Origin of the sequence: Psychrobacter proteolyticus (genome assembly GCF_038155145.1) — a bacterium.
GTDB lineage: Bacteria > Pseudomonadota > Gammaproteobacteria > Pseudomonadales > Moraxellaceae > Psychrobacter > Psychrobacter proteolyticus_B.
The window spans coordinates 115,344-173,014 of the sequence record NZ_JBAKAY010000001.1 but is presented as its reverse complement, the minus strand read 5'-3'; the positions used below and the strand labels follow the sequence as shown (position 1 = coordinate 173,014).

Genomic DNA, 57,671 nt, shown 5'->3' with positions numbered 1-57,671 from the left:
AAGCGCTTTTTTTCGATTATCAGAAACCCATTCGGTTTAAAACACGCCTTTATAGAACTGCAAATGAATAGTCTAACGCCAAAAGTTGCGCTACACTCATTATCAATTGCTACTTTCATTATTGATACTCTCATAACTACCGTTTATTGGACTGACTTATGACTTTCGCTGGCTTTGGCAAACAGACAGTAGTGCATACTAATAAAAAAACCCTGCCCATTACGTCACTTATGCTTTTGGCGGCAGCAGTATTGCTACCAGCGTGTAGTACGGTGACGGTAGATAGACAAGCCTCGGCCAAGACCATCTCAGCGCAGCGTGGTAATATCGTCACTGACAATGCGCTAAGCAGCGATACAGCATCTGCTTTATTATCAGCAGGACTGAATGAGCAAGCCTGTATGCAGCAATTTGACTTATGCCTGACTCAGCTCTCTGACAGTATGCTTAACAGGCACTATCGGCCTGCCTTAGCTATTTTTGCAGAACTGCACTATGCAAAAGCGCGTCAACTATCTGATTCAAAAAACTGTCGTAATGCGCTGGCACGCCCGCCACTTGATCCGTATTACGCCAATGCGCCTTTAAGTAATGAGGATTCAAAAACACAGCAAGAAGAGACTGACCTGTGTTTAACCGATTATCAAGCAAGGTTATTTGATGCCGTCAAATACAGCTACACCTATCTGTTTTATGACAGTTTAACCCATGACTTTGAAGGTGCAGAGCAAAATAGCAATAGCCATCGTGCGCAAAACCGTATTCCGAATGACAATGATATCCAAACCCAAGATATTTATAACGCTGCTAGCAATGACGTTATTACTCAAATCTACCAATCGACTGAAAATGCCAATAAATTGATGGGTGATACGACAGTAGAGTATTTGCCAATAACCTCTACCAAGCGTGACAACACCGATGAAGCAGCAATTGCCAATCGACCTCCACTAAAGGGCAAAGCAACAGACCAAGTCAAAGTCATGAAAGTTACCGTAGATGACTACAATCTTGATATTTATTTGCCCAACGAAAACAACTATCTGCAAAACGCCCATAAACAAACTTCCGCTTTGGCAGACTTATCATCCACTTATGAGCTGCGACTCTCCGGTCTCAATTCTGTGAGCAAACGCCCCGGCTTAGGCATCAGTTTGGTTGCTTCGTTGGATGATCGCTATACCACCACGATCCGTCAATTGCTAGTCGCCTCCTTATCTGGTCGTCTAACAAATGAAGATAAAAACACCGACGACAGCGAGCCAAGCTCTCGTATTTATCCCACGGGACATCTTTTACTAACTGGATTGATTAAGCCAGATGGCGATAGCGTATTAGATGCGCTGAGCAGTCGTAAGCTTGATATTCATTTATATAACCCGTACCAAACCGAATCCGTTAATATTCTCAATGATGACTACCCACTGGCAGCTAACTTTTCGGCGGGATATGGCTTATGGCTATCAGAGAACCAGTTAGATGGCGTAGGTTATTTAAACTTGATTACGCGCCAACCAGATGCTCAGCTGCCTAAACTCTTTATGCTCGAGCCTTATGATCCTGATAAACGCGTGTTGATTATGTTGCACGGTTTGGCCTCTAGTCCGGCCACTTGGGTCAATCTGACCAATGATATTCTTAATGATGACAAGCTGCGTGATAATTACCAAGTTTGGCAAATATTCTATCCAACCAATCTGCCTATTTTAGAAAATCGTTATCAGATTCAGCAGCTAATCAACAGCACGTATCAGCAGACTGATCCCAATGGACAAAATCGTGCCAGTCGAAATAGTGTGATTATCAGTCATAGTATGGGTGCCATTATCGCTCGTATGATGCTATCTGATGAAAATTTAGTCGATGATTTGGATAAGCTCAATGACAAAGATATCCTCTCTAGCAATGAGAAACAGCAAATCCGTAACGCGCTCAAAACGTCTTTTGGCGAAGATGAGTTAAAGGAACGATTTGAGCTACAAGCATTGCCACAAGTAGACACCGCTGTTTTCCTATCTGCACCTTTCCGTGGTACCGATTATGCAGATCGTTGGTTTACCCGTGCGCTACGCCGCATCGTTTACTTACCCGTAGGTCTGGTCAAAACATTCACTGATAACTTAGCGACCATTGCCACACAAGGCGACTTGGCACAAAACCCACTGGGCGCGTTATATTTGCAGAACGGTGCCAGCCAGTTAAGTGATAAGTCTTCTTTTATAGAGTTAACCAAAGACATCACTATGAATGAGCGTATCACTTACCATTCAATCATTGCCAATAACGATGCCGATATCACTAAAGGATTGGCGCAAACGCAACCAAATGGTGCCAAGATTGATTTGTCTCAAGCGGTAGAAGACAACTCCGGAAATAAAACAGCGAGTGTTGATGTGAGTGACAATACTGAGACATCACAGTTACCACCCGAGCCGCTTGTTGCCGCTGTAACGGTCAATGATGATATCAGTCAGGCACTGACCGAGCGTTTGTCAGATGGTATCGTGCCTTATAATAGCGCCCATCTCGATGGTGCCGCATCTGAAACGATTATCAACGGTGGTCATAGTATTCAGACCAATCCGCAGACCATTTTGACGTTGCGAAGGATTTTGCATAAGCAGCTACAAGAATGATGTAGATTTTTGTTATTTCACGAGGTTTTTGATGTGCAAATCGTAACCTTTAAACATCAGTTATAGATTTCGGATAAGCAGTATGTTCACACATACTGCTTTGTTTTTAATAATATTAATTTTATTTTTCAATGTTTGAATTATGTTATTTTGATGACTCTTAGGTCTGCAACAGACAGACTGGGTTGCTTGCGTGTATATCTAGGTGAGCGCATAATATATCTATAGCACATGACAGTAATATGTAAATTTATAAGGACATAAATTATTCAATTCAGCTAAACAGTGAGTCGCAAACTTAGCCACAGTTTATGTCTAATGGAGCTAAGTCCACGTCACTGAGCTATTGCCCGTAATGCTTGCCACTTTGAGCAATGGATAGTTACGGACAGTTACTTGAGCGTTGTATGGAAGTCAGCGCTATTCAGCTAACAGATGAGAGTAACCGTTTATGTTCGCTACATTTATGATTGACCAGCTCGATGCGCTGATGCTTGCGCGTATCCAATTCGCTTTTGTTATCTCGTTCCATATCGTCTTTCCTGCCTTTTCTATCGGTCTTGCCAGCTGGCTTGCGGTGCTTGAGTTCCGCTGGTTAAGAACTGGTGAACCTATCTATGCTGAAGTCTACAAGCATTGGGTCAAAATATTTGCTGTCGTCTTTGGTTTAGGTGTGGTATCAGGCGTGGTGATGTCCTACCAGTTCGGTACTAACTGGGCTGTATTCTCTGATAAAGCCGGTAACGTTTTAGGCCCATTACTTGCCTATGAAGTATTGACAGCGTTCTTCTTAGAAGCGTCCTTCTTAGGGATTATGCTATTTGGGTGGGGCCGCGTGAGCAAACGCATGCATTTTGCTTCAACCGCCATCGTTGCTATTGGTACCTTGATTTCAGGTTTTTGGATATTGGCTGCCAACAGCTTTATGCAGACGCCTCAAGGTTTTATGATGGGCGCAGATGGCCTGCTCTATCCTACTGACTGGCTTGAAATTATCTTCAACCCTTCATTCCCTTACCGCTACGCTCATATGATGACCGCAGCCTTTCTAACGACTGCTTTTGTCATCGGTGGTATCGGCGCATATTATATTCAATCCAAAAAGCATGTCGAGCACCGCGCGCATGGTCGTGTGATGCTAGGTATGGCGATGATTATGGCCATCTTTGTTGCGCCTGCGCAGGTATTGATTGGTGATGAGCATGGTCTAAATACCCTTGAGCATCAACCTGCTAAAGTGGCTGCGATGGAAGGACTCTGGGAGGATGAGCGCGGTGCCGCACTACGTCTATTTGCGATTCCTGACCAAGAAAATCAGACTAATAAGTACGAAGTAAAAATTCCTTATGTGACTGGTTTAATCCTAACCCACTCGTTAGATGGTGAAGTTAAAGGGCTCAAAAACTGGGCTCCCGAAGATCAGCCACCCGTCATTATTGTGTTTTGGGCGTTTCGTATCATGGTTGCTATTGGCATGCTTATGGTACTGGTCGGCCTATTCAGTCTATACAAATACTTCAAAAAACAGCAGTTCAATACTGACAGTGTGTGGTTCCACCGTGCTTGGATGATGATGACTCCGCTTGGTTTTATCGCCTTATTATCAGGTTGGTTCGTAACCGAGACAGGACGTCAGCCTTGGACGGTTTATGGCGTGATTCGTACTGCTGAAAGTATGTCTCCTCTTGCAGCACAGCAAGTAGCGACCACATTGATTGGCTTTATCGTACTGTACATATTTGTCTTTGGTGCAGGCAGTTTTTATATCTTGCGCTTGATTGCTCAAGGGCCGAAACCTTATACAGATCCTGCAGAAGATAACTTCTACGAGCACTCAGTAACTGAGAGTCAAGGCCGCGCGTTAAGTGGTGATAGTAATCCTGCCAAAGGTACTGAAGAAGGCTTAGATGAGCCTGCAAACGATGTCGATGATGGAGGATTACGCTAATGTTTAACTTCGGTGATGTATTAGATTTACCTCTCATTTGGGGCGGTTTGATTGCTTTGTCTGTCTTTGTCTATGTACTGCTTGATGGCTTTGATTTGGGCTGCGGTATCTTGTTCCCATTTGCAGGATCAGATAAAAACCGTAGCCGCATGATGAACTCTATCGCCCCATTTTGGGATGGTAACGAGACGTGGCTAGTGCTAGGTGGTGGTGGTTTATTCGCAGCATTTCCTGTTGCTTATGGCATCATCATGACAGGTCTATATTTGCCAGTAACTGCCATGTTGTTCGGTCTTATCATGCGCGGTGTGGCGTTTGAGTTTCGCTTCAAATCCTCTTCGCGCCGACATGTATGGGATACCTTTTTCTTTGTCGGCTCAGTTGTTGCCACTTTCTCTCAAGGCATAATGCTTGGGGCGTTAGTGCAGGGGTTAGAAGCCAGTAATCGTCTATATACTGGTGGCCCATTTGATTGGCTCACACCCTTCTCGATTGTGTGCGGATTTGCCATGATTATCGGCTATGCCTTACTTGGTTCAACGTGGCTTATCATAAAAACAGAGCATACATTACAAGTATGGGCGCGCCAAGTTTCTAAATGGATGCTTACTGCGTTACTAGTAGCGATGGTTGTGGTCACAGCATTTATGTACTTCTCAGACATCGATGCGTTAGAGGGATGGTTTAGTTTCCCAGATTTGTTATACCTTGCTCCTATGCCTATCATTGTCATGCTCTTATTCTTTATCATGCGTAAAGACTTAAAAACTGAGCGTGAGTATCGTCCATTTTTACTAACGGTTGCCTTATTTTTAATGGGTTATATCGGGGTTTGTTTCGCCCTATTCCCTTATATCGTACCGTATCAAATGACGATTTATGAGGCTGCTGCTGCCGATACTTCATTATCATTCATGCTGATTGGCGCATGTATCATGTTGCCGATTATCTTGAGCTATACAGCATTTGCTTACTATACCTTCAAAGGTAAATCTGATCACAATCCGATGTACTAGTCGCTAATCGCGGCAAGTAACGGATCAGCTAAAAAGGATGGCTATCATCGTTTATAGATGGTAGTCACACTTCAAACGCTAATCAGGAGATCTCTATGAAAAAGTTCAGTAAAAAACAATCACAATGGGCATGGTTCGTGGGTCTATATTTAGCAGGGTTTTTAGTCGTATTTACCATTGCTCAGCTAATTAAACTGGCCATGGGTGTTTAGCATCATTACCTACTCATACGATTGAGTGCTAGTTAGTTAATGAATCGCTTGATAGATGCTACATTTGCATTTTTGTCTTGCCTATATACCCTGTAGATGTATCGCAAAAATAACTCTATATGCATAAAAAAAGCAGCGTTGAATAATCAACGCTGCTTTTTATTTATCTTAAATGTATCAGCTTGGATTACCTGCATGCTCGATATCATTCTGTTCGATAAACTCATTAACCTGTGTTAGACGCTCAGGTGTCCCCACATCTATCCAATTATCTGTCGTCACTTCAGCGGTAATCTGAAACTTTATCATTGCTTGCTTTAGTAGTGGTGCTAATGCAGCAGGCTGTCCTGATACCAACCCTTCTACCAATTTGGGTGACATTACGCTAATACCCGCGAAGGTATACTTATCTGCATCGCCCACCGGCTGTTCACTAGCAAGACCGTTATTAATCGCGAAGTCACCGCCATTATTGTGTTCTGGATTATCAATCAATAATAAATGCGCGCGCTGATCCACTCCCAATATATAGTCTGTTAATTGAGAGAAGTCATAGGTAGTCCAGACATCAGAATTGACCAGAATAAATGGCTCATCCTTTAGCTTACCTGATTGTAATGCCTGAAAAATGCCGCCTGCGGTCTCAAGCGGTTCATCGTCTTCTACTGACCAATGCAGCTTTACGCCATACTGTGAACCGTCGCCTAAGCTGTCCATTAGCTTATCTGCCAACCATGATGCATTGACCGTGATATCAGTAATGCCTGCTGCTTGTAGTGCTTTAATATGCCATACAATAAGCGGTTGACCTGCGACTTCAACCAAAGGCTTAGGTGTCTCAAGCGTTAATGGACGTAGGCGTGTGCCCTTGCCAGCTGCCAAAATCATGGCTTGTGTAATCGTAGAGGTAGACATCTGCGCTCCTATCTTTATTATTTAAATTAATTTAGCTGAGCGTCATCTACGCTGAAGCAAACTTCTCTTTATAAGCAGGTAGCACTGCCTCTTGTAGCCATTGATTAAACGGTATAACTGATTGCTTTAGTTCATCGTTGCCATGTTCGGCAAGCCAGTTTAATTCAATAATCAAATCGCGCATGACTTTAGGAATATCCGCCAAATAACGGTCTTTGCCATCGCGTTCAGACAAACGAATAAAAATCCCTAATACCTTTAAGTGACGTTGTACGCCTATGACATTCACATCGTTTTCAAACTGCACCGCGCTGTCAGCAGTGGTTAGTGACTTTTGTTTTTGTAGCTGCCAAAAGTCATTAATCCATGCAGATATTTGGCTCTCTGACCACTCAACATAAGCATCGCGGACTAACGACACTAAGTCATAAGCATATGAGCCAATGACGGCATCTTGAAAATCAATCACGCCCAACTTTGATTGGTCTGCTTGATCTTGCATGAGGTTGCGGCTGTGATAATCACGATGGACCACCACTTGTGGCTGTCGCAAAATCTCATTCATTAGTGCTGTTTTTAGATTTCCCCAAATCTGCTCATTTAGCGCGACACCAATATAAGGCATAAACCATTCGCTAAATAAATCCATCTCACGGTCTAATAGTGCTGTGTCATAATCTGGCAATTGGTGTTGCGACTTTGCCGTTTCTACTGGTACCGTTTGTAGCACGACCAATGTCTGCATTGCTAGCTGATAGTAGTCATTGATTTGGTCTGCGGTGGCATCGACCAGCAAATGGGCAAATTCTACTGTGCCAAAATCTTGTAATACCAAAAATCCTTTTTCTACATTTTGTGCAGTCAGAGTCGGCACGTTGACAGCAGGTGCCATCAGCTTAGCGACATTGATAAACTGCAGCATCGCATCTTGCTCGTCAGCGGAGTCCATGACGATATAATGCTTATTGACGCTATTGTCTGTCTCTGATAGTTCGATACGATGATATCGGCGGGCACTAGCGTCGCCAGGTAAGCTGTCTAGACTAAAGGTTTGATCTAAAAATACTTGCTGTAACCATTGTTCTAATTGCTGTTGACGGTTGTTGTTTTCATCGATCATATCAGTCTCTAAAGTCGTTTTGTCAGTCATATTGGGCATCGCTGGTTAAATATAAGTCATAAATAATTAAAGTAGTGATAAGTCTGACAAATACTTGCTAAAATAGCGATATGTGTCGGTGCTATACAAGCTGCCGCAGACGTATTGCTATATCATTCGATACTTAATGTCGGATAGAATCGCTATCGCTACTTAAAAATCAGCATGGCTATATTATAAATTTTGGTAAATAGTGTAGCTGATTTGGTTTTTTTTGACTATGATTAGTCGTCATTATATGTAAAACATCCGAATTTTTGAGAATACATTAGTCATATTTTAGTCGCTCGTTCACTGCTTTATGTCGTTCGGTGATACCGCTACTAAACTCAGTCATGCAATCCAATAAGCTCTGCAATCATAGGTGTGCCCTTGTTATATTCTCCGCTTTACCAAAGCATCCGCTTGATCTTATTTGGTGCCTTAGGCTTATCTAGCCTAACTGTCAGTGCTGCCATTGGTGATGCCAATACGCAAAAAACTGAACCACTAACTACGGATAGTACAGGCAGCTATGCGTCTAATAGTGTGGCGACTGACGCCAATAGTATTAGTCGTACTCAAAGTAATGATGGCTATCAAGAAGCAGATATTCTAAATGATAGCTATCCAGACGATGCTAATTCTGCTAATACGAATAACGCTACTTTATCGAATGATACTGCGTTAAATAGCAGATTCTCTGAAAACAATGACCTAGATATCACAGATATTAATGAGGCTGCTGACTCTGAAGCTTTTAACAATGAAGTGTCTAATGATACTAATCTAAATACAGCAACCAGTAACCAAGCAAGCATTGATACACCAGATAGCAGTGCCTTTGTCCCTAAAGCGGTAACAACGGACAATGGCAAACTAGATCTTAATGATGAGAGTATTCAAGCCAGCTTAATGCGCTTAGCAGAGTTTTATGAGCTAACGCCAGATACCGATGCTTCAACATTAAACAATGGGGCTATCAGCACTGAAGCGAACAATGCTCATAATAACGCCATGCCTGCCGCACAGACAATTCCAAAGGTCGGTAGAGATTTACGTCTGTTGCCAAATGCCGTGGACAGTGCCCAGCGCTGTGAAGGTCAATGGGTATATCCGCAGAGTAACCCCAATTATCAACGCGCTGTAAACGAAGCTGGTACGGCAAACGGACAACCAGCACCAAATGTGGCTAGTGTTCCGAACAATCAAGCCCCTTTATTTACCGAGTCTGATTACGGTTATTACAACAATATTAATTATGCCGAGCTATCTGGCAATGTAAAAATTGACCAAGGCACTCAGCATATCGAAGCAGAAAAAGTCATGATTGACTTGAGCAATGGCGTTGCGGCGGCTCAAGGTAGAGTCATGTTTACAGATAATGCGACTGGACAGCGTACAAGCAACGTCTCTACAAACAATGCCGCTACAAATAATCGCCAAGCCAGCTTTAATGATAGAGCGGCTCAAGGCGGCCTAATTGGCGTTGCAGACAGCTTGAATTACAATACTGAGACTGGTCAATCAACGGCCAATGATGTGGCGTTTGCTAGTGTTGGACTACAAGCGCACGGCTATGCCAAACGCTTAAACAAACCGAATGAGAGTGAATACGAGCTGGATCAGGTTATGTTTAGTACCTGTCCACCTACCAACCGCAAATGGCAGTTTGAAGCGAAAAGTATCGATCTAAATACCGATACAGGACGCGGCGAAGCGTATAACACCACTTTCCGTGTGGCTGATATACCCGTATTTTATCTCCCCTACTTTAACTTCCCGATAGACAGTCGCCGTAGTAATGGGTTTTTATTACCAAGTGCCAGTGTCAGTAGCGAAAGCGGTCTTGAAGTTGATATTCCTTATTATTTCAACTTGGCACCTAACTATGATGCCACTCTTAACACGCATATTTATACTGATCGTAACCCCATGCTATCAGGTGAGTTCCGTTATCTGACTGAAAATTATGGGGAAGGTATTTTAAACGGTTCATACTTACCTAATGATAAAGAGTATGACGACGAAGATCGTACCAGCTTGTTTTATGACCATACTTGGGCGTCGAAAAGCATTCCACGATTAAGTGCTGATGCCGAATACAACTATGTGTCGGATGCCGATTACCTTAATGATTTTGATACGTTGGGCTTGTCAGACAGCACCATAAACTTGCCACGTCGTGCCCGCGTCAATTATTACAATGATTATGTCGATGGGGAGCTGAAAGTAGAAACCTTTCAGACTTTGGATGCATTCACTGATAGCGGTGAGGCGTTAGAAGACAAAGACAAACCGTACTCACGTTTGCCACAGCTCAAATTAAATTATCGTCTGCCTTGGGCCGAGCGCTTCGATATCACTGGTATTCATGATTCTGCATACTTCAAAAAGTCTATCGATGATGGCTCTGAAAATGAAAAAAGTGGCGCACGTATTTACAATAAACTGAGCGCCGCCTACCCAATGGAAACTTCTTGGGGTTATATCAAACCTAAGCTGAGCTTGCAGCATCTATATACGTCATATGATGAAGATAGCTTGGAAGATAATCAGCTTAGTGAAGAAGATGGCAGTCAATCTGTGTTTGTTCCGCAAGCCAGTATCGATGCAGGTCTACACTTCTATCAAGCGGGCTCACCATTTGGTGCGTTTGACGATACGATGGGCGGCTATCGTTTACTTAGCCCACGCGTAAAATATACGTATTCACCGTATAAGAACCAAAACGACATTCCTAACTTTAATACGCGTATTGCCTCTATTAACTATGAGCAGCTGTTTTCGGACAGTTGGTTCTTAGGTCATGATCGCTTGCAGGATTTGCACTCTATTACGCCTGGCGTCAATTATCGTTACATCGATGCAACGGGTGTGACACGTTTTGATGGTAGCATTGCAGAACAGTTCTATCTAGATGATGGACGCGTAACACTTGATGATGATCAGCCAGTTTTTACCTCGTCTTCTTCAGGTATGGTATGGGATACCAGCACTCAGCCTTACAATAATTTTTGGGTTGATGTTAGCGGTGCCTTAACCAGTAATTATGATTTGAACTACATTACGACTGAACTGCGCTATCAGCCGTCAGACAATAGCTTATTTAATGTGGGTTATGTTAAGCGTCAGCGTGATGACAATACTGATCAGTTGCCCTTGTCTGCGTTTACCGCTTCTGCTGTTTTTCCTATCAATAACAGCTGGCGTATATTGGCTCAGGGTCAGTACGATTATAATCGTAACAAGATGCTTGATTCACTCATCGGTGTTGATTACGAAGATTGCTGTTTCGGCTTTGCTGTTTATGGTCGCCGCTATTACAATGACCTAAACGTAAAAGACGAGCCAACACAAGCTATTATGGCAGAAGTTAGATTAAATGGTCTTGGCAGCGGTAGTAGCCGTTTGACACGATTGCTTGCTGATAAGATTTTGGGCTTTGAACCTGTACAAACGGCATGGAAAGACTAACCAGTTTTTTGCTAGATTAGAGTTATTTACGTAAATATTTATAAGACACTATTTGAACCCCTATTATGGGAAACGCTGTCGAATATTTTATTATTAAGAGTATTGGATAGAGTTGACCGACTACCATCCGATGCAATGACATTGATGAGGAGCATCATGAGATTTTTTTCTTTACGTCAGACTAGCAGAGCAGTATTGCTATCTATGGCAGGCCTTACGCTTACGTTAAGTGCCAACGCTGCTACTGTCAAACCTGCAGCAGCTCAAGCTTCTACTTCTGCTGCGCAAAGCTCAGTTGATCGCTTGACGCCAGCCAATAGCACAGACGGTATTATTGCTTTAGTCAATGAAAATGCTATCTTAAAAAGCGAACTGGTTGATGCTATCGAGCAGACTCAAGCACGTGCAAAAGCTGCTGGAGAGCCTATCGCAAATTCAGCACAACTACAGTCTGAAGTGTTAAACGCGCTTATTTTGCGTGAACTACAGTTATCTATGGTCAAACGCGCGGGACTGTCTGCCGATGAAGCAGAAATCAATCAACGTCTTGGTCAAATCGCTCAAGCTGAAGGTCTTAATAGCATCGCAGCATTGCAGCAACGTCTAGATGCCGCACAACCTGGTAGTTATGCCAATCTACGCGCCAAACTGATCGAAGAGGCTTCTATCCAAGCGCTACAGCAGCGTCAAATTACTCGCCGAGTACGTATCAGTGAGCAAGACATTGATGCATTTTTGGCCTCGCCTGAAGCCAAACGTCTGAATCAAAGCGAATATCAAACCATTCACGTACGTGTGCCTTATATAGATGACTATAGTCGCCTATCAGCCGCTCAACGTGAAGAAGCATTAAAAGTCGCGCAAGCATTACGTACGCGTTTGCTTGAGCCAAATGTCAACGTCGCTGAAGCCGTTGCTGCTAGCCAAGGAAGCTATCCGATTCCATTGCAAGGTGGAGATATGGGCTTTCATAAGGCTGCTTCTTTACCGACAGAGCTGTCTAGCAAAATTACTAAGTTAGACGTCGGTACCGTAAGCGAGCCATTATTGACTCCTGAAGGGATTGATATCATCAAGCTTGCTGATAAAAAAGCCAGTAATACGATGCTGATACCACAGTGGCACACTCGCCATATCCTAGTCAAAGTTGATGATCTACAAACTGACGCGCTTGCTGAACAAAAAATTAATGATCTATACGAGCAGCTTCGTGGCGGCGCTGACTTTGCTAGCTTAGCCTCTACGTATTCAGACGATCCAGGTTCTGCGGGACGTGGCGGTGATCTTGATTGGGTTAGCGAAGAAGATATGGTAGGTCCATTTGAAGCCACAATGAAAAATACGGCTGTCGGCGACTACTCTGCACCATTTAAGACGCAATTTGGTTGGCATATCCTAAAAGTTGATGGTAAGCGCGATCAAGATATTAGCGAGCAATATCGTCGCAATATGGCACGTCAAGCATTGTATCAACGCCTAGCACCACAAGCTCAAGAAGACTGGTTACAAGAGCTACGTGCTGGCGCTTATATTCAGATACTTGGCTGATATGTTGCAATAAGCTAATAGTATTAAGTTAGCTAGAATATTGAATCGATTTAAACAAAGAAGGGTATATGCAATGGCATATACCCTTCTTTGTATGCTCAGTTAAGTATTTAACAGAAAGCTTTGATGAGAAAATCTCAAAGTTAAATAGTTTACATCTTGATAAACCAAAATCTATACGCAAAGAAAAACCCCGAACCTAGGGCGATTGGTTCAGGGTTTCAATACTTCGTGTTATTATTATTATCTCTCTTCCGTGCTGACTCATCCTAAGTCATTTAACAGTATTATATAAGACAGCGGGCTGACCTGTGCTTTTATTGGTACTGTCTCAACACTACATCCATGCGTATCCTTGTGTTGATGGATGTATTATAGGCCAATGGACTTGGTGCCGATAGAAGCTAAAGACTCTATTTTGCGTAAGCATATGCTTACATCACTTTTATGCATTACCGTTAATAAACAGCCTCTTTTATCAACCAAAACTGCGCTACTCTTGTCTGTGCTCTTCTGACACTTTTTCGCCTTCTTTCTTGCCTTCTTCGATTTTGTTGTCAGTTTCTTGGATATCTTCTGCTTGTGCAGTAGGCGCATTGCCTTCTTGCTTGCTTGCTTCTTCTGGCTCATATTGCAAGGTAGTCATCACAGGGAAATGATCAGATCCTACGGACGGCATACGCTGAATATCAACTACCGTAAAGCAGGCACTATGAAAGATATGGTCTAGAGCCCAACGCAGAAACGGGTATTTAACATGAAAGGTATTAATAAAATGTCGACCAATGCGAGGATCTAGCAGGCCAGAGATACGTTGGAAACGTCGAGTGGTTTTTGACCATGCGACATCATTGAGATCACCTGCCAGTATCGCCGTTTGGTCGTTTTCTTTTATATGTTTACCAACCATGAGCAGCTCAGCATCACGTGTGGTGGACTTATCAGCTTCAGTTGGGCTAGGCGGCATGGGATGCAAGCAATATAACCAAACGACGCGGCCTCCTTGCAAGCGCAATTGAGTATGAATAGAGGGTATATCATCTATCATTAAATACTTAACTTCAGGATCAATCAGCTCAAGCTTAGAATACAAGTGCATACCATATAGATTATCTAGTGGCACTTTCACGGTATAGGGATAGTCAGACTCAACTTGCTGTAAGGCTTGCTCCCATTTCTTATCACTTTCTAATGTAATTAAGATATCAGGCTGCTTTCGCTTAACCAAATCAACCAACTTTTGCGTTTCGTCATTGGGCGTCAATACGTTTGATACCATGATTTTTATTTGATGCGCTTGCCCTTCTGGCTTATCTTTTGCCTTTTGAACTTCTTTTTTCCATAGCTTAGTATATGGCAGTACCATTCTCAGCTGAAATGCTAACGTACCGCTCAGTACAACAAACAATATCCACTGCCCTAATTCCCACTCTGAGAAAAACACTATCATGCCGACCCAAGCAATAATACCAAGCACCATTATTTGAATACGTGGAAACTCAACACCGCGCACCCACCAGTTATCTAGCGGCAACCAGCCCCAGATTGTGACAAAGGCGATGAATCCTGCTAGACCTTGTAAGGCGTAATATAATAGTGAGAGATCCATAAGTAGGTACTAACCGTTGATTAAAGTGTCGATAGAGCTGATGATGTATATTGGTTAAGCTTTTGTTTGATAAGAAATATCGTGTTTGTAACCCGCCTGACATCAAATAACTAACGTCGAGTAATTGCGTTTGAGACTTACTTTAGCATTTCAGAAGATTCTCGCCTACTGGTGAGTCTCAATTATGCGACAACTATCATAAAACGTTACAATATTGGCTCACTCAATGTAATGCGTGCTTTATTAAACATTATATTTTTGAGGTCGTCAGATAGCCAAGTATCTATTCAATAGTAATAACTTAAAGTTATAGTCGACATAGTTAATAGTGTATGGAAAACGACCAAATAATAGCCAAAACGCCTTGCTTTTTCGTGCCATTCACGGCATTGTTATCGGTTGACGATGCAACAAATAATTGTAAATAGGATTGAACTTCATGAGTGATTTAACAGTAGGTTTGGTAGGCTGGCGCGGTATGGTAGGGTCAGTATTGATACAACGTATGCAGGAAGAAAATGACTTCAACGGTATTACACCGGTGTTTTTTTCTACCAGTAATGCTGGTGGTGATGCACCAAAATTCGATGGTATTGAAACCGGCCAACTAAAAGACGCTCATGATATTGAAGCACTTGCTGCCTGTGATGTCGTTATTACTTGCCAAGGTGGTGACTATACCTCAAAAGTCCATCAACCATTGCGTGATAACGGTTGGAACGGCTATTGGGTTGATGCGGCAAGTACGCTGCGAATGAAAGATGACAGCATCATCGTTCTTGATCCAGTCAACCGTAATGTTATTGATAGTGCCCTAGCCAACGGCAAAAAAGACTTTATCGGTGGTAACTGTACCGTATCATTGATGCTGATGGCTATCGGTGAGCTGTTTAATAAAGGTTGGGTCGAATGGGTCAGCGCGATGACATATCAGGCTGCTAGTGGCTCTGGCGCAAACAACATGCGTGAGCTCATCAATGGCATGGGTGTGTTACGTGATGCCGTCCAAGACGAATTGGCTGACCCTGCTAGTGCTATTCTTGAGATTGATAAAAAAATCGCTCAGACTCAGCGCTCAGCAGACTTTCCTACACAATACTTCGGTGTACCACTGGCAGGTAGCTTGATTCCTTATATCGATGCTCAGCTAGAAAACAAACAGTCAAAAGAGGAATGGAAAGGCGGCGTCGAGACCAATAAGATCTTGGGTAACGATGAAGCCAGTACGATTCCTATCGATGGGATGTGTGTACGCGTCGGCGCTATGCGTTGTCATGCGCAAGGCCTAACGATCAAGCTGAAAAAAGACATTCCGCTAGAAGAAATCGAAGCTGCACTCAAAAATAGTGGTAATGAATGGTTAGACTTGGTCGAAGATGACAAAGAAGCTACTATGAATCGCCTAACGCCAGTAGCCGTGACTGGAACCTTAACCGTTGCGCTAGGTCGCTTGCGTAAGTTGAATATGGGCCCTGAATATCTAGGTGCTTTTACCGTTGGTGATCAGTTGTTATGGGGAGCAGCAGAACCATTACGTCGTATGCTTAATATCATCCGTGAGCAAAACGTCTAACTCAGATACCTTAAATGAAGCACAAAAAAGACAGCAACTGCTGTCTTTTTTTATGGGCTGTTTACTATTCAGGTTGATAAGCAATCATCACCTCATTACGACGTAAAAATGGTAGCGTCCAAGGTGGGTTATAACGGGCCAATTCAGGCTCACCTATAGGTCTCAGGTTTTGGTCTTGCATCCATGTTTGCAGCGCTTCGGTTTTTTCCGCTACTTTATCTTCTCCTGCGAGCCAAGAGAACTTAATCACACCGTACGTCTGTGCAGGCACCTCGATAATCTCAACGTTTGGATTATTTGGTTTAGGCAACGTTTGCATCGTATATTTACTAGGCATCGTAAATTGTACGCGCCACTTACCATCGTCTTGTTGCATACTGACTGGTGCTGTCATGGCAATTTTTTGTGACTCATTATCACTTTCTTTGTTATCAGCTTGCATCGTGACAGGTGCCGTCATACTAATTTTACTACTGTCTCCACTTGGTGCTGTGTTATTACCAAAAATATAGTCCGCTAAAACCTTAAATCCTTCACGACTTGCTGAGTCTTGGTCACCACTCACCCACGTTTGCGCCACTAGCTGCTCATCATAGCGGCGCAACTCAAAGTCTTCTACTTGGGTCAACACCGTATATTTCGGCTCTTCGGTAGCCATAGCCCCTCCTGATATTAATAATGAACCACTCAATAATAAGTAAGCTGTCTTTTTCATATTATGTCTCCAGCATCTAAAAGCATGATGTGGCAATGATTATTACCTCACCTGTATAACTTCTACTGTATCAACAGACCTTTAGCACTGTCTGTGTCTTTTGGGGTGCTATCTGTATTTTTTGGTTATGGTAAAGCGGTATTGACCAAAGTGTATATTGCGCGTATATCGATAACACCTAATATCTATAGTTAAAAAACGCTAAAACGGGTATAAGGTAGCCAACTGAAAATTGTACAAGTAGTACATTTAGGGAGAGTAACGCCGTAGCAATTCAGTGATTCTCTGACTATATATCCAAAAAAACCGCTAACAATGCTATAATTAGCGTCATTTTCATAGCTTAAATAGCGGTTATCATATGCAATTTGTCTTACATAAAACGGCCAGCGGTGCAACGCGTGCACGCCGTGGTACGGTTCATCTCAATCATGGCGACGTGCAAACGCCTGCTTTTATGCCTGTTGGTACTTATGGTACGGTCAAAGGCATGCTGCCACGTGATATCGAAGCCATCGGTGCTGATATTATTCTAGGCAATACCTTCCATTTATGGTTACGTCCGGGTACCGAAGTCATTGATAAATTTGGTGGCTTGCATAAGTTTATGCATTGGGACAAGCCTATCTTGACCGATTCGGGCGGTTTCCAAGTATTTAGCCTTGGCGCAATGCGTAAAATTACCGAAGAAGGCGTCAATTTTAAATCTCCTATCGACGGCGCAAAGGTATTTCTTTCACCAGAAAAATCCATGCAAATTCAGTACAGCTTGAACTCAGACATCGTCATGCAGTTCGATGAGTGTACGCCTTATCCAGCCACTCATGACGAAGCGAAAAAGTCGTTAGAGCTATCATTACGTTGGGGACAACGCTGTATCGATGAGCACAACAGACTGGGTAGCACTAACGCATTATTTGGTATCGTACAAGGCAGTATGTATCCTGATTTGCGTCAGCAGTCACTTGAAGGCCTGTTAGAGATTGGCTTCGATGGTTATGCTATTGGCGGTCTATCAGTTGGCGAACCTAAAGAAGAGATGATAGATGTCCTAGACTACCTGCCTGATGATATGCCAGCAGATAAGCCGCGCTATCTTATGGGTGTTGGTAAGCCTGAGGATTTAGTTGAAGGCGTACGCCGCGGTGTAGATATGTTCGACTGTGTGATGCCAACGCGTAACGCGCGTAACGGCCATTACTTTGTGACGGGCGATGCAGACAATGCTGGTGTGGTACGTATTCGTAATAGCCAATATCGCAATGATGAAGGTCCATTAGATCCTGAGTGTGACTGCTATACTTGCCAAAACTTTAGCCGTGCTTATCTGTACCATCTTAACAAGTGTAAAGAGATGCTAGGTGCTCAGTTAGCGACTATTCATAATTTACGCTATTACCAACGTTTGATGCAGGGTATTAGAGATGCTATCGAGCAAGATAAATTTGATGAGTTTGTCAGCGAGTTTTATGCCAAACGCGGTCAAACGGTTCCTGAGTTAAACTTGCGTTAATCCTATTTAACATTCACGACCGTATAACGATATCTGTTGAAATAAAAAAGGGCTTAAGAATAATCTTAAGCCCTTTTTTCTGTGCTGCTTTTATCACTCAATGATTATCACTTAATGATTCAAATAGAATCTATTTTGACTACTATCCCATCAATGACGTCACAAATACTACAATAACAGCGATTGGTGCGATGAATTTCGCAACGATTTGCCACAGCTGCCATGTACCATTAGATAAACCAAGCTCTTGCTGAATGTTACGTTGATCCATTTTCCAACCAACAAATACAATTGCAGCCAGACCTGTTAGAGGCAATAGGAACTTACTAGTAAGCTTATCTAATGCATCAAAAATACCATTACCCATGATAGTAAAGTCAGACCATAGATTGAACGATAGCAATGCTGCAATACCTAACAACCAGATTACTGTACTTGCCACGATAGTCGATACAGTACGACTCATCGACGTACGCTCTTCTAACAGCTCAACGGTTGGCTCAAGTAACGAGATAGATGAAGTAATAGCGGCAAAGGTAATAAGCAAGAAGAACAATGCACCAATGATAGTACCCGCACCCATGCTACCGAAAGCAATTGGCAAGCTTACAAAGATAAGACCAGGACCTGATGCAGGATCTAGACCATTGCTAAAGATGATTGGGAAGATGGCAAGACCAGCAGCCAACGCAATAACCGTATCCAAAATAACAACGGTACGTGCTGTTTTTAGCAAGTTTACTTCACGGCCCAAGTAAGAGCCATAAGCGACCATGATACCCATACCAATTGATAGGGTGAAGAATGCATGGCCTAATGCTGCAAGCATAACATCAGCCGTTAGTTTGCTAAGATCTGGCGTAAATAGGTAAGCAACTGCTTCACCGAATCCACCGTTCATTACGTTGTAACCAACGATAACGAACAGAATCACACCCAATAATGGCATTAAAATCTTAGCTGTTTTTTCGATACCACTTGTCACACCAATACCAACGATAACAGCGGTTAAAATCATAAATACCGTATGCCAGATCGTCAATGTACCAGCTGATGCAAGCATAGCATCAAAGGTTGCAGCAACAGAATCACTGTCTTGACCAGCAAAGCTACCTGTTGCAACTTTAGTGATATAGTTAAGCGCCCAACCACCGATCACACTATAGAACGATAGAATTAAGAAGCCACCCAAAACACCAGTAGCACCAATAATACCCCAACTACGTGATTTACCTTCATTCGCTGCTACGTCTGAAAAAGTATTGACTGGGTTTTTTTGACCACGTCGACCAATTAACCATTCAGCAACTAATATCGGAAAACCGACCAGCGCGATACAGAACAAATAAGCAATAACGAAAGCCGAACCACCGCTTTCGCCAACCATGTATGGAAATTTCCATATGTTTCCTAAACCAACTGCTGAGCCTACTGCTGCCAATACGAAGCCAAAGCTTGAGCTCCATTGGGCATGTTCTTGTTTATTGATAGCCATTTTTTCCGTCCTCGTGCTTCAATTAACGTTACTGATAATCTTCCTTGATCAACATAAATAGTCAGCTTTACCATTGAGCTATTTAGTAAACGCTTCGATGTGAAGCGCCCAGCAACATTAAGAAAGAATTGATTACAATATCGTAAACGCTCAGTTTCTGCTAAGCGACCAAAAAAGTCAAGTGCTCATAAATATAAAAAGCCATAACAAATAGTTATGGCTTCTACGTAATTCGCCTTCATTCCATAAGAATTTAGCTTATTAAAAGTATCAAACTCATCATTAATCGATTTTTATTTTTTTAGCGCACAACACCGCGGCTGCTATTTTGTAAGGAATCAATAAGTAGCTGAATTTTTGGCTCTTTAGCCAATAGCTCACTATGTAGGACTTCCAACGCTTGTGCAGTAGTCAAACCTGATCTAAAAATCGTACGATACGCTTGACGTAATACATTAATCGTTTCTTTCGACCAGCCTTTACGGCGCATACCTTCGATATTGAGCCCATGAGCCTTTGCCGGATTGCCAGATACCATCGTAAATGCAGCCACATCTTTTAGAATGAGGCTTGCTCCGCCAATCAAGCTATAGTCATCTACTGTACAAAACTGATGTATGCCTGAGTTGCCACCGATGATGGTATGGTCGCCGATAGTCACATGCCCCGCCACACCGACATTGTTGGCCAGTACGTTATGATCGCCAATGACACAATCATGTGCGACATGGGTGTTTACCATCAATAGATTATGACTGCCGATTTTAGTCAGCTCACCATCTTGCGCTGTACCACGGTGTAAGCTACAGGCTTCACGAATCGTATTATGATCACCGATTTCAAGCCAAGTGCGCTCGCCTGCATACTTCAAATCTTGAGGATCTTCACCAATACTTGCAAACTGATAAAACTCATTATGTTGACCAATGCGAGTCAGCTTAGTCACAACGACATGTCTATGCAAAACCGTATGCGCACCAATTGATACTTCATCACCAACGATACAGTAGGGCCCGATGATAGCAGTCTCGTCAATCTGCGCGGACGGTGAGATGAGTGCTGTAGGATGAATCTGACTCATAAGATGGGCCCTTGTATCATTTGATGCGAGTAAATAATAAAAAAGTATCGCTATTTCAGTCTTACTAACGAAGCTAATACCAGTTGTGTTGTTGAGTTTACATATAGCTATTTATTGCAGTTATAGTGAGCGGTTTCAATATCGCTCTTCGTACAGTATGGCTTACTGAAAACTTAAGCACCCTTCACATTAGCAGGTTTTTGCTGCTCCTGACGTGCAATCATGATTTGCGCACTAGCCGCCAGTTCATCTTCGACATGGACAGTACAATCAAATTTGTATATACCATGTCTTTGCATCACGGTTTTTGCACGAATGATAAGCTGATCACCAGGAATCACACGGCGTTTAAAACGGACTTTATCCACACCTGCAAATAGATAGAGATAACCGTCTTCTGCCGTTAGCCCTGCACTGATAAAACCAAGCACTCCTGACACCTGCGCCATTGACTCCACCATCAATACCCCTGGCATAATCGGCTCATCAGGAAAGTGACCGTTAAAAAACTCTTCATTAATAGTCACGTTTTTGATGCCAGTAATACACTCGCCTGGCGTACAAGCTACAATACGATCTACCAGCATAAAAGGATAACGATGCGGTAAGTAATGCTTAATCGTATGATACGTCAATGGTAGCGTAAGACCTTGCTCAGCCAAGCTTTTAACGTCTTCATCAGTTGGGATATCTATATTGTTATTGCTCATAATGACGCTTCCTTGCTGTGTTTTGAATATCTATTATTTGTTTGTGTTTGCATTAGTTATTGCCTAACTGACGAAAACGTACAGCAGCACGTCGCCAATTAGCAGTTGGCATTGCAGCAGTACCAGATGAATATGAGCCAGCGGTTTTAATGGATTTGGTTACCATGGTCATGCCAGACAAAACGACATCGTCTGTAATCTCGATATGCCCTGTGATACCGACAGCGCCGCCTATTATACAGCGCTTCCCTATCGTAGTACTACCCGCAATGCCCGTTTGAGCAGCGATAGCAGTGCCGTCACCGATACAGACGTTATGGGCAACTTGTACCAAATTATCAATAATCACGTGATTACCAATAACGGTATCATCGATAGCGCCACGATCGATACATGTCTGGCTACCAACTCGCACATGATCACCAATAATGACACGGCCTAACTGGGCAATGCGTTCCCAACCTGTGTTACTAGGATCTTTAGTAGGCGCAAACCCAAACCCTTCAGATCCGATGCTTACCCCTGCATGCAATCTAACGTAATTACCAATGACACACTCAGGTCCGACAACGACTTGCGACTTAATCACACAGTCGGTACCGATACTAGTATTGGCCTCAACCACGACATGAGCATCGAGTGAGCTGCGTGCCCCTATCTGCACGTTGTCACCAATCACGCAAAAAGGGCCAATATTGACTTGCTCACCAATCACAGCACTGTCTGCAATCACAGCGCTAGGATGAATCCCGTTAGATAAAGAATGACGTGCAAACAGCTGACTGGCACTGGCATAAGCCAAATATGGATTTGAGACGACTAGCGCTATCGCTGAGGTAGGCACCTGGTCACGATATGCTTCCGTCACCAACACCGCGCCTGCCTCACTGCTAGCCAAGCTAGAGATGTAGTGAGGATCTGCCAAAAAACTTAACTGCTGCTGACTGGCTGTCGTCAAACTACCGACGCTACTGAATGGTTGACACAATTGCTCAGTATCAATCTCAGCCTTATTAATAATAGGCTGACGCTGCTCAATTCGAGTAATGATTTGCTCAATCGTTATCATAATGACTATTAATAAAATGTGTTTATAAATGAAACGGTCGCCAAAATAACAATGCGTTTTGACGACCTACTAAGCTCTAATGATATTCCCGTCTATTTGAAACAATCTCTAAAACTACTCAAATAGATATGAAAAATGTCATTAATTTAGAATGTATTACCAATCTGGAACTGGACTTTTTCAGTCTCATCGCCTTCTTTGTCACCAAATGGTACCGCGTAGCTAAGTGAGATCGGACCAATTGGCGTATACCAAGTGATACCAGCACCAGCACTGTAGCGGAAGTCATTATCTTGGGTCAGTAATGGAATGTCTGTATCTTCTCCATTGCTAGGATTGATAAAAGTGCGATCTTCTTTATCAGAAGTGTCAAAGACCTGACCACCTTCAGCAAACAATACTGGGCGTACTTGATCTGCCCAATCACCTTTAAACGGCATTGGCAAAATTAGTTCAGCACCAAACGTTGCTAGCGCATTACCACCCACTTCTTCTGCAGTGAAGGTTTGATTATTTGAGTCATTGACTGCATCAAGATAAACTTGTGATTTAGGTCCTAGAGTAGATGATTCATAACCACGTACTGAGCCATAACCACCAGCATAGAAGTTCTCATAGAACGGTAAATCATTACCATAACCAAGCTTAGTATAACCACGCGCGATCACGTCTTTATAAATAGGGTAATATATATTGCCGCTATAAGTTAGCTTTTGGTAGTTGGCATCGCCAAGACCGATGGTTGCATCAACCGCATGGCTCATCCCTTTGGTAGGGAATACTGGACGATCTAGGGTGCTATAGTCCCAACCAAACAATAGGTTGTAAGTCTGATAGTCATTCTTGAAACTAGCAACACCATCAGTCTCGACTTCCGGCGTTTTCGTACCGCCCTCGTCTAGAATTTCTTGGACATTAGATATACCTAAATAACGACCACCACGAACCTTTGTGTTGTCTACATTTAGACCAGCACTCAGGCGTTTGGTTTCATCAATAGGATAACTATAATTCAGCGTCGCACCATATGAATCAGTCACATAGTTACTAACGTTGTCGTCATCATATTTGGTTTTGCGATAATAACCGCTGATGCCTTGAGAGACACCGTTTTCTGTAAAGTACGGATCGGTGTAACCTAGGCTATAAGAGTCGCGTGTTTCCGAACGAGAAAGCGCAGCCTTTACACGGTTACCTGTACCCATAAAGTTGTTCTGGGTCAAATCCAATTGGAAAGTCACACCGCCACTTTGTGAGTAACCGGCTGCAATCGTTGAGCTACCAGAAGGCTGCTCTTCAACCACATAGTTTACATCAACTTGGTCTGGCTGGTTAGGCACTGGCTTAACATCAACAGTGACATTTTTAAAGAAGCCAGTACGCATCAAACGCGTGCGTGACAGCTGAATTTTGTCATTAGAAGACAGCGTACCTTCTAACTGGCGCATTTCACGACGTAATACTTCGTCTTGCGTTTTAATATTACCCGTAAAGTTAATACGGCGAACGTAGATAGGACGTGCAGGGTCGATATAGTAATCGACATCGACCATTTTCGTATCGTCATTGATACGTGGTACTGGTCTGATTTGAGCTAGATAATAGCCTTCGTTACCATAGCGTCTTTTAAGAGAAGCAGTGGTTTCGTCTAGTTTTGCTTGCGAATATTTTTCATTAGATGCAAAGCTAACCAGCTCTTTTAGCTCACTATTCTCAAAGGTAGGTTTACCTAAAAAGTTCACTTCGCCAAACTGGTATTGCTCGCCTTCGCTTAGGCTAACTTCGATAAACACGCTACTCTTATCTTCGCTGATGTTCAATACGGCATTATCAACTGAAAAACGCACATAACCATCGTTTTGATATAGCGCCTTTAAACTCTCTAAACTGGCGGCCAGTTTTTCTTGAGCGTATCGATCAGATTTAGATAATAGACGCGTCCATGAAGATTCTTTTACCGCGAAAACGTCTTTGATCTCTTCATCACTAAAATGATTATTACCAATAATATTGATATCAACAACTTTAGCAGGCTTGCCTTCTACAAAGCGCACGTCAAGTTTCACGCGGTTACCATCAAGTACCGTTTGATCTACTTCGATATTACTATTGTAGTAACCTTGGCTAACGTATTGCTGTTGTAGCTCATTGGCCACGCCTTGCAAAGTAGACTGCTTGAGCACGTCACCAGCAGACAGTCCAGCATTCTTCAGTCCCTGCTCAAGTCCTTCTTTTGGAATGAGCTTGTTACCTTCAAAGGTTACTTCAGCGATCGTTGGGCGCTCAATGACGTCAAACCTTAGCTTGCCACCTTCGACACGGCTTTGAATATCAGCAAAGTTCTCAGTTGCATATAGTGCCTTAATACTGGCAGCTAAGCTACTATCATTCACCGTATCGCCTACCGTAACAGGTAAGACCGGATAGAGGCTATCAGGGGTTAGGCGTTGTAAGCCATTAAAACCGATGTCAGTTACTACAAATTCTGCAGCCTGTACTGGCATACTCATCATCGCTACAACTAACGGCAACCCAGCCGCGCTCATAATTAAAGGCGTACGCATAAACACTATCCGTCAATAAAAAAATTGCTTAAGTTAAGTTAAAAGGCACGTATTGTCTAACCCGTACGCATAAGGTTATAAACCCATGCAAGGGTAACTCAGAACACTTTATATAAATTGCATCACAAAATAAACTAAAAATTACGATTAGTACAGAGGCTGCGACACAGAGTAGCATGCCTATCATAACAATAATCAGCCTATAATAGGCGTAAAACCATTAGTATATCGTGCTTTATCAGCCATATTGCTCATCAGCTGACTAAAATAGCCGGCTGATGTCATTACCAATTGCTAACACCATGAAACCTGCCAGTAAGAGTAAACCGATATTTAGACCCACCATTTGCACACCTTCAGACAGTGGCTTACCGCGAATCAGCTCAATAAAATGATAGACAATATGACCACCATCTAATACTGGAATCGGCAAAAGGTTTAAGACGGCAAGACTTAAGCTAATAAGCGCCGCTGTCGATAATACCATCTGCCAACTGATATCAAAGCTTTGCTTAGCGACTTTGGCAATGGTAATTGGCCCTGATAGATTGTCTAAACCAATCATACCTGACAGCATTTTTCCCATCGAGCTTACGGTCATTACTGCGAGCTGCTCAGTCTTTTCAAATGACTTAACTAACGACTCACTAGGACCGTAGACCACGGTGGTCTTGTAATCGTCAGGAATCACAATCTCAGTCTGATCCACCATTGCACCAATTTGTCCGTAATCATTACCCAAGTTGTCTTTTTTGCCTTGAGGCATAATCTGCAACTGTACAGACTTGTCATCACGCAATACCGTAAAGTTCAATAGCGTTTCGGGGTTGTCACGGATGATACGTGTGGCAGTAATCCAATCTTCGATTGACTCATTATTAATAGCAGTAATGCGGTCGCCAACCTTTAGACCTTGGCGGCTAGCGGCACCATCGGGAGCCAAACCGCCTACAATCGGAGCAATCTGCGGCTGCCATGGCAACATACCAAAGCTGGTCAATGCGTCTTTGCCTTGAGCCTCACCTTGCATAAACTGCGTGACTGGTGCTTGATAGGTTTTAGTCGACTGATTGGTTTGGGCATCTGATTGCAAGGTAATGCTAACATTATCCGTCTCACCCATACGTCCTGCAAGCCGATAGTTAATACCTTCCCATGTCTGCACGTCGTGTCCATCAATCGCCACAATCTTATCACCGACTGGTAACTGTGCCATTGCAGCAGGCGTATCTGGTAGTACCTGTCCAATCTTAGTCGCCAACTGCTCAGATGGGGTCATAAATAGTACCCAAAATAGCGCGATAGCGATGACAAAATTCATGATAGGGCCAGCTGCAACGATAGCAATTTTCTTGAGCGGATGCTGCCGATTAAATGCAAGATGCTGCTCATCTTTTGCGACATTACCTTCACGCTCATCCAGCATCTTTACATAGCCGCCAAGTGGCAATGCTGAGATACGATAGTCGATACCGCTCTTTTTGCTGGTCCAACCAAAAACTTTAGGACCAAAACCGATAGAGTACGTTAGCACTTTGACACCGCAAAGCCGTGCCACAATATAATGTCCCCACTCGTGTAAGGCAATAAGAGGGCCTAAAACAAATATGGCAGCAAGAAGTGTTAGTAAAAACGTCATGATTTTTTCTCAGTCTTGTCTCTCAGCATTTTTATTAACATCTTCACTAATATCGTTTATCAATGTCATGTATCAGCTAAGAGACGCTTGCTACGATTATGTCAGCTTTGCTACTAACTTATCAGTCAGGTGGCGTGCAATCTTATCGATTGCCAATATATCTTCTATGTCAGCAGTTTCGTTCAATGGTGGCAGCTGTATGTCATTTAAGGCTTGTTCGTTAATATTAGCAATGTCCGTCAAACGAATTTTACCATCGAGGAACGCCGCCACTGCAATTTCATTTGCCGCATTGAGCACAATCGTGGCTTGCGTCCCTGCTTGCATAGCCTGACGAGCCAAACGCAGGCAGGCAAATTTTTGCAAGTCAGGCTCAATAAACTCCAAACCACTAAGTGCAAATAAGTCTAACGGCTGCGAGCCACTATCAATTCGATCAGGATAGCTCAGGGCGTGCGCAATGGGGGTTTTCATGTCTGGACTGCCCAGCTGCGCCAAAAAGCTGCCATCGCTATATTCTACCATTGAGTGAATGATACTTTGTGGATGAATGACCACATTTATCTTATCTTCAGGCAAATCAAATAAGTGACAGGCTTCTATCAGCTCAAGCCCCTTATTCATCATCGTCGCCGAATCGACAGATATCTTTTGACCCATTGACCAATTCGGGTGTTTGACCGCTTCTGCGACGCTTGCCTGCTGCATCTGCTCAAACGACTGCTGCAAAAATGGCCCGCCAGAAGCTGTCAACCATAGTTTACGGACACCATGATTTGGCTGATGAATTTGCGTATTGTCTTGCTGAATAGCAAGTGGTAAGCATTGAAAAATGGCATTGTGTTCAGAATCGAGCGGCAGCAAAGTGGCTTTGTGCGTCTTGACCGCATCAATCATGACCTTACCTGCCATGACTAAGGCTTCTTTGTTGGCCAATAAGATACGTTTGCCTGCACGTGCTGCTGCCAATGTAGACGGCAACCCTGCCGCCCCTACAATCGCCGCTACAACTGTATCAGTCTGCGAGTCAGTAGCGATATCGACTAATCCTGCCTCGCCCCCTACGACATCACTAGCAATCCCTGCGGCTTTAAGTCTGTGAGCAAAGTCATCTACGGCTGACGTCGGAACACTGACGCGCTTCGGCAGAAATTGCTGACAGAGCGCAAATAGCTTATCTAAGCGATGATAGCCTGATAAAGCATAGACTTCATAAGTGTGCGGTTGCGCCGCTAATATTGCTAAAGTGCTATCGCCAATCGAGCCTGTCGCGCCTAGTACGGCGATGCGTTGCGTCATAACCATCAATGCCCGTGATACTTAAAAATAATAAAAATAGAATATCGTCTGTTAACTATAAAATTGCCATGCTAGTAGCCACGCTTGCCATACCAATGCATTGCTTACACTTGGCTTACTTATACTAACATTATGGTGAACTGACTACAGAATAGGTTTAAATAGAACAGTGCTGCTATATAACCTTACACCACTATCAAACCAAGCTGCTGTATCGCCCAAAAACCCAGTGCAAATATCGGTGTAGCAGACAATAGTGAATCGATACGATCAAGGATACCACCGTGACCTGGCAAGATAGTGCCTGAATCTTTGACATCAGCACGACGTTTGAGCATCGACTCAAACAAGTCTCCAAGTACAGAGGCAAGAATAGTGATGGCCGATAACGCTACAAATGCGATTAATGGCACACCGGTCAGCTGTAATTTAAAGACGCTAATGGCTATCACAACTAGCAGCCCTGTGACGAGGCCACCAGCCAACCCTTCCATGCTCTTATTGGGTGAGACATTTGGTGCCATTTTTCGGCGACCAAGCTTGCGTCCAACGAAATACGCACCACTATCTGCACACCATACTAATAAGAACACATACAGCAGCCACCATGCCGACAGTTGCCAGAGATAGAACATCGCCGTGATAGATGCCGTCAAAATAACCGCGCCCATCATTGCCAGCTGGTTGCCGTACCACCTCGTTTGTGTCGGGAAGACTCGAACCCAAGACAGCGCCATCAGCCATATAATGAGTGACGCCACCCACCAAAACAACCAAGTTACCTTAAACATCAGTGAGAATATAGTAAGCGCTAAAATCAATAGAACGAATACCACAGGCTGGCGCCACTTAGGCATTAATTTGGCCCACTCATGAGCGGCGATAACGACCCCAATGGCCAACAGTGGTGCAAATAAAATAGGCGTTTGGCTCGCAAACATTGCAATACCAACGATAATAACGAGAACAATTGCCGTCTTAATTCGTTGCCACATACTTATCGAGCCTTATAATAATGAAGAACAGATGGTCAAAAAATGCATTATAGCAGCTAACTAACGATGGCCTAGTGATAGCATTCAATACTAATTCAAGCCGTTTATCATTGCATAAACCAACCCTATTGACCAGTTATACAATACTAACTGAACTGAACCGACTAAACTTATCTATCAGCTCACTGCTCAGTGCCCTTGCTGCTCTATCACTACCTGCTCGCTAGTTTTGCCAAAGCGACGTTGGCGTTTTGCAAACTCTGCGATCATCGAAGCTAGCTCTTCTGCTGCAAAATTTGGCCATAATGTGGGAGTGAAGAATAGCTCAGCATAAGCAGATTGCCACAATAAGAAATTAGAAATACGATACTCGCCGCCCGTACGTACCAGCATATCTACTGCTGGGGTGTCAGCTAATTGCACGTAGTTACCTAACAGCTCTTCATTGAAATCTTCAGCTTTTAATTCGCCAGCTTGCACTTGCTGAGCCAGCTGTTTTGCTGCATTTGTGATATCCCACTGTCCACCGTAGCTAATCGCAATCACCAGCGTCATCGCATCAAACTTCGCCGTCTTTTCTTCCGCATCAGCCATTAGCATTTGTAGTGACTCACTAAGCTGGCTGCGATCACCAATGAAACGCAAGCGAATACGATACTCATTCATGCGCGGCATTTGCTCATGAATCGTCGATGTGAGTAGCTGCATCAACAATGCTACCTCACTAGGCGGTCTCTGCCAATTTTCACTAGAAAACGCAAATACGGTCAGTACTTCAATGCCTGTATTGACACAATACTCAACGATAGGATCGAGCGCGTCTTTGCCAGCCACATGCCCTTGACCGTGGCGCAAATCATTGGCCTTACCATAGCGATTATTACCATCCATAATGATGGCGATATGACGAGGAAGAATAGCGGGCGCCAAAACGGCTGAAGTGGACATAGGCGAACTTGCTTATTGTTGAGGTAAAATAATAATAACGTGTGCAACAGCGATTAAAAAGCGCCATTTATATAATTCACTAACTTATCATAATTGAGTCGTTAGTTTTTAGCGCTCAGAATGCGATGGATCCAGTTCAATCAACCACACCTTTGGCTTGGTTTAGATATGGCCTCATATGGTTGATTCAGTTTACAAGAGAAACAGAGCAACCGAGTGCAGATGTAACTGTGATATTTCAAGCGAGGTTAACGCTGTAGCTCTTTTAAACTGAATTGACTATATCAGTCTACACAATAATAAACAGCCAATAGCTATAAAGTATTGGCTGCTCAATTACAGATAATCTACCGAACTGATTCTTGCTATCAATACCAAATATATCAGTATTAAACTTCCATCAAATCGCTTTCTTTTTTGCTCAAGCGAGCATCGATCGTTTCGATATATTTGTCAGTAATTTTTTGAATGTCATCACTAGCGCGGCGCTCATCATCTTCTGAGATTTCTTTTTCTTTTGCCAAGTCTTTGATGTCATTCATCATGTCACGGCGAATATTACGGATAGAAACACGGCTGCTCTCAGCTTCACCACGTGCAAGCTTTTGCATATCGCGACGGGTATCTTCTGTCAATGCTGGCATTGGCACACGAATCACATCAGCAGACATTGGGTTTAGACCCAAATCTGCTTCACGAATGGCCTTATCTACTGCTTGTACCATCGTACGGTCAAACGGTTGAACCAATAAGGTACGTGAGTCTTCAACGTTCACGCTTGCCACTTGGTTCAATGGTGTATCAGAACCGTAGTAGCTAACCATCACACCTGACAACATACCTGGATGCGCACGGCCAGTACGAACTTTACTGAAAGTGCTTTCAAGCGCTTCCAACGTTTTTTGCATGCGTGCTTCGCCGTCTTGCTTAATCTCTTTAATCATTGTGTATCCTTATTTATCGTTACCGACAAATTTTTTATTTGCTATTGGGATATTAATTATGTGTTGCTAATCGTTAGCTATTTACTGACGTTAGTTGCCAGTATTGCATCAATTAATGAAAAACTCGTGTGCCTTCATTTTCACCCATGATGACATTCAATAATGCATTAGGCTTAGTCATGTCAAACACTTGTAGCGGTACGTTATGCTCACGGCATAATGCGATAGCCGTTAAATCCATGACGCCTAGCTTTTGCTCTAGTACTTCATCAAAAGTCAGACCGTCATATTTGACTGCATCATCATGTAGGCTCGGATCTTTGTCATAAACGCCATCGACCTTAGTCGCTTTTAAAATCAAACCAGCTTCGATTTCGATACCGCGCAAACATGCAGCGGTGTCAGTGGTAAAGAATGGGTTACCCGTGCCTGCGACAAAGATACAAACTTCGCCGTTTTTGAGATAACGAATGGCATTACGACTGCTATAGCTTTCAGTGACTTCACCAATCGGTAACGCTGACATCAAGCGCGTTTTGATGTTGCGACGCTCAAGCGCATCACGCATTGCCAGTCCGTTCATAACGGTCGCTAGCATGCCCATCTGATCACCAGTAACACGACCAACCAGGCCTTCTTTTTGTAACTGTGCACCGCGATATAAGTTACCACCGCCGACCACGATACCAACTTGGACACCAAGTCCACGTAAGTGAGCGATAGACAAGCTCATTTTATCAAGCACTTCGGTATCAATACCCATGTCTTTACTACCAGCTAAGGCTTCACCGGAGAGTTTCAGCAAGATACGAGCGTAACGCGGGTTTTTATCAGACATGAGGTCACCTTGTTATCATGAAATTATAAAGAAAATTATCGGTAAAATACAAATCGAGTTTGCCCACAACGCCACACTTACAGCTAAGCGTATTAAAAAGGCTAAATTGCGCTAATTGTAGCAAAAACTGCCCGCCATTGGGCAATTTTCACTCGCATATCTTATTGGATATCTAGCCTTGATAACTGGCGAATAGATCGTATTCGCTAGCATCATCGATAGTCACTGTTAAGAACTGCCCTACTTTAACTTGAGCGTTGATGTCATCAACATAGACATGACCATCAATTTCAGGTGCATCAGCATAGCTACGGCAGATAGCAATATTTTCATCGCTATCAATTTCATCGACCAATACCGTTAAGGTTTTGCCGACTTTTTCTTGTAGCTTTTGTGCTGAAATATCTTGCTGTAGCGCCATTAGTCGCTCATAGCGAGACTGCTTAACGTCTTCAGGGACATGATCAGGCAAGTCATTGGCAACCGCGCCTTCTACTTCTGAATAAGTAAATGCGCCCACGCGATCGAGGCGTGCTTCAACTAACCAATCAAGCAAGCACTGAAAATCTTCTTCTGTCTCACCAGGGAAGCCAACCACAAAGGTCGAACGAATCACGATATCAGGACAGATCTCACGCCACGCTTTGATACGGGCCAAGGTGTTTTCGCTATGCGCAGGACGTTTCATCGCTTTTAGGATGCGATGACTGGCATGCTGGAATGGAATGTCCAGATAAGGAAGCAGTTTCTTCTCACCCATCAACTCAACGACTTTGTCTACGTGTGGATACGGATAGACATAATGCAGGCGTACCCAAATGCCCAAATCGTTCAATGCTTGGCATAAGTCATAAAACTTAGACTTAAGAGGCATACCATTCCAAAAGCTAGTCTTGTACTTTAGGTCAAGGCCATATGCCGAGGTATCTTGCGAGATGATAAGTAATTCTTTCACGCCAGCTTTTTTGAGCGCTAGCGCTTCATTCATCACATTATCAATCGGGCGCGATACCAAATCACCGCGCAAGCTTGGGATAATGCAGAACGTACAACGGTGATTACAGCCTTCTGATATTTTTAGATAAGCATAATGGCTTGGGGTCAGCTTGATACCCGCTTCATTAATCAAATCTATTTTTGGATCATAGTTGGCGTCCTGACTGCGATTTGGCTTAGGCACATGCTGCGCTACTGCCGTAATCACTTCGTCATAGGCATGCGCGCCCGTCACTGCTAGTACAGCTGGATGCATCTCGCGGATTTTATCCGCTTCTTTACCTAAGCAACCAGTAACAATCACTTTACCGTTTTTGCTAATGGCCTCGCCGATCGCATCGAGCGACTCTTGTACCGCTGACTCAATAAAGCCGCAGGTGTTTACCACGACCAAGTCAGCACCGTCGTAATCACTGGCCACTTGATAGCCATCACGGCTTAGCTCAGTAATAATACGCTCACTATCCACCAATGCTTTTGGACAACCTAGTGACACAAAACCAATCTTTGGCGCCGCACTAACTGGCATCGTAGCAGTGGCATTGGCAGTCGTTACATCGCTGCTTTGAGCTACACTACGGTTCTGATTGTGGTTGGCTTTATGATGATAAGGTTGTTTAGTATCTGTTTGACTGGCATCTGCCTGACTCTGCGCTTGTACTATGGTAGGCGCGGCAGGATTGAAGATAGTGGCAGTGTCTTTTACGGCAGATAGAGGAGCTGTTGCTGTCGTATTCACTGACTCGGTAGAAGTTTTGGACATGGCTGACCTTGCTAGAGATAAATTGGCTGAGCGCATTGTACGTTTTTTTTGCAAAAATCACCAGTTTTGCCGCTCTATAGTCTTGATTTGTGGTTAAATATTATCTCAAGCATCTGACTTTTTTGGGCCCTACTGATGAACGCTGATTTTATAACCGCCAAAACAACCCCTGACCTCGCATTTATATCTCAGCATTTATTCACCGCTATTTTATGGGTCAACGATGAACTATCAATTACACGGTTGAATGCTCAAGCCGAGCAGCTACTCGCTATTAGTAGCGGCAGACTAATCAATCAATCCATCTTAACCCTACTAGCACCTGATGAGTTAAAGACTAAAGATACTTTATCTATAGATAATGATAGTAATGATATAAATGAAAATGAGCCTTCGAGCGAGCCAGCATACTCGTTGACCGAGCGCTTCGTGCAAGCGCAAAACTACCAACAGCCTTTTATCGATCATGACCACATCATAAAAACACCGCTAAACGGTAATTTATCATTGTCAGTCGACTATAGCGTCACGCCAGTTATCTATGAACAGCAGCCTTATTTTATTATTGAGATGTGGGGTAAAGATCGGCAAAGTCGTATCTCTGAGGAGCAGCGCCAGCAACAGCAGTATACAGTTGCCCGTCATATGCTACGCTCAGTGGCACACGAAATAAAAAACCCTCTTGCTGGTATTCGCGGGGCAGCGCAGCTGTTGCAACGGCAGTTTATCAAATTCAGTGACGCATCTACTACTAGCGCCTCTAGTGTTGATAATGCTTTGACAACTACCAACGCTGACACGCAGCATGATTTGCAAAAAATGAATCAAAAACTGCGCAACTATACGGACATTATTATTTCAGAAACTGATCGATTGACTCATCTTATTGGGCAGCTTCTGGGTTCCAATCAACTACCAAACTGGCAAACGCTTAATATCCATGAGCCTCTAGAGCATGTCTTAACCTTAGTGACCAACCAGTATCCACAGGTAGTGTTACAGCGTGATTATGATTTATCATTGCCAGAGTTGTGCGCTGATAAGGATCAACTGATTCAAGTGTTTTTAAACCTTATCAATAATGCTTGTGAGTCGATGACTGAGTTCGAACAAACGCTACAACAGAATAAAATCTCAGAGTCTCAAGAATCCCCACAATCTGCCATACAAACTGAGGGCAATTCTGACTATCAACCGACATTGCATATCCAAACGCGGGTTGCCTTTCAGCATACGATCGTAGGGCAGCAGCACAAGCAAGTGATGCAAATTACTATTACTGATAATGGCTCAGGTATTGATCCAGCATTGATTGGTCAGATATTTTTCCCGATGGTCACTAGCCGGGCAGCCGGTACAGGTCTTGGATTATCCATCGTCCAAGATATTATCAGTCATCATCATGGTATGATTGATGTGAGCTCGACAAAAGAGCAAGAGGATAAGCAAACCCGATTTACGCTATATCTACCATTTACTCAACCCATAACTGAGACATAAAGCAAATTATGAATTAAAGACTGCTAAGTTTCCTAACGCTCAACTCCCAATCCCCAACTTACCATCAATAATTGCTGATTAGGCCCAATACATGACTGAATATAGCGACGACCTCCAACCTAAAAGCGATGATCAATCACCACAATCACAAATAGTAACTGTGAATAATGCACCCAGCGACCACCCTGCAACATTGTGGTTAATCGATGACGATGCAGCCCTACGTATGGTGTTGGCCGACACGTTTGAAGATGCTGGATTGACCGTTATCAGTTTTACTCAAGCACAAGCAGCATGGACTCGCCTTAATGATGTTTTAAAACAGCAAGAGTCAGCTGAGCAATTACCAGACGTCATATTGACCGATATTCGCATGCCAATGATGGATGGGTTGTCTTTTAGCGACTGGGTCCATCAGCATTTCCCTAAAATGCCAATCGTAATTATGACGGCACACTCAGACCTGACCTCTGCTATCAATAGCTATCAGACTGGTGCTTTTGAATACCTGCCCAAGCCTTTTGATTTAGATGACGCGGTTGCAACGATTTATAAAGCCATCAATTATCAGCCTAATTTAGAAACAACGACTGCTTCCCTTTCAGATGAGCCCAATACCAATACAACTTCTGACACGTCTACTGAAAACTTGCTAAAACCTAAAGCAGCATCTGTTAGTAAGACAACCAAAGACAATAAGAGCAAAGGTGTCGTCGAAAACAAAAGTAATGGGAACCCTAGCGGCATCATTGGACAGTCACCAGCCATGCAAACGGTGTTTCGTGCTATTGGCAGACTGGCTCAATCCCCCATTTCTGTCTTAATTACTGGTGAGTCTGGAACAGGTAAAGAGTTGGTGGCCAGTGCATTGCACCAACACTCCCCGCGTAAACAGCAACCGTTTATTGCGCTTAATATGGCAGCCATACCACATGACTTGATCGAGTCTGAGCTATTCGGTCATGAAAAAGGTGCGTTCACTGGTGCAACGACAATGCGTCAAGGCCGTTTTGAGCAGGCAGACGGCGGTACTCTATTTTTAGATGAAATCGGCGACATGCCTTTTAGCACTCAAACACGGCTGTTACGCGTCCTGGCCAATGGTGAATTTTATCGTGTTGGCGGTCAGCAGCCGATAAAGGTCGATGTACGTATCATCGCAGCCACCCACCAAAACTTAGAAGAGCTGGTAAAACAAAGCCGATTCCGCGAAGACTTATTTTATCGCCTCAATGTCATTCGATTACCCCTACCACCATTACGTACACGCCCTGAAGACATTCCTGCATTAGCCCTCTACTTTATGCAGTCTGCCGCAGAGCAAATGAATACTTCTCCGAAGCATCTACATCCTGCCGCATTGCAAATTATGCAGACGTTTGACTGGCGCGGTAATGTGCGTCAATTAGAAAACGTCTGCTTGTGGCTCACGGTGATGGCCACTGGTGATACGGTGATGGCGACAGACTTGCCACCAGAGCTACTTGAAAACATCTCACCTAATACGGTGCTTTATGAAGAGCACGTCGCAGCAGAAGAAGAGGCTCAAAAGCATTTGGTACAAAATGGCGATGTATTAAATGGCAGTTCGTTAAACAGTCATCAAAATGAGCGAAGTAGCCCGTTGCCTAAAAACCAAAGTTGGCAGCAAGCATTGGCTGATTGGGCTGAGCAGTCGTTAAGCACGGGTGAAACTGATATTTTGCAAACAGCAACCCCTGAGTTTGAGCGTGTTTTATTAACAGCAGCACTCAATCATAGCGGCGGTAAAAAGATAGAGGCAGCGAGCTTACTTGGTTGGGGACGCAATACTCTGACGCGCAAATTGCAGCAGTTGGATATTTCTGCCCCTAGAGTACCAACTAAAGAATAAAGAAACGCATAAAACACGATAATAAATTATTATTAACATCAATTACTTAAAATTAATATCGAAAATAAATGATAAATAATTAAAAATAATTGCAAATAGGGGTTGCCAAACAATTAAAACTCTATATAATAGCCAACCACTGAGACGCACTACCGAATCAGTTAACTGTCTAGATAGCGTTTGAGTTTAATCGCTTTTGATGATAGAGTAACGAAAATGGGGCTGTGGCGGAATTGGTAGACGCACCAGATTTAGGTTCTGGCGCCGCAAGGTGTGAGAGTTCGAGTCTCTCCAGCCCCACCATTTTCGGATAGTACATCTTAGACCAAACATCAAAACCTGCTTATAGCAGGTTTTTTTACGTCTGGAATTTGATATTAAAACTATAAAATAACTCGCCAGATGTATTAATCTACTTTTATAACCTTTCTAAATCCTTCAATACTTCATCCATACTCTGATAGCGCCTCTCTACCCGCTGCATCAATGCTTTCATACACTTGCTATAGGCATAACTAATGAACAGAAGGATTTTTCTCACTATCATTGAATAATGCACTACGTTGATTTTTACGGAGAGTTTCACGTTGAATTATATTTTTTGCATCGACTTTTTCTAAAGGTAATCTTGTTTCGCGAGAAAGATCCCCATCAGCTATTAAAGATAAATAACGAGAACAACAGACTCTTAAAAAAGAGGTGAAATTACCAATGTCATGATCAGCATCGAGAGATTCAAGGTATAGCTTAGTGATCAGCTGATTAACCGTCATTTGATCCCGAAATGACAACTCTTCTAATATATCCCAAAAAAACACTTCTAAACGAATTGAGGTGACAACTCCCTGAATTCGAAGTGATTTGGTTTTAGAGCTCCACAAGCTGTCGTCAGCCCTGATAAAAAGTTGGCACATATAATATCCTCTCTCAACACTGGGGTCTATTGAACATTCAACAGACCCGAATTAATGCTTATAGCAAGGCAATAAATTGCTTCAGCATAGCTGGATGTGCAGGCCATGCAGGAGCCGTTACTAGTTGGCCATCTGTAATAGCGCCATCCATAGGTAACTCGACATACTCAGCGCCAGCCATTTCTATTTCTGGCTGACACGCAGGATAAGCAGATACTTTTTTACCTTTCAATACGCCAGCAGCCGTCAGCATTTGTGGCCCATGGCAAACTGAGGCAATCGGTTTATCAGTATTTGCGAAATGCTGAATCATTGCAATGACCTTAGCATTCAAGCGCAAGTATTCTGGCGCACGTCCACCTGGTAAATACAAGGCATCGTAATCTTCTACATTGATATCAGCAAAAGACGCATTAAGAACAAAGTTATGACCGCGTTTTTCGGTATAAGTTTGATCACCTTCGAAGTCGTGTATTGAGGTAGCAATGCTATCACCTGCCACTCTATCTGGGCAGACCGCATCAACGTCATGCCCCATCGCTAGTAGCGCTTGGAACGGAACCATGTTTTCATAGTCTTCAACAAAATCACCAGTTATGATAAGTACTTTAGCCATGATATTCTCACTGTATTGTAATAAAACACTGTAATGAAATACGGGAACCCAAATTAGTTTATAGCGACTTCGCTTAAAATGAGCCTGAATATCCATTCAAACATAAAAAACAACGACTGGGTAATATGTGAATACTACAAACAATCACTTTTTGAAAATAAAATCATAAACTTAGTGATTGTCTAATAACCTTAAATCTATCAATACCTTATCCAAATCTTGATACCGTCTCTCTACCCGCTTTGCCAAGACCTTATCGACAATAGGTTGATAGCGACTATATTCTGATGACAACTTTGGAATCGGCTGTTGGCAGTGCTTGATTGCCCATGCTTTTAATTTATCATTGCTGTTGACGCTTACCTGAAACGGTCGCCTTCCCGCCAATATCTCAACCATCATTATCCCAAGCGCATAGATATCACTGTGCACCGTTGCACCCTGACCTTGCCAACGCTCAGGTGCAAGATATGCCGGTGTACCAGCAGGACTTCCCTCTTTTATCTCATTAAAACGCTCTGCCAACGCAAAATCAGTCAATAATGGATGAGGCATTATGCTGCTATTATCCGCACTATTTGACAAGGAGCTATCGCAAGGAGTATCCAGCAGAAGAATATTGCTAGGCTTAATATCATTGTGTAGCCAGCCAGCCTGATGCAAATTGCCTATCAAGTATGCAGACTTCATGATGAAATGATGCTTTTGTAACGCTATCAATGACAGATGTTTTGAAGCGGTCAGCTGACTCGCCAAGCTACCATTAGGGTAATAAGGCATGACCACTATAACTAGGTGTTGCAACTGCTCTAGTATTTGGACATCCACGCAATGATGAGCCAATAGTGGCGGTGCGATAGCGTTATTTTTGATTTTCGATGAAGCGTTTACAGCAGCTAAAATCTCCGCTTCATGAGTTAAATCAGAAGCGATAGGATAAGCGCAATCACTCAACTGCCATTTAATCATCACGCTACCAAATTGTGGATGCTGGGCACGCGTTAGACCTTGGAAGTAAGTCTTGTCGATATGTTGCGTTTTGGCATCTTGCGTTTGTTCTGTGCTTTGCTGAGCAATACGTTGATGCACTATCTCACTAAAATGCTGTGCGACCAGTTCTTGGGTAATAATGGGCAATAGCTGCATCGCCTGCGCTTGCAAAGCTTGCGTAATAGACGGATTACTGGCACTATTTTCCATGGTATTGTTTTTCATAATATAGTGAGATTATTGCCTTCCCATTCGTATCATTTCCAAAGATAATAATAGCGCGAATAATGATTACAAGTACTACGATTAATAGGTACTAAGATTGTAGGTACTAGAATTTCAGCAGCGTTAATTGTATTTTTGGGTATGGTATTAAAGACAACCTTAACCGCTAGAGCCACTATGTCACAACCAACTATCCCGACCACGCCATCCGAGCAACCTAATTACTCCCTACCCGCACCTTTGTTAGACTTACTCAGTCAGTACTTACAAGAGCGGGTCACACCAACTATTGAAATCGACCCGAGCCAGCTTGCTTATCGCTGGGTTGGTGGACGCACTGGTCACCTGCAGCCTTTGTCGGTCAATCTGTTTTTGAGCTTAGATGACTTGCATGGTATCGATACGCAAAAGTCGAAGTTGGTACAAAACACCCGTCAGTTTATTAAAGGTTACCCTGCCAATCACGTATTAATGTCAGGCACCCGCGGTGCCGGTAAGTCATCATTGATTCGCGCTTTGCTACAAACCCATCATAGTGAAGGCTTGCGTATTATTGAGGTTGCGCGCGATGATCTGCAAGTATTGGATAAGATTCGTGCTGCTATTAATGCCCTGCCAGCAGATTGTCATTGCCGCTATATCGTATACTGTGATGACCTCGCTTTTAATGGTCAAGACGAAAGCTATCGTGCGCTAAAGAGCGTGCTCGATGGCTCGCTAGACTCTGAGCAAGACAAACTACTGGTCTACGCCACCAGTAATCGCCGTCGCTTGCTACCGCAGATGATGAAAGACAATGTCGATATCTATAATGGGCAGACGGATGAAGTCAATCCCTATGAGGCCATTGATGAAACCGTATCATTATCAGATCGATTCGGTTTGTCCCTCACCTTCCATCCTATGGATCAGCAGACTTATCTGCATATTGTTCAGCACTATCTAAATTTAGAGCAGCAAAAAATCTCAGCTGATGTGGATAGTGAAGCTAAGGAAATTTTAGCAAGACAATCTATGCCTGATAAGGTTAGAAAGGATTCGCTACGTTGGGCCTCAGAACGTGGTGGTCGCTCAGGACGAGTTGCTTATCAATTTAGCCGTTTTTGGAGTGGTGAAACACAATTGGCTATCGAAGACAGTAAGCGCTAAGTCATATTTAACGCTCAATTATATCTAAGCTTAACAATGTCTAATCACTGCGTGCAGAGCCTATATACTGCACGCGACTCTCTTCTTGACTGCCCTTTTGACTGCTTGCCGACCCAATTGCACCATCGACCATATATTGGTCAAAATCTGCTGCTAACCAAAGACTATCTTTATAAACGCTCTCAGCATCTAAACGAATATTTGCCATGTTTGGTGTCTTGCTATTAGGGTTATCAAAACCCTGATAGCGAGCGCTAAAGTGCGTCAAAATTATATTTTTGAGTCCAGCCGCTTGCGCAAATTCGCCGAGCAATTGGGCGCTACTATGCATTGGATCATAGTTTGGGTTTTTGGCTTGAATCTTAGTCAGTACTTCATGGGTATAAGTAGCTTCATGCACCAATAAATCCGCATCGATAACGGCTTTACGCAAACAGTTTGGCGTATCATTGTCTCCTGCCACCACCACTCGCGTCCGCTGTACCTCATCGTCGACATAATCTGCTGAGTGCAATTGTCTATTGTCCTCAGTCGTGACATCTTCGCCTTGCTGCAATTTACCCCACAGTGCACTTGCTGGAATACCATCTGCCACAAGCTTATCTGTATTAAGGATGCGGCGGCTAATAGTCTGAGTAATACCAAAGGCATGAGAAGCAACCCGATGTGATAGCGGCGTGATATCAATATCAAGCTGATGTTGGTCGCTTAAGCTAATGTTAACCTTATTCGTATCACCCTGCTCAGCTAACACCTCTTCAATCGCTACAAAATTGAGAGCAAAGGGTAGATACAGCTCTGTAGTGACGGTAATGGCATCAAGCAAAGTAGCAATCGCTTTTGGGGCAATCAAAGTTAATGGTTCACGGCGTCCTGACATAGCAGCGCTTGCTAATAGCCCTGGCAGACCGTAGCAATGGTCACCATGCACATGAGTGATGCAAATAGCAGCCAATTGATGCAATGAGAGTTTGGTATGTAGCAACTGCTGCTGTGTGCCTTCTCCGCAATCAATCAGCACCCATGGACGAGATTTCTTACTCTGATTATTCTGTTGACGACTTCCTTGCTGTACGCCAGAGGTATGCGGATTCAGACACTCTATTGCCAGTGCAGTCACATTACGCTGTTTGGTCGGTACACCTGCAGAGGTACCCAAAAAGGTTAGCTTTAGCATAATGATGCCTTTTATTTATCAGGAGTACTGGCTGAGAAGCACAAGTACGTCTCTTCATTCTAAAACGATAACAGAAATGAAATAAACAAAGAATATGCCCTAGCTACGACAGTTGGCATATCATGGTTTTTTGACCTTCAACCATTTGTCCACCATTGCCAGTACACTCATTTACCATATTTGATTCGTAAGATTTCCAGCCACCATAAAAGCTCGCTGCACACAGAATGACCACTAGAATTTTCTGTGACCACGATTTGATAGAGACTTGTTGGCTATTAATCTGTTGTCTATTATTTTCTTGCATACTGGTATCTTGCTTATTGAGTGATGTTTGAGTTGCTGCCTGATTGTCATCTTTGTCTAGGCTATCTTGCTTTAAATTGTCTTTATTCGAGGTGTTTAGATCTGTCATAACATTATCCTAAAAAAGGCTTTGTTTATTCATAAACAAAGCCTTTGGTCTACATGGCTACTTAAGCGTTGAGAGAGGATTATACCAGTATCCTCTAAAAATTCAGACGGCCGCCCTTTTTTTCTGCTCGCTTAAAGGCATCTCGTTCTTCGCAGCGTTTGAGCCAGTTCAAAAGATTGGTATATTTACTCTGATCTAAACCTGCACCAGCATTGGCACCTAAGACTGCAAGATGCATTTGAATATCAGCAGCGCTAAACTCACTACCTGCAAACCAATGGTTTTCATGTAGATGACGCTCCATCATATCTAGCATCTTCTCCAAACCGCTACTGATCATGTTTTTTTCAATCTGACCTTGGATTTTTTTGCTGATAGGTTTGATTAGCATCGGCGACTGAGACACTACTTTTGTGAATACCAAACGCATGACCAATAGTGGCATCAATGAAGCCTCTGCAAAGTGTAGCCAAAACGTGTAGGCTTCCCATGCTGCTTCGTTATTATCGTCAGGTTTGAACTGCTTTTCTTTATCGTAGTGCTTAATCAAATACTCAATGATAAACCCTGATTCAATCAGCACACGATCGTCCGCTTCTAGTATCGGTGCATTACCAATTGGATGCACTTGCTTTAAGCTATCAGGAGCACGGTATGCTTTATTGCGCTCATAGCAAGTCAGTTTATAATCAGCGCCGAGCTCTTCCAACAGCCAGATAATACGAAACGAGCGCGAGTTTGCTAAATGATGAAGATGTAACATAAACCGTCCTAGTTATATATTGTAGTAAATCAGCCATAATATCTCAGATATAGCACCATACGTTTACTCAATCGCGGCACTACTGCTCTCGATAATAGCGTAATTTGTACTTCTTTAATACTGTGAGTTGGCAGACATACTGGAAAATAATGCCTACCGAATCGATACTATCTAAGACGGTGTACTCGTACTCTTTGACATTAATCTAAATGCAATGCTTCAATCTTGCGCGTCATTTTATCTATTTTTTGCTGATATTTTTTGATCTGGCGGAATCGATGCGCGATTAGCACGCCTTTGATACGACGGTTTTTGAGACGACGACGTGGTGGAAAACTGCCTACTTGTGGCTCATTGTAACCATGTAAGCGGTCTTCACGTTTACGCGCCATATAGCCCAGAGCGCTATCAGCAATCATAATCAGCAGTGCGATAAAAATCATGCTGTACATTAGCATGGAGCCACCATCATGTAAGTTACGGTCTAAAATTGCGATTGAGAAGATAAACAAGAATATTGGCTCAAGGTAGCACAGAGTGCCAAACAATGAGACAGGCAGCTTCTGACTCGCCACCATCGTTAGTGACATCGCAGCGGTGCTGATAATGCCCAATAATGGCAGCAGATACCAAAGCTTGTGGTTGGTGATTGCTACTTCAAAACCACCATTCATATACAGCGCGACAAGTACCACTGGCAATAACAATACAAGGTCTGAAATCAGACCAGTAATAGGCGGCACGGCCAACTTACGACGTAGTAGATAATAAGGAGGATAACCCAAGCAAACAAATAAAGTTGCCCAAGAAATAGCACCATACTCAAAAATATCGTAAGCGATACCGAGACCTGCACACACAATGGCAACCCACTGAAGTAAGCTCATGTCTTCGTTGTAAAAGAACCTACCGACAACGATCATAATCATCGGATATAGGAAGTAACCCAACGTTACCTCGAGCCCCAAGCCATTGACTGGCGCCCACATAAATATCCAGATTTGCGCGCCCAAAATCGGTGTGGGTAGTATAAATAAAAACCACTCTTTTGCGTTCTTTAGTGTTTTTAGATAATCAAAAATGTGCTGCCACTGCTTTAGTACACTGACTAGCAGCACGAGACTAAAAAACATTGTCAGCACGCGCCACGAAGCGACTTGCGTACCTGATAATGGTTGCAGCAGTAGACCAAATAAGAACAGCAATGAGTATAAAAAATTTGCAGCGACAGCGGTGATTGTACCCTGCGAGGTTTGGTTAGTAGTCAGCATCACAACAGCCTTTAAAGATTGGGGCACATCCATGGCAATTTTTAAAAAAAACAAAAGCCTCAGACGATAACGTCTGAGGCTTTTGCATATAAGGTCGTCGCGCAATCTAAGTTGAACGCTTTTGATGTATTAGGCTTACATCATGGTCGGCATTATGTCAAAGTCAGAATGAATAAGCAATGCCACTGTTCATCTAGCGACTAAACTTTTAAATTGAGTAAATTTAATGCAGGTAAGTGCTTATTTTGCATCAAGTTGTTCGATTTTTTGCTGTATCTTATCCATCTTCTTTTGGTAACGACGAATCTTACGAAAACGATGGGCTTTTAGCACGCCATCGATACGCTGATTGATAAAATGACGACGCGGTGGGAAGCCACCAATCTGAAGCTCTCTATAGCCATGCAAGCGGTCATTACGCTGACGAACGAGGTAACCTTTTACGCTATCAGCCATCATGACCAGTAGCGCAAGCGTAATCATGCCATACATGAAGAGCGAACCACCTTCTTCAAGGCTTTGACTCAAAATAGTAATAGACAACACAAATAACAGCATCGGCTCGATATAACTTAATGCCCCAAACAGTGATACTGGCAACTTGCTACTGGCAATCATCGTCAGCGACATCGCAAGCGCACTAAAAGCACCAAGCAGCGGCAATAGATACCAGAACTTCATGTCTTGCGCCGCAACATCAAAACCGCCTGTCATGTAGAGCACGATGAGCACGACTGGTGTCAACAGCGTCAAATCAAACAACAACCCCGTAATGGGCGGTACAGAAAGGGTGCGCCGTAGCAGATAATACGGCGGATAACCCAAGCATACAAACAGTGTCACCCAAGAGACCGAACCATACTGAACAATATCGTAGCCGATGCCAAGCGCTGCAAATATCGCGGCAGCCCACTGCAAGATGCTCATATACTCATGGTAAAAGAATCGACCAAGCACAATCATCACTAGCGGCAATAAGAAATAACCCAACGTAACATCGAGACCAAACCCATTGACCGGAGCCCACATAAACAACCAAATCTGCCCACCTAGGATTGGCGCAGGCAGTATAAATATAAGCCATTCTTTTAGTGTCTTTAGCGTCTTTATATAATCAAAAACACGTTGCCACTGCTTAGTCAAACTGACCAATATCACCAAACTGAGCAACATCATGAGCACACGCCATGACGCTACCTGCGTCCCTGTTAAGGGCAGCATAAACAGTCCAAACAAAAACATCATCGAGAATAAAAAGCTCGATGTTACCGAAGCAACCGTTCCCTGAAAAGTTTGATTGGTCGTAAGCATAACAACAGCCTTAAAAAATAGAACCTTATTTACAGTATTGAAAAAATGAGAGTTAAAAAACAAAAGCCTCCGACGATAACGTCAGAGGCTTTTTTCTAGAAAAATGCTAAGAGACTAGACTCAAAAGCTAATTACCAAGACTATTACTCGTCATCGTCTTATGCATAATTAGTGTATTATAGATTGTCACTTGGTTTATGGTCGTTTGCAATATCAATCACATCATCGACGTCGGTAGCTGCGGTATTGTCAGTTGTCGCATCAATATCTATCTGCTCCTGACCTTCTACCTCAAACGTACCGTCTTCTCTCATGGCATCGATAAGCTCATCATCGCTCTCTTCGTGTTCAACACGCGCCATAGCAACCAGTTTTTCATCTTTTGACAGACGAATCAATGTTACGCCTTGCGTATTACGACCAGAGCTAGCAACATGCTCAACTGGGGTACGAACCAACGTACCTTTATCAGAGATTAGAATAATATCATCGGTAGAGTCAACCTTGGTCGCTCGTACTAACGCACCATTACGCTCGCTGGTCTTGATAGCGATCACACCGCCACCGCCACGATTTTGCGTATTGAACTCATCGATGAAGGTACGTTTACCAAAGCCGTTTTCACAAGCAATCAAGATTTCACGTACATCATCTTCGATAACGACTAATGATTTTATAAACTCGTCAGTAGCCAGACGCATACCGCGGACGCCTTTAGCCGTACGACCCATTGCACGCGCATCATTTTCATCAAAACGAATGGCTTTACCACTTGAAGCAAACAACATCACTTCTTGGCTACCATTAGTGATACGAGCGCTGACTAATTTATCACCGTCTTCTAGTCCAACCGCAATCAAACCGTTCGAGCGAATATTGGCAAACTGCTTCAGCTCTACCCGCTTCACGGTACCATTGGCAGTGGCAAAGAATACAAAAGGTGGCTCTGCTTGGTTGCTATCTTCTACCGAAACGTCATCATTGCTTACTTCTGATACTTCACTTACTACTGATGTATCTTCTACGATTTTTGGAATTGGTAATATCGTCGTAACGGTTTCGTCGCTATTTAGGCCAATTAGATTGACCAATGGACGACCACGAGCACCGCGACTGGCAATCGGCACTTCAAAACCACGTAGACTAAAGACACGTCCACTATCAGTGAAACACAGTACCGTCGAATGCGTTGATGTCACGACTAAATGATCGATTACATCATCTTCTTTCATTGCCGTAGCAGACTTACCTTTACCGCCGCGTTTTTGTGCAACATAATCATCAATCGGCTGAGTCTTAGCGTAACCAGTACGCGATACCGTCATGACGACCGTTTGCTCAGGGATAAGGTCTTCGCGACTAAAGTCCATACGTGAATCGATGATATCGGTACGGCGCTCATCACCGAAGTTATCACGAATCTCGATCATCTCATTAGAGATAATAGCCATCAGCTTATCAAAATCGCCAAGGATAGACTCTAAATGCGCGATTTCACGCAGTAAGTCTTGGTATTCTTCGGTCAATTTATCTTGCTCAAGACCCGTCAAACGATGCAATTGCATATCTAAAATCGCATTGACCTGCTCGAGTGACAAGCGATAACGCTCTTCACCTTCGATCAGACCAAACGGCGCTTTAGGATCTTCGCCATCGATAAACTCAGGACGCACTGATTGGCTACCAGCAGCTGTGAGCATCGCAACGACGCTACCTGAGCCCCATGTGTTATTTAATAAACTTTCACGTGCTAGGCCACGGTTTGCCGACGCTTTAATCGTCGCAATAATTTCGTCGATATTGGCTAGAGCGACCGTTAGACCTTCGAGCAAATGACCACGCACGCGGGCTTTGTTCAATTCATAAATCGTACGGCGGGTTACCACTTCTTGACGATGACGAACAAATGCAGCGATAAGCTGACGCAAGGTCAATAGTTTAGGCTGACCATTATCTAACGCCACCATATTGATACTGAAGCTAGACTCTAGCGGCGTTTGTAGAAATAGGTTATTAACGATAACTTCAGCCGTCTCGCCGCGACGCAAGTCAATAGCGATACGCATACCGTCTTTATCAGACTCATCACGAATTTCGCTAATGCCTTCGATTTTTTTATCACGAACAAGCTCTGCGATACGCTCAATCAGTTTGGCTTTGTTGGCCTGATAAGGTACTTCGGTAAATACGATGCGCTCACGATCACGGTTAACGCCAGAATTGCTCATCGGCTCGATATGATAACGACCACGAATATGCAAACGGCCTTTACCCGTACGATAAGCATCTAAAATGCCCGCGCGACCATAAATAATACCACCTGTAGGGAAGTCAGGACCTGAAATATGCGACATTAGCTCTTCAGCTGAAACTTGTGGGTTTTCAGCATACGCAAGACAAGCATTGATCACTTCGGTCAAGTTATGCGGTGCCATATTGGTCGCCATACCAACGGCAATACCCGTCGCGCCATTGACCAATAGGTTAGGAATACGCGCTGGCATCACGCTTGGCATGCGCTCAGAGCCGTCGTAGTTGTCTTCCCAATCGACCGTATCTTTATCCAAATCAGCGAGCATCTGGTGGGTCAGTTTAGTCATACGTACTTCGGTATAACGCATCGCTGCCGGAGGATCATCATCGATCGAACCAAAGTTACCTTGACCATCAACCATTGGGTAGCGCAAGCTAAAATCCTGCGCCATACGGACGATGGCATCATAGACGGCACTATCGCCATGTGGATGGTACTTACCGATAACATCACCAACCACACGTGCTGATTTTTTATACGGTTTATTATAATCGTTTGATAGCACGTGCATGGCATACATCACGCGGCGGTGTACAGGTTTGAACCCATCACGCACATCAGGCAGCGCACGCGAGACGATCACGCTCATCGCATAATCCAAATACGACTGCTTTAGTTCATCTACGATGCCAATAGGACTGACCGATTCGCTCATATACACTCCTTCACTCACATTTTTTTCTAACGTTGACACATCGCTTATGGCACCCATAGATCATATAAAAATACTGCCACATAAATGGGCAGTCATGACCAAAATAGATACCATAAAAAAACACTGCTACACGTGCAAAACAATAGGAAAATAGCGATAGTTTTAATGTTTAATAAAAGAAGCTATTTTAGCACAAATTTGCTGATTTAGGGGGTTCTGACCACCATTAAAATCAAGCTAGGCGGTTCATTTGCAGTGATATTTTGAATTATTGACACACGCTAAAATAATTCTAATGGCAGGTTTTTTTTGATTGGCTGATTTTGCCATTTTTACAGACGAACTTACCATCTGCTGAGCAATGAGATACCCCGCCCATTTTACCTGAACAAGGCGTATTTCGAGCTTGGGCTTGGCTCGTAGATGTGAAGGCAAATACTAGGGCGAGTAGCGCTGTGCTGATTGATTTCATTGTTTATTCTCCGTATCTGATGGATATTAAATAGAAAAATACTATACTCATTCAGTACAGCTCGACAAGATTTATTTTGACTAACTGAGTGGATACTTATATTTCTATCTACAGTTCAACACGACATTTAATTTAGCGCTAAAATCTTGAGCATAGAGCTCATACGTGGTTTGCATATAATCTCTATTGGCACACAACTAGGATGCTTAGAATATTTAGCCAATACAACAACACCTACAACTGTCTCTGACGTGAACTGATTGTTTTTATGGTCATATTGTTTTCATAACCATAATTCTTTCATAACCATACTGTTTTCAAAGTCATATTATTCTCATGAGCACATTATGATTTAAACCACTTTGATGCGATTATTTTTTAGTGATACTGGACAAAAAATTTCTAAACGCTACACTACCTCATCTTTTATAGCACTTACATAACGACCTAACAGGCTACTATTACTATGGATATCATTCTTGCAATTGTTTGGATTTTAGCAATGGTGCTATACAGCTTTTCGAGCGATTATGTTGCTAGCTTTCCTAACCATAACAATCGCGCTGTCCCTTATGTCCGTTGGGGAGCACTTTTAGTCGCGATGGCTTTATCAGCATACTTGTCAAAAGCCTATCAAGAGAATCTACAAGGCAATGGTATGTGGGTGTTTGTTATCGTGGTATTTGTGGTTATTGTTTTAGCGAAGGTCGTTTTTAAATGGGTAATTAACAGACGTTTGAAACGCTAGTTCATACTGAATAGTTTTATTAATTTGACCCTCTTAATTATTGATCTAAATACCTTATGACAATTAAACATCAAGATAGCCAGCCTGACTCAAACCTTTCTATACTAGCAGAAGACGATCGAGAAGATCGTAGCTTCGATGCCATTGCCGATCATTTCGAAAAAAAGGTCTATGGTGGTTTAAAAGGCGAGATTCGATTGGCTGTGCTACGCCGTGATATTTTCGAATATAGCGCACAAATGAGTGAGGCGCTTGGGCGACCTTTACGTATCTTGGATGTAGGTGCAGGGCTTGCACAAATTGCGATAGAACTTGCTGCTCAAGGTCATAGCGTAGTCATCAATGATATATCAGCAAATATGCTTGAGAAGGCGAAAGTGAGCGCAGAAAAAATTGATAAAAAGCTAGACATCACTTGGTATGTTTGCCCTTATCAAGCGCTTGAAGAAAAGTTGGCTCAGACAGAGACAGAAAAATTTGATTTGATTATGTCGCATGCGCTACTTGAATGGTTGGCAGAACCAGCGGCGGTCATGGACTTTTTTGATCAGCAATTAATAGATGGTGGCGCGCTATCTGTCTGCTTCTACAACCCAGCGAGTTTTGATTATCGCAATCTTATCATGGGGAATTTTAACTTACTCGATAGCTTACTTGATGGTAACGATTACAAAGCGGACAATAAGAAAAGCCTCACTCCTAACCATCCCGTTGCCAAAGAAGAAGTCGAGTCGTGGCTTCAAGCGCATGATTATCAGACGTTACGTAGCAGTGGTTTACGAGTATTTCATGATTATGCACCACTCAAACGTGGCGGTCACAACGACCCAGATGCAGTGATAAAAATGGAGTTACGCTACTCACAGTTAGAGCCGTACAAATGGCTTGGTCGTTACTTACACATTTTGGCTAAACGGTAAATTAAGACGACAGCTCAATAATTGTAAAGATGTCTAAACCTCTTCATCCATTCTCGATGATCTATCATATTCTGACCAAGTAGTGGCATTGATGTCTTTTTCATCAAAGACTACGACATGCTCTAGCAAAGGCAGAATGCCAATATGCGAGCCGATTGCATGATTATGATGGCTCGCAACCAAGGATAAGACAGTCTGTCCGTCGTCTAACTGCAGACGGTACAAATAGTTGGCACCGCGAAATACACGCCCGATAACCAAAGCTGTCTGCGTACTGTCATCATCATGGATAATATCATCAGGGCGCACGAGTACTTTGATTGGTGTACCATTTGGATAATCATATTCGCAGTACTGTGGCTGGCCTGATTCATCATAGACTTCCATGCGGCGATAGATATTACCTAGCGCCGTCTCAACATGACCTTCTTTGATGATACCGTCTATCATGGCACCTTCGCCTACGAATTCTGCAACAAAAGGACTGACAGGCTCATGATACAGCTCACTTGGTCGCGCCCACTGTACCAATCGTCCTTTATCCATTACCCCTACTTTATCCGCTAGCGCAAACGCTTCATTTTGATCATGAGTGACCAAAATCGCTGTGGTATTGGTACGTTTGAGAATATCACGGACATTCATTGCTAGTGATTCACGCAGCACCACATCTAGATTAGAGAACGGCTCGTCAAGTAATAGTAGTTTTGGTTTAGGGGCGAGCGCTCTTGCAAGAGCCACACGCTGCTGCTGACCCCCAGAAAGCTCATTAGGACGTTTGTCTGCATGTTCAGTCAATTCAACTAAACTTAGCATCTCAGCCACACGGGCTTTTTTGTCAGCGGCTGACCATTTATTGAGACCAAAGGCGATGTTCTTTGCTACGCTCAAATGACCAAACAGAGCATAATCCTGAAATACCATGCCCATGCCACGCTTGGCTGGCGCCACTGCAAATGATTGACGAGCTGTCTTTTCAGTTAGGCGTTGATTATTTAGATAGATAGTGCCGCCACGACTTTGCTCCAATCCCGCAATTGCTCGTAGCGCTGTGGTCTTTCCGCAGCCGCTATAACCCAAGAAGCAACCAATCTCTCCTTGTTCTAGCATCAACGATAGACCGTTGACGACGATAGTATCGTCATAGCCTACGATGAGATTTTGCACACTAAAATAAGGATCTATCGCGATATGTTTCTCAGTATTTTGTTGTGAGGTGTTGCTTTTTTCTACAGTTTTATTCGTCTGAACTGGATTGATTCTATTTTGTGACAGTGGTGATTTTGCTACAGGCGTATGGCTAGCCCGAGCCTTTTCTGACTTAGAATTTGTTGAGTCGTTCATTGAATCAGTGTACATAGACGGTACCAGTTCGCTATTAGTAAGTAAAACCATCGATAAAACAGAGCAAATTATAATATAACTGACACTACGAGTGTGCTGTTAAACTTATACCAAATTATTGCTATTAGCTGTGTTTATCGCTTTGACGCAGTAATATCCAGACAGGAAGCAAGCCAACTAACACGATTAGCAAACTCGGTAATGCGGCTCGTCCCCACATACCTTCGCTCGTCATTTCAAACACTCGTACTGCAAGCGTATCCCAGCCTTGACGCCGTGTCATCAGCGTAATGGGCATCTCTTTCATCACTTCGACAAAGCCCATCAATAATGCGGTCAATACACCGGGGCTAAGTACAGGCAGCATCACATGACGCCAACGCTGATAAGGACTATCGCTAAGTAATTTTGCAGCAGCTTCTTGATTGACTGTCAATCGCTGCAATTGTCTGTCAACTGGCTGAAAACTCACTGTCATAAAACGCGTCGATAACGCCAATAGCATAACAATGACACTGCCAGAAAGCACTTGCTGTGAGGTGATACCAAAGGCAATCATTTGATTATCAAGCCATGCAATAGGTATAAATATCCCTACCGCCAACACAGTCCCCGGTACGACATAGCCCAAATTGGCTAAAGTGGTCATTAGCTTAGTCGATTTATCAGGATACTGCCGTTTAATCCACGCAATGATAATGGCCAAAAAGGCAATGAATAGCGTGGTCATACTAGCAATCATGAGGCTGTTGGTGACAAAATCAATGTAACGTGCATCAAAATCTTGGCGAAAATTAAGTGCTGTCCAATAGATAAGCTGCAAGAAAGGAATTAAAAAGGCGATTAAAAAAATGAGCGTACACAGCAGTGTCATGGCGAGCTTGGCAGGTTTACTGGCGTCAAAGCGTTGGCTGCTACCTTGGGTAAGTGAACTACCACGCTTCGCTTGCCAATACTGCTCAAACAATACCACGATAAAGATCACGCCAATGAGCAAGGCTGCTAGCTGAGCCGCTGTGGTCAAACTGAAAAAACCAAACCATGCCTTATAAATGGCAGTAGTAAAAGTATCGACATTGAATACGGATACTGCACCGAAATCCGCTAAGGTTTCCATACTGGCTAGTAATAAGCCGCCAATGATCCACGGTAATGCTTGCGGTAGCGCCAACCGAAAAAATACACGGCTACGACTCAAACCTAGCATCTGCCCCGCTTCTATCGCTCGCCTGCCTTGTGACAAAAATGCCTGACGCGCGAGCAAATATACGTAAGGGTAAAACGCTAGCGATAATACCAAGCCTGCGCCCCATACATTCCTTATCGACGGTATGGCAGTACTGATACCGGAATCCCGCAGAGCTGTCTGTAGCGGCCCACTAAAATCAACAATGCCAATAGTGACAAATGCCAATACATAAGCAGGGATGGCAAGTGGCAACATCAACGCCCATGAAAAGAAACGCTGACCCGGGAAACGATACATACTAGTGACCCAAGCTAGAGCAGTACCAATAGTGCCTGAAACAACTGTCACCATTAGCAATAAAATCGCCGTGTTTTTGAGCACTTGCGGCAGTACATAGTCTGCCATATGTGTCCAAATCTCTGCCACTGGCTGAGTCCACGACAGCAGCACGATTAAAATTGGTACTAGCATAAACAACGAAATCAGCCCTAAGACTGATTTCGAGATAATACGTTTACGAAGGGCGTGGTCTTGGCTGACAGTCTGCTTGTCATTAACACCGCCATTGACAGTATCGTTTTGACTAACAGACGCATCTGGCGTTGTGATCATATTATCATTACCGTGTCATACGTATAGAGACCTTATAAGCTTATACCAACCTCAAAATCGTCATTACTTGAATAACTCCTTTGTAATGACTAACCTTTGAACCTATTCTTTAAAAGCTGTTGTTTAAAAGCTATTGCTTAAGAACTATTGTCTCGAAGTTATGATTTTGCGATTGGTATCAGTATTACTGGCGATCCCTTATTTATAACCCGCTTTATCCATCATTTGGATAGCTTGAGTTTGTAGTTCACCGAATTTCTGTACATTGATATCGTCTTTTTTGAACTCGCCCCATGATCTGAGCATGTCTGACTCATCGATACCTACTTTTACTGGGAATTCTTTGTCAGAGCTGGCATAAAGACCTTGTGCCTCATCAGATGACAACCACTCTATCAGTTTAAGCGTACCATCTGGATTGTCTGAACCTGCAACCACGCCAGCGCCTGAGATGTTTACGTGCGTACCAGTCGTATCTTGGTTTGCCCAGAATATCTTCACAGGGAAGTTTGGTTTTTCGTCCAATAGACGACCATAGTAGTAGCTATTGGCGATACCCACTTCACACTGACCAGCAGCGATAGCTTCTAGCATCGCAACGTCATCACTGAACACGTCAGTCGCTAGGTTATCAACCCACCCTTTGATAACTGCTTCGGTTTTTTCTTCGCCCAAATGCTCCATCATGCTAGCAACAAGCGATTGGTTATAGACCTTTTTAGAGGTACGTAAGCATAGTTTGCCTTTCCATTTTGGATCGGCCAAATCTGCATAAGTAGATAGCTGGTCGGCAGTGACTTTGCTTGGGTCATAAAAGATAGTACGTGCACGTAGTGACAGACCTGTCCACTGACCTTTTGGATCACGGTATTTTGCAGGGACATTAGCTTCTAACACAGTAGACGATACTGGCTGCAATAGGCCTTGCTCTGCAGCCTGCCATAAGTTACCAGCGTCAACGGTCAATAGCATATCAGCTGGAGTATTCTGACCTTCCGCTTGCAAACGCGCCATGAGTGGACCTGTTTTGTCCGTGACCAACTCAACTTTTACGCCTGTTTGCTCAGTATAGCGATCTAACAATGGCTTAATAAGCTGCTCATTACGTGATGAGTAGATAGTAATCGTCTGACTATCAGCAGTCGTAGCTTCGTCAGTTGCTGCTTGCTGCTCAGCACCTGTTTCTGTTGACTCTACTTCTACGCTTTCTTCTGTGGTTGAAGAATTGCTACAACCTGCCAAACCCAACATCATGCCAAATACGGCTGCAGGTAGGATAAGCTTCGTAGAGGTTAGATTAGCGCTGATAGCGTTCAATGACATGGTTTTCCCCATAGTAATGCTATAAAAAAAGTAAGACGGATGGTGAGACAAAATAACAGTGATTATAACAATGACTTGCTAATCGCTAGCAGTAATCAGGCCATAATATATCAAAGCAACATACTAATGGAAGTGAGATTAATTATCAATACATTTGTTTAACTGACAAATATATCTGTGATGAGTCTTGAGCATTGATTTTTAAGAACTATTTTTTACCAGCTCTTTCAATAGTTTGGTCTAGCGACGCGCTTTAGTATCAATCTAAAGGAGCCATTGCCCTAAGATTGCATTGACCGCAGCTTCCGTACGTAAGATACGAGAGCCTATATGTACAGGCGTGCAGCCTTGAGCTGACAACAGCTCTATCTCATAGTCAATCCAACCACCTTCAGCGCCTATGCAAACTATACTCGGTAGCTCTCGTGATGGTTGCTGTTGTAAAAATTCAGAAAAGGACTGCTGACTATAAGGATGCGCGACAATCGCTCTATTGCTAATTAGGCTTGCCAGTGTGTCTTCGACAAATGGCTTAAAACGTTTTTGTAGCGTAATACTAGGAACGATCGTATCGATGCTCTGCTGTAAGCCTTCTAATACAAACTCGTCAATCCGCTCAAGCATTGGGCTTTGCCAATAGCTTTTTTGGGTACGGTAGCTATTGATAAGAATGATATCGCGTACACCAAGCGCCGTCATATCCATGATTAAACGCCGTAGCACTTTAGGACGTGGTAATGCCAAAATGACAGTTAAATCCAATTTGGCCGGCGGTACAGTATTGAGCTGAACGTTACTTAACCGAATACTGTCGGCGGTAATATTTTTAATGATAGCAGTACCAAGGGTGCCACCGACTTGTCCAATTTTAAGCGTATCACCTACTTTTGCGCCTAGCACTTTAGTCACATGGCTGACTTGAGACAAGGCATCGATTTTTGCTGTGTCTGATGAGAAGTTTTCAGCGGGCAATAATATACAGTTCATAAATTATCTTGGTTGGAGGACAGTTCGATTGCGTCTTCAATCATCGTAAATTGGCGGGTCAATACCGCTTGCTGCTGTATCGTCATTTGCTCGCCAGATTGCCCTGCCTGCGCGGCCAATGGCAAATTGCATAGCCAAGTCGCTAGCTGCGTATAAATGCTCACAGCGTCTTCACGGTTATAAGCTGTTTTCTTGCGAGAGGATTTTTTGTTCGCCTTTAACTGATCATCAATGGTCATCTGTGCATCCGAACTACTTGAGTTATTTGACTCGACTGGACGATAGAAGTCATTATTTGGCTGATATACAGCGCCTACGCTAGCCAGTTTGTTTATCACGCTTTGACAAGACTGAGTATAACGTCCCATCAGTACAGGCGTGGCCACACTAGCAGGCTCCACTGGATTATGCCCACCAATATCTACCAGCGAGCCGCCCACAAATGCTACGTTTGCCAATGTATACCAACTCATCATCTCACCCATGCTATCTGCCAGATAGACTTGCGTGTCTGCATCAATCACGTCTCCATCACTACGCCGAGCCATATTTAACCCAGTTTTTTGAATGAGATCTGCTACTTCGTCAAAACGCTCAGGATGTCTAGGGACAATAACAAGCAACGTATCTGCTAATGTCGCTTGAGACAGTAGTTGCTGTTGCAATGACAACGCTGCTGCCTCTTCACCATCATGAGTACTCGCAGCTACCCACACAGGACGATCTGCTATACCAAACTCTGCTCGCAGTTCAGCTTTCTTATTATAAATACTGTTATCTTCTATGGCTTGGTCATCAGCTTTGGACGCATTGATTACCCACTTTAATGAGCCTGCCACACGAATTTGGGCGCTACTAGCCCCTAACTGCCGAAAGCGTTTAGCAGAGTCGCTGTCTTGCGCAATAATTAAGGAGAGATTTTTCATCATACTGGCGCTGACTGCACCAATCTTTTGATAACTCTGAAAAGAAGAAGCAGATAGTCGACCATTGACCAGAATACTTGGAATACGGTGCTGGGATAATTTGGTCAAGATATTTGCCCATAGCTCTGTTTCTACAAACAATGCAGCGATAGGCTGTACGTGCGTTAAGAAAGTCTCGATCACAGCAGGGCTGTCGACTGGCACATAGCTATGACTCATCTGACCCTGAGCTATCTGTTCTGCAAAACGACTGGCGCCACGAGCAAAACCTGTCTGAGTCGTATTGGTCAACCATATCTGATAGCCATTAGCCAATAACATATCTAATAAAGGCGC

Annotated in this window: 44 protein-coding genes and 1 tRNA gene (1 of these 45 only partly in view); 14 read left to right on the top strand and 31 right to left on the bottom strand. The window is 43.3% G+C overall.

Annotated features, from left to right (window positions below; all coding sequences use genetic code 11):
- Positions 1–158 precede the first annotated feature (158 nt).
- The 4 genes from V6252_RS00690 (at position 159) to V6252_RS00675 (ending at position 5,812) form a co-directional block, all read left to right on the top strand.
- The gene (locus V6252_RS00690) at positions 159–2,636 is read left to right on the top strand and encodes an alpha/beta hydrolase (protein ID WP_341608893.1); all 2,478 of its coding nucleotides are present in this window, start codon (positions 159–161) and stop codon (positions 2,634–2,636) included.
- Between the two features lie 451 nt (positions 2,637–3,087).
- Positions 3,088–4,584 (top strand): cytochrome ubiquinol oxidase subunit I, encoded by a 1,497-nt coding sequence (locus V6252_RS00685; protein WP_341608892.1) that lies wholly within the window; start codon positions 3,088–3,090, stop codon positions 4,582–4,584.
- Positions 4,584–5,600, top strand: coding sequence for a cytochrome d ubiquinol oxidase subunit II (cydB, locus tag V6252_RS00680; protein WP_114700807.1), 1,017 nt, complete (start codon positions 4,584–4,586; stop codon positions 5,598–5,600). The genes V6252_RS00685 and cydB overlap by 1 nt, the downstream gene beginning before the upstream one ends.
- A 95-nt stretch (positions 5,601–5,695) precedes the next feature.
- The gene (locus V6252_RS00675; RefSeq protein WP_101206161.1) at positions 5,696–5,812 is read left to right on the top strand and encodes a DUF2474 domain-containing protein; all 117 of its coding nucleotides are present in this window, start codon (positions 5,696–5,698) and stop codon (positions 5,810–5,812) included.
- A 177-nt stretch (positions 5,813–5,989) separates the two neighbouring features.
- On the opposite strand, the gene murU is transcribed toward V6252_RS00675, so the two are convergent.
- Entirely contained in the window at positions 5,990–6,727 is a 738-nt protein-coding gene (gene murU / locus V6252_RS00670; RefSeq protein ID WP_341608891.1) for an N-acetylmuramate alpha-1-phosphate uridylyltransferase MurU, read from the bottom strand.
- A 46-nt stretch (positions 6,728–6,773) separates the two neighbouring features.
- Positions 6,774–7,877, bottom strand: a complete 1,104-nt coding sequence (locus tag V6252_RS00665) for an aminoglycoside phosphotransferase family protein (RefSeq protein ID WP_425355831.1) — start codon at positions 7,875–7,877, stop codon at positions 6,774–6,776.
- 381 nt (positions 7,878–8,258) lie between these two features.
- Here V6252_RS00665 and V6252_RS00660 point away from each other — a divergent pair, with 381 nt between their 5' ends.
- Both V6252_RS00660 and V6252_RS00655 read left to right on the top strand, forming a co-directional pair.
- The gene (locus tag V6252_RS00660) at positions 8,259–11,342 is read left to right on the top strand and encodes an LPS-assembly protein LptD (protein ID WP_341608889.1); all 3,084 of its coding nucleotides are present in this window, start codon (positions 8,259–8,261) and stop codon (positions 11,340–11,342) included.
- 156 nt (positions 11,343–11,498) lie between these two features.
- Complete coding sequence (locus V6252_RS00655; protein WP_341608888.1) at positions 11,499–12,890, top strand: peptidylprolyl isomerase; 1,392 nt, start codon at positions 11,499–11,501, stop codon at positions 12,888–12,890.
- Between the two features lie 493 nt (positions 12,891–13,383).
- On the opposite strand, the gene V6252_RS00650 is transcribed toward V6252_RS00655, so the two are convergent.
- Complete coding sequence (locus V6252_RS00650; protein WP_341608887.1) at positions 13,384–14,499, bottom strand: endonuclease/exonuclease/phosphatase family protein; 1,116 nt, start codon at positions 14,497–14,499, stop codon at positions 13,384–13,386.
- 439 nt (positions 14,500–14,938) lie between these two features.
- Between V6252_RS00650 and asd the strand changes: the two genes are divergently transcribed.
- Positions 14,939–16,072 carry an aspartate-semialdehyde dehydrogenase gene (gene asd / locus V6252_RS00645; protein WP_341608886.1) on the top strand — a complete coding sequence of 378 codons (1,134 nt, stop codon included), beginning with the start codon at positions 14,939–14,941 and terminating at the stop codon, positions 16,070–16,072.
- A 64-nt stretch (positions 16,073–16,136) separates the two neighbouring features.
- Here asd and V6252_RS00640 read toward each other — a convergent pair whose 3' ends face one another.
- Entirely contained in the window at positions 16,137–16,730 is a 594-nt protein-coding gene (locus V6252_RS00640; RefSeq protein ID WP_341608885.1) for a heme-binding protein, read from the bottom strand.
- Positions 16,731–17,148: 418 nt separating this feature from the next.
- Here V6252_RS00640 and tgt point away from each other — a divergent pair, with 418 nt between their 5' ends.
- Positions 17,149–18,300: a tRNA guanosine(34) transglycosylase Tgt gene (tgt, locus tag V6252_RS00635; RefSeq protein WP_057759140.1), complete on the top strand. Its 1,152-nt coding sequence runs from the start codon at positions 17,149–17,151 to the stop codon at positions 18,298–18,300.
- Positions 18,301–18,442: 142 nt separating this feature from the next.
- Here the strand turns inward: tgt and V6252_RS00630 are convergent, their stop codons facing one another.
- The 12 genes from V6252_RS00630 to rimO all read right to left on the bottom strand — a co-directional run bounded on the left by V6252_RS00630 (position 18,443) and on the right by rimO (position 33,641).
- Positions 18,443–19,795 carry a sodium-dependent transporter gene (locus V6252_RS00630; RefSeq protein WP_191114912.1) on the bottom strand — a complete coding sequence of 451 codons (1,353 nt, stop codon included), beginning with the start codon at positions 19,793–19,795 and terminating at the stop codon, positions 18,443–18,445.
- A gap of 301 nt (positions 19,796–20,096) precedes the next feature.
- Positions 20,097–20,876: an acyl-ACP--UDP-N-acetylglucosamine O-acyltransferase gene (lpxA, locus tag V6252_RS00625; protein ID WP_057759135.1), complete on the bottom strand. Its 780-nt coding sequence runs from the start codon at positions 20,874–20,876 to the stop codon at positions 20,097–20,099.
- Positions 20,877–21,049: 173 nt separating this feature from the next.
- On the bottom strand, positions 21,050–21,586 hold the full coding sequence (gene fabZ, locus V6252_RS00620) for a 3-hydroxyacyl-ACP dehydratase FabZ (RefSeq protein ID WP_238068215.1): 537 nt from the start codon (positions 21,584–21,586) through the stop codon (positions 21,050–21,052).
- A 52-nt stretch (positions 21,587–21,638) separates the two neighbouring features.
- Positions 21,639–22,655 carry a UDP-3-O-(3-hydroxymyristoyl)glucosamine N-acyltransferase gene (gene lpxD, locus V6252_RS00615; protein ID WP_341608884.1) on the bottom strand — a complete coding sequence of 339 codons (1,017 nt, stop codon included), beginning with the start codon at positions 22,653–22,655 and terminating at the stop codon, positions 21,639–21,641.
- Between the two features lie 146 nt (positions 22,656–22,801).
- On the bottom strand, positions 22,802–25,219 hold the full coding sequence (gene bamA, locus V6252_RS00610) for an outer membrane protein assembly factor BamA (protein ID WP_341608883.1): 2,418 nt from the start codon (positions 25,217–25,219) through the stop codon (positions 22,802–22,804).
- A 262-nt stretch (positions 25,220–25,481) separates the two neighbouring features.
- Positions 25,482–26,858, bottom strand: coding sequence for an RIP metalloprotease RseP (gene rseP / locus V6252_RS00605; protein ID WP_341608882.1), 1,377 nt, complete (start codon positions 26,856–26,858; stop codon positions 25,482–25,484).
- Positions 26,859–26,954: 96 nt separating this feature from the next.
- Complete coding sequence (gene ispC / locus V6252_RS00600) at positions 26,955–28,163, bottom strand: 1-deoxy-D-xylulose-5-phosphate reductoisomerase (protein ID WP_341608881.1); 1,209 nt, start codon at positions 28,161–28,163, stop codon at positions 26,955–26,957.
- Between the two features lie 179 nt (positions 28,164–28,342).
- A complete protein-coding gene (locus tag V6252_RS00595) occupies positions 28,343–29,152 on the bottom strand; it encodes a phosphatidate cytidylyltransferase (protein WP_341608880.1) in 810 nt (269 codons plus the stop codon).
- Positions 29,153–29,341: 189 nt separating this feature from the next.
- Positions 29,342–30,100 carry a polyprenyl diphosphate synthase gene (uppS, locus tag V6252_RS00590; protein WP_341608879.1) on the bottom strand — a complete coding sequence of 253 codons (759 nt, stop codon included), beginning with the start codon at positions 30,098–30,100 and terminating at the stop codon, positions 29,342–29,344.
- Positions 30,101–30,489: 389 nt separating this feature from the next.
- A complete protein-coding gene (gene frr, locus V6252_RS00585) occupies positions 30,490–31,044 on the bottom strand; it encodes a ribosome recycling factor (protein WP_057759123.1) in 555 nt (184 codons plus the stop codon).
- Positions 31,045–31,156: 112 nt separating this feature from the next.
- The gene (gene pyrH / locus V6252_RS00580; protein ID WP_057759121.1) at positions 31,157–31,882 is read right to left on the bottom strand and encodes a UMP kinase; all 726 of its coding nucleotides are present in this window, start codon (positions 31,880–31,882) and stop codon (positions 31,157–31,159) included.
- A 172-nt stretch (positions 31,883–32,054) separates the two neighbouring features.
- Positions 32,055–33,641: a 30S ribosomal protein S12 methylthiotransferase RimO gene (rimO, locus tag V6252_RS00575; protein ID WP_341608878.1), complete on the bottom strand. Its 1,587-nt coding sequence runs from the start codon at positions 33,639–33,641 to the stop codon at positions 32,055–32,057.
- A 135-nt stretch (positions 33,642–33,776) separates the two neighbouring features.
- Between rimO and V6252_RS00570 the strand changes: the two genes are divergently transcribed.
- The 3 genes from V6252_RS00570 (at position 33,777) to V6252_RS00560 (ending at position 37,317) form a co-directional block, all read left to right on the top strand.
- Entirely contained in the window at positions 33,777–35,141 is a 1,365-nt protein-coding gene (locus V6252_RS00570) for a two-component system sensor histidine kinase NtrB (RefSeq protein WP_341608877.1), read from the top strand.
- Between the two features lie 91 nt (positions 35,142–35,232).
- Positions 35,233–37,014, top strand: coding sequence for a sigma 54-interacting transcriptional regulator (locus V6252_RS00565; protein WP_341608876.1), 1,782 nt, complete (start codon positions 35,233–35,235; stop codon positions 37,012–37,014).
- A gap of 218 nt (positions 37,015–37,232) precedes the next feature.
- Positions 37,233–37,317 (top strand) — tRNA-Leu (locus V6252_RS00560).
- Between the two features lie 212 nt (positions 37,318–37,529).
- Here the strand turns inward: V6252_RS00560 and V6252_RS00555 are convergent.
- The 3 genes from V6252_RS00555 to V6252_RS00545 form a co-directional block, all read right to left on the bottom strand.
- Positions 37,530–37,928, bottom strand: coding sequence for a ribbon-helix-helix domain-containing protein (locus V6252_RS00555; RefSeq protein WP_341608875.1), 399 nt, complete (start codon positions 37,926–37,928; stop codon positions 37,530–37,532).
- A gap of 58 nt (positions 37,929–37,986) precedes the next feature.
- On the bottom strand, positions 37,987–38,547 hold the full coding sequence (locus V6252_RS00550) for a DJ-1/PfpI family protein (RefSeq protein ID WP_341609147.1): 561 nt from the start codon (positions 38,545–38,547) through the stop codon (positions 37,987–37,989).
- Between the two features lie 168 nt (positions 38,548–38,715).
- Complete coding sequence (locus V6252_RS00545) at positions 38,716–39,759, bottom strand: serine/threonine protein kinase (RefSeq protein WP_341608874.1); 1,044 nt, start codon at positions 39,757–39,759, stop codon at positions 38,716–38,718.
- 177 nt (positions 39,760–39,936) lie between these two features.
- On the opposite strand from V6252_RS00545, the gene V6252_RS00540 reads away from it, so the two are divergent.
- On the top strand, positions 39,937–40,908 hold the full coding sequence (locus V6252_RS00540) for an ATP-binding protein (protein ID WP_341608873.1): 972 nt from the start codon (positions 39,937–39,939) through the stop codon (positions 40,906–40,908).
- Positions 40,909–40,948: 40 nt separating this feature from the next.
- Here the strand turns inward: V6252_RS00540 and V6252_RS00535 are convergent, their stop codons facing one another.
- The 7 genes from V6252_RS00535 to V6252_RS00505 all read right to left on the bottom strand — a co-directional run bounded on the left by V6252_RS00535 (position 40,949) and on the right by V6252_RS00505 (position 49,286).
- Positions 40,949–42,085, bottom strand: coding sequence for a ribonuclease Z (locus V6252_RS00535; RefSeq protein WP_341608872.1), 1,137 nt, complete (start codon positions 42,083–42,085; stop codon positions 40,949–40,951).
- Positions 42,086–42,188: 103 nt separating this feature from the next.
- On the bottom strand, positions 42,189–42,500 hold the full coding sequence (locus V6252_RS00530; RefSeq protein WP_341608871.1) for a hypothetical protein: 312 nt from the start codon (positions 42,498–42,500) through the stop codon (positions 42,189–42,191).
- Positions 42,501–42,594: 94 nt separating this feature from the next.
- On the bottom strand, positions 42,595–43,263 hold the full coding sequence (locus V6252_RS00525) for a glutathione S-transferase (protein ID WP_057759100.1): 669 nt from the start codon (positions 43,261–43,263) through the stop codon (positions 42,595–42,597).
- 200 nt (positions 43,264–43,463) lie between these two features.
- Positions 43,464–44,534, bottom strand: a complete 1,071-nt coding sequence (gene rarD, locus V6252_RS00520) for an EamA family transporter RarD (protein ID WP_341608870.1) — start codon at positions 44,532–44,534, stop codon at positions 43,464–43,466.
- A 240-nt stretch (positions 44,535–44,774) separates the two neighbouring features.
- Positions 44,775–45,845 carry an EamA family transporter RarD gene (gene rarD, locus V6252_RS00515; RefSeq protein ID WP_341608869.1) on the bottom strand — a complete coding sequence of 357 codons (1,071 nt, stop codon included), beginning with the start codon at positions 45,843–45,845 and terminating at the stop codon, positions 44,775–44,777.
- Positions 45,846–46,021: 176 nt separating this feature from the next.
- Entirely contained in the window at positions 46,022–48,814 is a 2,793-nt protein-coding gene (gene gyrA / locus V6252_RS00510; RefSeq protein WP_341608868.1) for a DNA gyrase subunit A, read from the bottom strand.
- 292 nt (positions 48,815–49,106) lie between these two features.
- A complete protein-coding gene (locus tag V6252_RS00505; RefSeq protein WP_296207479.1) occupies positions 49,107–49,286 on the bottom strand; it encodes a hypothetical protein in 180 nt (59 codons plus the stop codon).
- A 466-nt stretch (positions 49,287–49,752) separates the two neighbouring features.
- Here V6252_RS00505 and V6252_RS00500 point away from each other — a divergent pair, with 466 nt between their 5' ends.
- Together V6252_RS00500 and V6252_RS00495 are read left to right on the top strand one after the other, a co-directional pair.
- The gene (locus V6252_RS00500) at positions 49,753–50,034 is read left to right on the top strand and encodes a hypothetical protein (protein ID WP_101206189.1); all 282 of its coding nucleotides are present in this window, start codon (positions 49,753–49,755) and stop codon (positions 50,032–50,034) included.
- Between the two features lie 56 nt (positions 50,035–50,090).
- Positions 50,091–50,954, top strand: coding sequence for a methyltransferase domain-containing protein (locus V6252_RS00495; protein WP_341608867.1), 864 nt, complete (start codon positions 50,091–50,093; stop codon positions 50,952–50,954).
- Positions 50,955–50,987: 33 nt separating this feature from the next.
- Here the strand turns inward: V6252_RS00495 and V6252_RS00490 are convergent, their stop codons facing one another.
- From V6252_RS00490 to V6252_RS00470, 5 genes are all read right to left on the bottom strand, one after another.
- Positions 50,988–52,313 (bottom strand): ABC transporter ATP-binding protein, encoded by a 1,326-nt coding sequence (locus tag V6252_RS00490; protein WP_341608866.1) that lies wholly within the window; start codon positions 52,311–52,313, stop codon positions 50,988–50,990.
- 109 nt (positions 52,314–52,422) lie between these two features.
- Positions 52,423–54,099, bottom strand: a complete 1,677-nt coding sequence (locus tag V6252_RS00485) for an ABC transporter permease (protein ID WP_298808163.1) — start codon at positions 54,097–54,099, stop codon at positions 52,423–52,425.
- 198 nt (positions 54,100–54,297) lie between these two features.
- Positions 54,298–55,422 (bottom strand): extracellular solute-binding protein, encoded by a 1,125-nt coding sequence (locus V6252_RS00480; RefSeq protein WP_298808164.1) that lies wholly within the window; start codon positions 55,420–55,422, stop codon positions 54,298–54,300.
- Between the two features lie 264 nt (positions 55,423–55,686).
- On the bottom strand, positions 55,687–56,409 hold the full coding sequence (locus V6252_RS00475; protein ID WP_341608865.1) for a 16S rRNA (uracil(1498)-N(3))-methyltransferase: 723 nt from the start codon (positions 56,407–56,409) through the stop codon (positions 55,687–55,689).
- On the bottom strand, positions 56,406–57,671 hold the 3' portion of the coding sequence (locus tag V6252_RS00470) for a 3-deoxy-D-manno-octulosonic acid transferase (protein ID WP_341608864.1). Its footprint extends 291 nt past the window's final position; 1,266 of the gene's 1,557 nt are visible here — the last part of the coding sequence; the start codon falls outside the window, past its right edge; the stop codon is at positions 56,406–56,408. Before V6252_RS00470 ends, V6252_RS00475 begins: the two co-directional genes overlap by 4 nt.

Bases quoted from the DNA above. Each gene is read 5' to 3' on its own strand.
- V6252_RS00690 (WP_341608893.1), top strand. From the start codon at position 159: ATGACTTTCGCTGGCTTTGGCAAACAGACAGTAGTGCATACTAATAAA.
- V6252_RS00685 (WP_341608892.1), top strand. From the start codon at position 3,088: ATGTTCGCTACATTTATGATTGACCAGCTCGATGCGCTGATGCTTGCG.
- cydB (WP_114700807.1), top strand. From the start codon at position 4,584: ATGTTTAACTTCGGTGATGTATTAGATTTACCTCTCATTTGGGGCGGT.
- V6252_RS00675 (WP_101206161.1), top strand. From the start codon at position 5,696: ATGAAAAAGTTCAGTAAAAAACAATCACAATGGGCATGGTTCGTGGGT.
- murU (WP_341608891.1), bottom strand. From the start codon at position 6,727: ATGTCTACCTCTACGATTACACAAGCCATGATTTTGGCAGCTGGCAAG.
- V6252_RS00665 (WP_425355831.1), bottom strand. From the start codon at position 7,877: ATGACTGACAAAACGACTTTAGAGACTGATATGATCGATGAAAACAAC.
- V6252_RS00655 (WP_341608888.1), top strand. From the start codon at position 11,499: ATGAGATTTTTTTCTTTACGTCAGACTAGCAGAGCAGTATTGCTATCT.
- V6252_RS00650 (WP_341608887.1), bottom strand. From the start codon at position 14,499: ATGGATCTCTCACTATTATATTACGCCTTACAAGGTCTAGCAGGATTC.
- asd (WP_341608886.1), top strand. From the start codon at position 14,939: ATGAGTGATTTAACAGTAGGTTTGGTAGGCTGGCGCGGTATGGTAGGG.
- V6252_RS00640 (WP_341608885.1), bottom strand. From the start codon at position 16,730: ATGGCTACCGAAGAGCCGAAATATACGGTGTTGACCCAAGTAGAAGAC.
- tgt (WP_057759140.1), top strand. From the start codon at position 17,149: ATGCAATTTGTCTTACATAAAACGGCCAGCGGTGCAACGCGTGCACGC.
- V6252_RS00630 (WP_191114912.1), bottom strand. From the start codon at position 19,795: ATGGCTATCAATAAACAAGAACATGCCCAATGGAGCTCAAGCTTTGGC.
- lpxA (WP_057759135.1), bottom strand. From the start codon at position 20,876: ATGAGTCAGATTCATCCTACAGCACTCATCTCACCGTCCGCGCAGATT.
- fabZ (WP_238068215.1), bottom strand. From the start codon at position 21,586: ATGAGCAATAACAATATAGATATCCCAACTGATGAAGACGTTAAAAGC.
- lpxD (WP_341608884.1), bottom strand. From the start codon at position 22,655: ATGATAACGATTGAGCAAATCATTACTCGAATTGAGCAGCGTCAGCCT.
- bamA (WP_341608883.1), bottom strand. From the start codon at position 25,219: ATGCGTACGCCTTTAATTATGAGCGCGGCTGGGTTGCCGTTAGTTGTA.
- rseP (WP_341608882.1), bottom strand. From the start codon at position 26,858: ATGACGTTTTTACTAACACTTCTTGCTGCCATATTTGTTTTAGGCCCT.
- ispC (WP_341608881.1), bottom strand. From the start codon at position 28,163: ATGGTTATGACGCAACGCATCGCCGTACTAGGCGCGACAGGCTCGATT.
- V6252_RS00595 (WP_341608880.1), bottom strand. From the start codon at position 29,152: ATGTGGCAACGAATTAAGACGGCAATTGTTCTCGTTATTATCGTTGGT.
- uppS (WP_341608879.1), bottom strand. From the start codon at position 30,100: ATGTCCACTTCAGCCGTTTTGGCGCCCGCTATTCTTCCTCGTCATATC.
- frr (WP_057759123.1), bottom strand. From the start codon at position 31,044: ATGATTAAAGAGATTAAGCAAGACGGCGAAGCACGCATGCAAAAAACG.
- pyrH (WP_057759121.1), bottom strand. From the start codon at position 31,882: ATGTCTGATAAAAACCCGCGTTACGCTCGTATCTTGCTGAAACTCTCC.
- rimO (WP_341608878.1), bottom strand. From the start codon at position 33,641: ATGTCCAAAACTTCTACCGAGTCAGTGAATACGACAGCAACAGCTCCT.
- V6252_RS00570 (WP_341608877.1), top strand. From the start codon at position 33,777: ATGAACGCTGATTTTATAACCGCCAAAACAACCCCTGACCTCGCATTT.
- V6252_RS00565 (WP_341608876.1), top strand. From the start codon at position 35,233: ATGACTGAATATAGCGACGACCTCCAACCTAAAAGCGATGATCAATCA.
- V6252_RS00555 (WP_341608875.1), bottom strand. From the start codon at position 37,928: ATGTGCCAACTTTTTATCAGGGCTGACGACAGCTTGTGGAGCTCTAAA.
- V6252_RS00545 (WP_341608874.1), bottom strand. From the start codon at position 39,759: ATGAAAAACAATACCATGGAAAATAGTGCCAGTAATCCGTCTATTACG.
- V6252_RS00540 (WP_341608873.1), top strand. From the start codon at position 39,937: ATGTCACAACCAACTATCCCGACCACGCCATCCGAGCAACCTAATTAC.
- V6252_RS00535 (WP_341608872.1), bottom strand. From the start codon at position 42,085: ATGCTAAAGCTAACCTTTTTGGGTACCTCTGCAGGTGTACCGACCAAA.
- V6252_RS00530 (WP_341608871.1), bottom strand. From the start codon at position 42,500: ATGACAGATCTAAACACCTCGAATAAAGACAATTTAAAGCAAGATAGC.
- V6252_RS00525 (WP_057759100.1), bottom strand. From the start codon at position 43,263: ATGTTACATCTTCATCATTTAGCAAACTCGCGCTCGTTTCGTATTATC.
- rarD (WP_341608870.1), bottom strand. From the start codon at position 44,534: ATGCTGACTACTAACCAAACCTCGCAGGGTACAATCACCGCTGTCGCT.
- rarD (WP_341608869.1), bottom strand. From the start codon at position 45,845: ATGCTTACGACCAATCAAACTTTTCAGGGAACGGTTGCTTCGGTAACA.
- gyrA (WP_341608868.1), bottom strand. From the start codon at position 48,814: ATGAGCGAATCGGTCAGTCCTATTGGCATCGTAGATGAACTAAAGCAG.
- V6252_RS00505 (WP_296207479.1), bottom strand. From the start codon at position 49,286: ATGAAATCAATCAGCACAGCGCTACTCGCCCTAGTATTTGCCTTCACA.
- V6252_RS00500 (WP_101206189.1), top strand. From the start codon at position 49,753: ATGGATATCATTCTTGCAATTGTTTGGATTTTAGCAATGGTGCTATAC.
- V6252_RS00495 (WP_341608867.1), top strand. From the start codon at position 50,091: ATGACAATTAAACATCAAGATAGCCAGCCTGACTCAAACCTTTCTATA.
- V6252_RS00490 (WP_341608866.1), bottom strand. From the start codon at position 52,313: ATGTACACTGATTCAATGAACGACTCAACAAATTCTAAGTCAGAAAAG.
- V6252_RS00485 (WP_298808163.1), bottom strand. From the start codon at position 54,099: ATGATCACAACGCCAGATGCGTCTGTTAGTCAAAACGATACTGTCAAT.
- V6252_RS00480 (WP_298808164.1), bottom strand. From the start codon at position 55,422: ATGTCATTGAACGCTATCAGCGCTAATCTAACCTCTACGAAGCTTATC.
- V6252_RS00475 (WP_341608865.1), bottom strand. From the start codon at position 56,409: ATGAACTGTATATTATTGCCCGCTGAAAACTTCTCATCAGACACAGCA.